This is a genomic window from Nonomuraea sp. NPDC005983 (assembly GCF_040614375.1).
GTDB lineage: Bacteria > Actinomycetota > Actinomycetes > Streptosporangiales > Streptosporangiaceae > Nonomuraea.
The window spans coordinates 1-51,424 of the sequence record NZ_JBEXUP010000057.1 but is presented as its reverse complement, the minus strand read 5'-3'; the positions used below and the strand labels follow the sequence as shown (position 1 = coordinate 51,424).

The window sequence follows — 51,424 nt, the reverse complement described above, 5'->3', positions numbered from 1 at the left end:
ATGCGGCCCACCGCGCGCTGCTGCGCGCGATCACTCACGGCAAGGGCCTCGGATACGCGCCCACCGGCGGCCGCCTGGTCACCCTGGCGGCCAAGCTCGGCGCCATGGCGGGCGCGGAGAGCCTGGCCGTACGCGTGCTGGCCACCTCGCTGCGGCTGCGGATCGCCGCCGTCGCCGCCGACCACCCCGAGCTGGCCAGCGACCCCATGCTCGACCGGCTCATCGAGGCGGCCGCCGCCGACCGCGACCTGGAGGCCGTCCGCGCGCTGCGCGCTCTGCTCAAGGACCGCGGCGCGGTGCGCGCGCTCAGTCAGCTCGCCCCGATCTTCGGCGAGGTCCTCGCCCTGCGGGCCCTCCTGGACGAGAACCCGCTCAACGACGCCACCGCCTGGCTGATCGCGACGGGAAAGGGCTACGCCACCGCCGACCCGATCACCGGCATGAGCAACAGGGCCGTCGCCGCCCTCGACACGGGGGAGGGAGCCGCGCGCCGGATCGACCTGTCCGCCGCCGAAACCGCGCGGCTGAGCCCGCAGGGGTCGCTGCTCGGCTTCCTGCGCAACATCAGCGCGATCGGCGCGACCGGGCGGGCTCTCATCCAGAGCGTCGAGGGCCCTGACGGGGTGGTGCGCCACATCGTCCAGGCGCCCGGCATGCGAGCCGGACGGCCCGCCGACGACTCGCCCCAAGACCTGCTCGGCGCCTTCAGCAGCGCCGTGCTGGCCAGCAGCCCCTACAGCCGGGCGCTGGCCAAGGCCGTCGACGACTACGACCTGCCCCAAGGCGCCGAGCTGGCTCTCATCGGGCACAGCGCGGGTGGCGCGGCCGTCATGAACCTGGCACAGGACGCGGCGTTCTGCGCCCGCTACACCGTCACCCATGCCGTCGCGGTCGGATCGCCGATCGACTTCAAGACAGCCGCCGACCCGCGCACCTGGGTCGCCAGCATCACCAACCAGCACGACATCGTCCCCACGCTCGACGGGCAGGGCGCGGGCAGCTGCTTCGACCTGCACCCCGACTGGTACGTGGTCGACTACTACGACGCCACGCACCTGTTCCCGCTCTGCCACAGCATCGAGCACTACATCGCCAACATCGCCGACGACCTGCCCGAGGCCCGTCGCCGGATCGACGGGCGGCTCGCCCCGTACCGGGGGCCTGTCGTGCGCTCGCAGGCGTACCTGCTGTCCGACCGCGCCCCCCATCCCGAAGGGTTCCCCTTCCTCACCGTGCCCACCTACGCGGTGGACGGCCCGGAGGGGACGGTCGAGCTGCCGATCCGGTGCCAGGACGGCAGCGCCCTCACTGCGTACTTCGCCGCGGACCCGGCCGCGGTGGCGGTCCTGCTGCGGGGCACCGGGTTGGGCCCCGCCGTGCGGGTCGCCGGGCGTGCCCTCGTCGCCGTGCACGCCTCCTGGAACCGGCGCACCAGCATGGGCGGCTACCGCGAGGTCCACGTCGGGGTCGTCGTGCCCGATCCGTGGCGTCCGCGGTCGCCGCGCGTCTGGGCCGACCTGCTGCGCGGCGCCGACCGGCGGCGCTCGGGCGGCTTCCTGGCCGGGTCCGTGGTCGACGAGGCCGCCGTCTCCGCCGTGGCGCCGCGGTTGTGGGGTGGCGAGCCGTGCCTGGCGCCCGTGGAGTTCGAGCTCACCGCCAGGTCCGCGCGCGTCGCCGTCGGCGCCGCCGACGACCGGCTGCTCACCCTGAGCGGGCTCCTCGGCCCCGCGCTGCCCGCGAGCGACCGCGACCTGGTCGGGTACGCGCGGGGAGCGGCGGGCACCACGCTGCGCTCATGCGTACGGACCCGCGGGCTGGGGCGCCTGCATCCCGTGCCCCGGGTTCGGCTGGCGGTCGAGCCGCGGTCGGCTCACCCGCTGGCCCGCCGGCTTCGCGAACTCGGTCTCGACGGCGCCCGCCCGCTGCTGTGCCTGTCGGCCGCCACTCGCCAGACCCTCCAGGACGCCGCCGTCCCCGTACGGACCCCCTGACCGGACGACCCACCCCAGCGGCCGCCTCGACTCCTGAGCTGACGACCTGCCCCAGCGGCCGCCCCGACCCCTGACCGGAGGAGCGATGTCAGCCGAAGCCGCGGCGATCGCCGCCCACGCCGTCGTCCTGCAGTCCGACGCCCGGGCGCTCACCGAATGCGCCGAACGCCTGCACGAGATCGAGGCCAGGCTGGAGGCGGGCGGCCTCGCGCCACCCTGGCTGCGCGAGGCGGTCAACGCCCACCTCGTCGCCTGCGTGGCGGCCGCCGCCGACCTGACGACGGCCGCCGCGCACCTGCGCCGCTACGCCGAGCGGGCGCGCTCCTGACGCGCCCCGCCCAGGGGCGCCACGCGGGTGCGCGCGCCTGACCGCACGCGCCCGCCTGGGCCCGCTTGCTCAGCCTGCCTCGTGTACGGCCCGTGCCGCGCTGAGCCCTGACTCCAGCGCGCCCTCGATCCACGCGTGCCACAGCGAGCAGTGCTCGCCGGCGAAGTGCACGCGGCCCTCCGGCGCGACGATCGCGTCTTGCAGGTTGCTCTGCTGGTGCGGCTCGAACAGGGCGAAGGCGCCGGCCGCGTAGGGGTCGTTGTACCAGGCGTGCGTGACGCCGAACTCGAAGTGGTCGTAGATCTCGGGGTGGATCTTGGCGACGTCCTCGAGTGCCTGATCGACCCGCTTCTGCGGCGACATCGCGCCCCACCGCAGCGCGTCCTGGCCCCAGGTGTAGCTGGCCAGCAGGATCGAGCGGTCCTCGGCGGAGGCGGTGTGCGAGGGGTAGCAGATGCGCCGGATCGGCAGGTCGGTGACCGTGGTGCCGCCGACGATGCCGTCGGTCCGCTCCCAGAACGGCCGCCGCACCTGGAAGAGGATCTTGGTGGAGGCGTTGTAGTTCAGCTCGCGAATGGCGCGCTGCTTGCGGCGGGAGAAGGCGGGCCTGGTCTCGATGTCGCGCAGCACCGAGAACGGGATCGTGCAGATCGCGTAGTCGCCGGTGAGGGTGGTCCGGCCCGAGCCCGTCCTGAGGTGCACGGTGACCGAGTGGTCGTCCTGGTCGATGGCGGTGACCTCGTGGCCGAACCGGATGTGCTTCCTGAGCTCCTGGAAGAAGGCGTTCGGCAGCCGGTCGGCGCCGCCCTCGATCTCCTGCATGTCCTCGAACGCGCGCCCGATGATCTCGCGGAACTGCTCGATGACCGCCGCGTTGAGGTTGGCCTCCCGGAAGCTCATGACGCCGTAGAGCTCGATGGCGCCTTCGGAGAATCCACGCTCGCGCAGGAAGCTGCGGATGGAGTAGCGGTCGTACTCGGCGCAGATGCGGTCGAGCGCGTTCTCGCCCTCCACCGCGTACAGGTCGTGGATCTCCTGCGTGGCGGTGCGCCACAGGTCTTCGTAGGTGCGGCCGCGCTCGTGCTCGGCCAGCTCGAAGTCGATGATCTCGGGGTTGTCGTTCAGCTCCTTGATCGTGGTCCTGACGCCCTGGATGTAGGCCAGGGTGTTGGGGTTGCCCATGACGAACGGGCGAAGGGGCAGCCCGAACTTCTCGCAGTAGGTGAGCGTGAGGTCGTGCACGCGCGGGATCCGCATCGCGCCGGCCTCGGCGTACAGGCCGGGCGCGAACCCGCGCAGGGTGAGCACGCGCCCGCCGACCCGCTGCTGCGCCTCCAGGACGACGGGCTCGTGGCCCTGTCGCATCAGCTCGTAGGCGGCGACCAGGCCGGCCATCCCGCCTCCGATGATCAGTACGCGTTTGCGGGGTCGGCCGTCGGCGGCCAGCCCGTGCTCGGCTGTCGCGACCAGGTCGGCCGGGACTCTGAGTTCGTGGCTCGGTCTGGGCGCTCCCGCGTTGACCAGTTCCTCGGGCATGGCCGAACCGAGTGGTGTCGACATCGACCGGCTCTCGTCCAGGGCGTCACACTCCTTCGTCGTCACGTAAAGCAATTACATGATTGCCCTAAGCGACGAACCTTGCCAAGAGGCTGAACGCCAGGATGTCGGCCTCGAGTGGCGGCTGACACAGGCGCCATCCGCGGCCCTCCTGCATAGCGGGGCATATCTTCAGGTTTGGCCTCGCCGAAACCGGACAGTAGGAACGAGCCATCAGCGACCACTCGGATGGTGAGGAATAGACCGATGGTTGAGATCGATGTTCCGATGTGGGCAGCCCGTCTGCAAGCCCTGCGCCGCGGGCGGCTGTGGAGCCGCCAGGAGCTCGGCAGGCGGCTGGCCGACGTGGCGGACGACGCGACCCGCGAACGGCTGCCCGCGCCCGAGACGCTCACCTGGACGATTCAACTCTGGGAGGCCGGAGAACGACGGCCCGACGAGTGGCAGACGGAGCTGCTCTGCCGGGCGTTCGACGTGGACGAGGAGGAGCTGTTCGTCGGGGACGCGGCCGGCACCACCCTGTGGCACTACCTGACGGGCATCCCGCTGGTGTCGGGGATGTTCACCCCCGACGAGGAGGAGCGCATCGGTCGCGCGATCGAGACTCCCAAGCGGGCGGACGAGGCGACGGTCAGCTACTTCAAGGCGATCCTCGACGCCTACACCCGAACCGATCTCCGGCCCGCCGACGTGATCCACCTCCTGCGGCCCGTCTTCTCCGGGATCGAGGAGTTCCACCGCGACGCCAGTTCGCTCGTGAGGCGCGCGTTGCTGCTGCTCGCGGCGGAGAACGCGGAGCTGATCAGTCGCATGCACCACGAGGCCGGCGACCCCGACGGTGCCCTGGCGTGGTCGGACGAGGCCATCCGCGACGCCCGTGAAGCGGCGGACACGCTGCTCGAGGCGTACGCGCTGGCCCAGCGGGGCGGCCTGTCCGACACCGCCGGCACTCCAGGACAGCTCGTCGACCTGGCCGTCGCCGCCCGCGAACGCGTCAGCCTCCCGCCGCTGGTGGACGCGCTGTCCCGGCATCATGAGGCGCAGGGGTACGCCCTCGCCGGAGACCTGGACATGTGCCGTCGCCGCCTGGAGGAGTCCGCCCAGTCACTCGCGGAACCCGGCTATGACCCGCACTACCGGTTCGACTGCTCCGCCGAGGCCCACAACACCCTGTGCGCGGGGTGCCTCGTCGACCTCGGTCAGGCCCGCAGCGCGATCGAGATCCTGGAGCACGAGTCGCTGCGGGCGCCGTCGAGTTACGCCGCCGCGTACGTCATGGCTCGGATGGCCCACGCGTACGCCGACGCCCACGAGCGCGAGCAGTCGGCCGAAACGGCCCGTCAGGCTCTCGCCATGGCCAGGCAGACCGGCGCCGTGCGAGCGCTGCGAGAGCTCGCCAGGATCCATCTCCCTCGCCAGCGGGCAAGGGGGATGTACGCCACGCTGTAGCGGTAGCCGCGCGCCTGAGGTGTGATCCCGCGCGCCGCGTTGGCGGCTCAGGGCAGGGCGGCGGCGGTCCGTTGCCGGAGGAGGGCCTCGTGGTCGGGGTCGGTGCACAGCGTCACGGTCAGCCCGGCCTCGGCGGCGTCGGCGAGGACGGCCAGCAAGGTGGCGAACTGCCCGGGAGGCTCGGCGCTGAGCAGTTCCTCGGCGTGCCCCACGATCAGGGCGACGGCGCCGGTGTCACGCAGGGAGTCGGCGAGCGCGTCCCAGTTGCGGCCGAAGTAGTCGGGGAAGCGCAGAGCCCGCGCCACCTCCTCGAAGAAGGCGGCGCGGGTCCGGCAGGCCCGCCCGTCCAGAATCGCCGGTGCTGGGTTGGTGGACACCGTCAGCCAGTACGGCAGCGGACGCGCGGCGGAGGTCATGGGAGTTCCTAGAGGCGGTAGAAGTCGGTGTAGTGGTTGGGCGAGAACCACACCACGCCGGTGCTGCGGTTGACGACGATCCGGTACGCGTCACGCGCGGCGCCCCGCGCCCGGGAGTAAACGTCGTACTCGTAGTAGGTGGCGCCGCTGGGGAGCTGGCCCTCGCGGTTGTAGAAGCGTCCGCCGGTGTAGTTGTACTTGCCGTCCGGCCAGGAGTACCAGCCGCTGGCGGTGGGGTAGCCCTTGGACGCCCAGGTCGCGCCGGCCGAGCGGGCGTCGGCGCACCGCGAGATGGTGCAGGAGTTGTAGACCGAGGCGTTGGCGGGGGTGATGCCTACCAGGCCGACGAGGGACATGACGGCGGCGAGGATGACGGTGATCCTGATCGGCCAGGAAGGTCCGGGGCGTTGCGACGTGTGCACGAAGCCTCCTTGTGGGGGTGCGACGGACACCGCAATGATCCCCGCACTCGGGTCAATAAAGACAAAGGCCGTCAAAGGGATGGTGAATACTTTGCGGACAGCTCATGCGCGGACCCGCCGCTGACCCCAGGGGCCTATCGACTGGCGAGGTCCCGGTAGTCGCGTAGCGTGATGTTCTCGGCGGCCTTGCGGGCCATGTTGGCGGCCATGTTCTTCCCCGGCAGGTAGGGCATGATCTTGTAGTAGCGGTTGAGGAACGCGGCCAGGAAGCGGCTTCCGGGAACCATGAGCTTGGCGACGCCGTCCCCCATCTTCTGGCAACCCTCCGCGTACGCGCGCATCTCCTGCTCGTAGCGGGCGAACGCGACGCGGTGGTCGCCGCGCGCCGCGGCCAGCTCTCCCGCGAGGACGTACGCGCCGACCAGGGCGAGCCCGGAGCCCATGCCCGACAGGGAGGACGGGCAGGAGGCGGCGTCGCCGATCAGGGCGACCCGGCCGCGCGTCCAGCTGTCCATGCGGACCTGCGCGACCGTGTCGAAGTAGAAGTCGGGCGCGTGCCGCATGTCGTGCAGCAGCCGGTCGCTCTGCCAGCCGTTGCCGGTGAACTGCTCGGCGAGGACGGCCTGCTGCTGCGGGACGTCGCGGCGGTCGAGGTCCAGCGGCGGCGAGGCGAAGTAGAAGACGGCCTTGGCCTGGGTGTTGTGGTGGGCGCTGTACATCGCGACCAGCTTGCCCGCGGTGCGGTAGGCGTGCCCGGTGTGGTCGAGCCCGAGGTGGTTGCCCGTGGTGAAGATCGCGCAGTAGAGGCCGAGGTGCTTGACGAACCGCTCCTCCGGTCCGAACGTCAGGCGGCGGGTGTTGGAGTGCAGCCCGTCGGCGCCGATCACGAGGTCGAACCTGCGTGGCGGGGTGCGTTCGAAGGTGACGGTCACGCCGTCGGCGTCCTCGGTGAGCGAGGTGATGGAGTCTCCGAAGATGTACTCGGTGTGCTCTTTGGTGGCGTCGTAGAGGACGCGTGCCAGGTCGCCGCGGAGGATCTCGATGTCTCCCGCGAACAGGTCGGCGGGCATCGTGGCCTGGAGTTTGCCCGCGCTGTTGACGTACGACATGGCGCCCATGCCGGTGCGGGCGCGTTCGAGGTCGGCGAGGACGCCCATGCGCCGGAGGATCGACAGGTGCGCCTCGCCCCGGAAGTCGACCGCGTAGCCGCCGTCGCGCAGGGCAGGGGCGCGCTCCACGATCGTGGGGGTGAAGCCGTGCCGATGGAGCCAGTAGGCGAGCGCGGGGCCGGCGACGGAGGCGCCGGAGATCAGGACGTTGATGTTCTTCATGACGCGGAGCCTCCACCGGAGGGCTCACCGCACGCTCACAGCCGGCTCACCGCCTCGACCAGACTCTCGGGCAGGCCCAGCAGGCGAAGGGCCTCGGGAGTGGGAGCGTCGATCACGGTCGCCGACTCGGCGACCTCCTGGTAGCGTGCCCGGGCCGCGGCGTGGTCGCCGCGTGCCTCGGCGACCACGCCGAGCCCGGCGAGTGCGCGCGCCCGATTGCCGAGGCTTTTGACCCAGTGCGGGTCGATCCGTTCCACGGCCTCGGCGTACAGCCGCTCCGCCGCCGCCAGGTCCTGCTCCAGCAGGGCGATGTCACCGAGCCCGCGTAGGGCGGCTGCCAGGTAGGTGGAGCTACCGGCGCGGCGGGCGAGGTCGGCGGCCTTCGCATAGTCGGCGCGCGCCGCTGCCAGGTCGGCGCCGACGAGGTGATCTCCCCGGTTGACCAGCAGGTCGGCGCTGTCCTCCAGGGCGCCGAGCTGCTCGGTGAGCGTGATCGCCTCGTCGGTCAGGGCGATCGCCTCGGCGTGGTCGTCGCGCGCGGCCGCCAGCCCGGCGAGCGCGTCCAGGGCCAGCGCGGTGCCCCATCGGTCGCCGATCGCGCGGAAGCCCTCGGCGGCTGCGGCGAAGGTGCGCTCGGCCCACGCGTGGTCTCTCTCACGGAGGCGGCCGAACGCTGACACGTACTGGGCGACCGCCCGCACCCACGGCTCGGAGCAGTCGCGTTGGGACGAGACGAGCGCGAACGCGCCCTGCGGGTCGGCCTCGCCCGCGTTCCGCATCATCCACAGGAGCAGGCCGACCGGGTAGCGGCCCGGCTGCGCACCCGACCACGCGGCGGCCAGCGCCTTCTCAGCCGTCGAGCGGTGCCGCTGCCACACCGCCCGCCCGGCCGCGCCGGAGGCCGCGAGCAGCACGCACGTCGCATACTCCTCGCCGAGCCCGGCCGGGGGCGCGTCGCCCACCATCGCGTCGAGCAGCGCGATCGCCTGCGGCGCGACCGAGGCCGACGTGCCTCGGATCCACAGGTAGGTCGAGGCCGAGGCGAGCAGCTGGAGCGCCGTCTCCACCTGCGCCGCCTCGACCGCCCAGCGCACAGCCGCCAGGAGGTTGGCGTGCTCGGCCGCCAGGGCCGCCAGCCACTCCAGCTGTTCGGCCTGCCGCAGATGCGGCTCGGCCGTCCGCACCAGCTCCAGGTGATGCCGGACGTGGGCGCGCCGTGCCGATTCGCGTTCGCCGGCCGCGTCGAGCCGTTCGGCCCCGTAGGCGCGGATCGTCTCCAGCATCCGGTAGCGACCGCCCACGACCTCCAGGAGCGACTTGTCGACCAGCGACTCCAGCGTCTCGCCGTCGGCGCCGCACACCGGCCGCGCGGCCTCGGCGGTGGCACCTCCGGCGAAGACGGTGAACCGCTGCGCGGCCCGTTGCTCGGGCTCCGACAGCAGGTCCCAGCTCCACGCGACCACCGAGCGCAACGTCCGATGCCGCTCGTCGGCCGTCCGGCTGCCGCGGGCCGCGATCCCGAGCTGGTCGTGCAGGCGCTCCGCGAGGTCGTCGATGTCCAGCGTGCGCAGTCGTGCCGCCGCGAGCTCGATGGCCAGCGGCAGGTCGTCGAGGGCCGCGCAGACTCGCCGCACCGTCGCCGGGTCGGCGGCGAAGGCGCGCCGCACGGCGCGCGCCCGGTCGGTGAACAGCTGCACGGCCGCGGCGTCGTCGAGCGGCCGCACGTGCCAGAGGTTCTCGCCGATGATGCCGAGCGGCTCCCGGCTCGACGCCAGAACGCGCAGCCGCGGGCACGCCGCCAGCAGGCGGGCCGCCAGCATGGCGACCTCTTCGACCAGATGCTCGCAGTTGTCCAGGACGAGCAGGAGCATCCGGTCCGACAGCGCCGCGATCAGGCGGTCGACCGGTGTCTGCCCACCGACCTCCAGATGGAGCCCGTTCTCGCGCAGGCCGAACGCGCTCAGCAGCGCCTGCGGCAATCCGGCGCCGTCGCGCAGCGCGGCCAGCTCCACGAAGCACACGTCGTCGGCCGCGACCGCGGCCACCTCGACGGACAGCCGGGTCTTGCCGACGCCGCCGGGGCCGATCAGCGTGACCAGCCGGGCGACCCACAGCAGTTCGGCGACCTCGGCCACCTCCTCGGCGCGGCCGACGAAGGTCGTCAGCTGGGCGGGCGGCGCGGCGGGCGACGGTGACGGGTCGGCGCTCAGCAGCTCCCTGTGCAGCGTCACCAGCTCGGCCGAGGGGTCGGCGCCCAGCTCGTCGGCCAGGTGCCGCCGGGTCTGCTCGAACACCACCAACGCCTCGGCCTGCCCGCCCTCCGCGAACAGCGCCCGCATCAGCAGCCCCGTCAGGCGTTCCCGGAGCGGATGGCGACCGACCAGCTCGCGCAGCTCGGGTACGAGCAGGCGATGCCCGCCGAGTCGCAACTCGCCCTCGATCCGGTCCTCCAGCGCCGCGAGCCGCTGCTCCTCCAGCCTCACGGCGGCGACCTGGGCCGTCTCGCTCTCGGAAAGGTCGGACAGCGCCGGGCCTCGCCACAGCTCCAGCGCCTCGCGCAGCAGCGCGACCGCCCGCCCGGCGTCCCCCTCGCGCAGTGCGGCCCGGCCTTCCCTGGCCAGCCGCTCGAACCGGCAGGCGTCCACGTCGTCGTGAGGGACCACGATCCGGTAGCCCGCCCCGGCCCGCTCGATCACCGCCGCCGAGCCGAGAGCCGTGCGCAGCCGGGACACCTGGGACTGCAGCGCGTGCGCCGACAGCGCGCCGTCCGGGTCGATCTCCTCGGCCAGCCGGTCGGCTGACACGACCTCGCCGGGACGGACCAGCAGCAGGGCAAGCAGTGCGCGGCGGGCCGGACCGCCCAACGGAACCTCGCCCCCGCCGTCGCGCCACGCCCGAGTCTCGCCCAGGATTCCCAACCGCATGCCGGTGATTATCCACCGGCGATCTGATGCGGGCTCGGACGGTTTCTCTCTACGGGGCGTACGGCTCGGGGATGTGCTGTGTGCCGGTCATGGTTGCCAGCGGAGGGTGGGGCTTTGGGTGCCGGTGTATTGCGGCGTCCATTCCGGGGGGAGCGGGTCTGTGCCGGTTTGGGCGCTGGCGGCGGTGTAGTAGTGGCCGGGTTCCGGTGGGGTGAAGGTGTTCGCGCAGGTGGTGACCTTTTGGTCATCGGGAAGAGCGACTGGGCAGGAGTGCAGGCTCTGGCGGTATTTGTCCTTGGAGTCGCGGTGGGTCAGCCATACGTAGGCGGTCACCTCGCCGCTCGTCCCGGCAGGTTGCAGGGCCTTGATGTAGACGTTCATCCGCACCTTGCCCTGACTCAGCTCGATGCACGGCTTGATCGCCACGCCTGCCCGGACGACCGGCTGATAACCTTCGCGGCACGCTTCACCGCCGGGTGGCGGCGCCGACGTACTCCCAAAGTGGATGGCTCCCCATATTCCGGCCGCCCCCAGTACCGCCACCGCGACGACAGCGTAAACAGTGATCCGTGGCCGTCGATCACGTGACTGTTGATCGTCAGCGAGGGCGCTCGATGGCCGGGGAGCCTCTGAGCCGCCCGGTTCGTCGGAGCTGTCGGGCGTCGGCCATCCGCTTTCAAGGTGCCCACGGGTCCGGAGCCAGGGCTCAGCTTGCTCCTCACCCAGACCACAGGCCCTCAAGAACACCTCTACGGTGCGCTTGGTCGGCAGGCGCTCTCCTTTCAGCATCAGCGAGAGCGTGGATTTGGAGACATCGGCGTTCTTCTCCAACTGCCGCAGCGACAGCCCCGCCCGGGCCTGGATCGTCCGTAGCGCCCGGGCGAACTGCTGCACCGTGTCGATCTGTTCGGGGTTCAGATCGCTGACATCCATGCAGACCTCTTGAAAGCGCGTTTTGAGGTGGAAATCCGCCTCTGCTCGATGGGCATGGGCTCTCCCATGTGAGGTGATCATATGATCGCTCGCCGAGCTGGTGCCGCCGCTGCGGCGACCTCTTCCACTCGCCTCTCGGTCGTGCTCTCGAGACGCCTTCGAGTGGGCCGACTCTGTCCAGCATTGTCCACTGACCTGCCTGGACACCCCACCAGTGCGCTCTGCTGGGAGCAGAGACGGCAGGACGGACTCGTCTGCCGCCAAGCCGTTCCCCGTTCCGTCTCGCTGGAGAAGGGTTCAAACAGCTCATGCGCAACGGTGACAACGCCAGAATCGGAACGAAGCTGACTCTCATCACGGCGTTCGCGGCCGCCGCCATCGCCGTGATCTGGAAGGTATGGGCGTGCGACGCCATCAAGGCGACTGATGCGATCCCCGTACCGCCGAGCAGCTCACCCTCGCTGAGGGACTTCGGATCCGGAGAAGGCGCCGAGGTCTGCCGCGGAGGTTATCAGCCGGTCGTCCGGGCAGGCGTGGCGATCAAGCCGTGCATCGAGCTGAGTCAGGGCAAGGTGCGGATGAACGTCTACATCAAGGCCCTGCAACCTGCCGGGACGAGCGGCGAGGTGACCGCCTACGTGTGGCTGACCCACCGCGACTCCAAGGACAAATACCGCCAGAGCCTGCACTCCTGCCCAGTCGCTCTGCCCGATGACCAAAAGGTCACCACCTGCGCGAACACCTTCACCCCACCGGAACCCGGCCACTACTACACCGCCGCCAGCGCCCAAACCGGCACGGACCCGCTCCCCCCGGAATGGACGCCGCAATACACCGGCACCCAAAGCCCCACCCTCCGCTGGCAACCATGACCGGCACACAGCACACCCCGAGCAAGCCGCCATCGATGACGCCGCCGCCCGGCTCGCTGATACGGGCTGGTCGCCACGGACAGGGCGCGCACCCCGATAACACGATCATGATCAGGAGGAACGATTGATGAACCAGGACATGTGGGAGGGCCTCACCCCTGAGGCCGGGACTCTCAGGGAGACCTGCGAGATCGTCGACGAGTGGTACGGGGCCGGGGGCGCGGCGAACCTGCCCGTGATTCCGACGACGCTCAGACTCGCCGCCAACGAGCGGGTGCTGGTGATCGGCGAATGCCAGCTGTGGGAGTTCAGCGGCCTGGGCGACGGCAGCTACCGGCGGGCCGGCTTCAGCGACGGCATCGGCGTCAGCAAGGCGTCCGACCTTGCGTGGAACCAATTCAGCGTAGCCATGATCAACTCCATGCGAGCGAAGAAGGCCAAGGCCGACGCCGTACCTCGGTGGCGCCCACTGACCGGCACGGCAGTGGTCACCATCACCAACTTCCAGTTCAGCCTCGACCATCGCGACGGAAACCCGCCGGTGGGCTACCCCTACACAGTCCTGTCTTCCATCAATCTCGTCGGTACCACCGACTTCCACATGACCTACACGGCCAAGTCGGGGAACGGCATGACACGGATGTTGCGGAGCAGGTGGTCTCCGCTGATCTTCGCCTTCGCGGTGTGGCAGTTCCCCTCCCATCCTCTCCTGCTCAACGGCCAGTGGCTGCCCTTCGGGCTCGAGGAGTACCTGGAAGCGCAGGGCAAGCCGTGCCGTCCTGCCAGGCAGGTGCTCCAACAGGCCATGGCAAGAAGGCGCGGTTGAGCCCGGTACCGGTGTCCCGGACGTGACGGCCCTGAAGGTTCTTCGCCACGTGCTCGTCGATGACGCTGGACCCGCCGCCGGGCGGCGGGGCGGTGTTGGGCGGCCGGGGCGAGGACATCTTCGGCGGGGTGCTGGGCATGTGGTGATCGCGGTAGACACCGCCGCTGGAGTCGCGCATCTGCTCGCTCCAGCGGCGGTTCTCGCTCTACCGGAGCTTGCCTTGAGGGGCTGGCCGCCAGCCAGGTTCGAACATGTCGTCCCCCTATCGGGTGGCTTCGTCGGCGGTGGTGACTGCCTGGTCGAGGTCACGTTGTGCGACGGCCGCGTTGCTGACCTTGGCGACGGCGCGTGACTGGTTCAGGCCATAGTTGTTGTTCCACCAGATACGGCCGACCCCCATGATGTAGCCGTCAGTGATGTGCAGCGTGGCGATGTCGCTGCGCCCCTTGCTCCATCCGCCAACGGCGGTGGACTGCAGCTGTCCGTTACAGACGCCGCGTGTCTGGCTGGGGCGTGCGCAGTGCTTGAGCTGGATGGTCATGTTCTTGGAGTATCCCCACGTCTGGTTGGTGGAGTTGAGATAGGCGCAGGCGGTGGCGGACCTGGCGTCATAGAAGACATGGATATACGCGGCTGTGTCGCCTCCTTGGATCTTCACCGGGGTGTGCACGATCCGAGTCCCTTCGCATCCGGATGGAGAAGAGGTGGCTGAGGCGGGGACCGGTACGGCCAGCAGTGCAGCGGTGGCGAGCGCGGCGATGACGGCTGAAGACATGGTTCCTCCTACTGATCTGGGCCCGTAAGGCCGATGAGAATGTTGATCAATGGCTTATTGCGTCTTGCACACGGCGCCTTCCGGGACGCCGTAGAGGGCGCGTTCCGCATCGGACAGGTCCCTGCTCGCTCTGGCACAGACCGCCTTCAGCGTTCGGTCGAGATCAAGCGGGTAGGCGTGCACACCGCCGCTGGAATCCACGCTGCGCAGCGTCCTGCCCTCGTCTCCGAACGCCACGGCCAGCACGTCGCCGTCGTGCCGGAACGCCGGCCCGATCGCGGTCCCGGTGCCGATGTCCCACAGCCTGACGGTGTTGTCGTAACCGCCGGTGGCAAGCCACTTGCCGTCCCCGGTGAACGCGGCCGTGCTGATCCAGTCCTCGGTATGGCCCCGCATGACCGGCCCGGCCGTCCGCCCCGACTGCGGATCCCACAGAACCGCGGAGCCGTCGGCGACGCGCAATAGCGCGTGCTTGCCGTCAGGGGTGAATCCCATACTCTCCGTGGAGTAGCCGGGCATGCGGAAGCCCTGGGTCGACCGCCCTTGACAGGTCGACTTCGACGCGGTGAGCACCACGACGCACACCCCGTCGTCGGGGTGGCCGACCACGATGTTCGTGCCGTCGGGCGCGAAGGCCAAGGTCTCGGCGTAGACGTCTTTCACCACACGGGTTTCGCGGCCCGTACGGGTGTTCCACACGTGCACGCTGAGGCCGTTGACCGGCGAATTGTCGTCCATGATGGCGACGGCTACCGCAAGGGACGTGCCGTCCGCGGAGAAGTCCATGGCCAGGATGTCGCCGCTGCCGGCGGTGGGGCTGTCCGACCCGGACCGGTCGTGGGCGAGCGTGTACTCGGCGACGACCCGCCAGGTTGTCACGTCGATCAGCACGACCTCGGCACCGTCGCCGTTGACGGCGAGCAATCGTCCATCCGGCGAGAAGCGCAGTGGTGGCAGGTGGAGACCGTTGATGGCGGCGGTGAAATCCGGAGAGACCCACGGCTGCCTGAATTCGTGAATCAGCCTTCCTGAACTGGCGTCCACGACCCGGAGCGCTCTGTCGTTCATGACGGCGAGAAGGCGCCCGTCATGGCTGAAAGCGGCTGATTTCACCGAACCGATGCGCGCGGTGGCGTGAGTGAGAGGCCTGGCGTCCACCGTGCGGAGCTCGCCGTCGCTCATCATCGTCAGCAGGTCGCCGTCGGAGGTGAAGGCGATCGAGGAACCGACCGGATGCTCGAAGGTCTGCAGCACCTCCATCGGCCGCCACCCCTCCTCCTCCCTCGGATTCGGCATGGTGGGGGAGTGCATGAGGCTGGAGGTTCGGCCCCAGATGACGACCTGCCCGCAGTCTTCGCCAGCAAGGATCTTCGCCGAAGGATCGAAGATCAGCTGTTCTGGCCAGCACTCGTTGGAGCCCGAGTTCATCACCGGCGTCTCGTGCAACGGGAAGGCGGCGCGGCCTGCCCGCCGGCCCAGCACCCCGTTGCTGACGGTCCATACATCCACGAAATACGTTCGGGGATCTCCGTCGACGTTGGTGTCATCCCGCTGTACGGCGAGCAGCCGCCCATCCGGACTGAGCTGTGCGAACCGTGGCACATCAGACCCGCCTGCCCGAGCCTGCGATACGACCCGCCCGGTGCCCGCGTCCGCGACGCCGACCGACGACCCGGATGTGCAACCCACCAGGGTGCCGGCATGCCGTGGCCCCGCGAACACCGCCGGCTTGCCGCACGTGGCCTGGCGCAGCAGCCGGCCGTCGGCGTCAAATCTCAGATCGTTGCGATCCAGCACCCCGTCGCGCCATACGACGGATCGCCCGACCTGCTTGCCGTCCGCAGTGCTCCGGATGGTCACGGTGGGGCCGTAGTTGCAGTACTCGTCCTTGCACTCGGCCGTGGCCAGATAACGCCGGTCGGCGGAGAGGAACGCGACACGCACCTTGATCTCGCGCTCGACACCCGGTACGCGGGCGAGCGTCCGCCCGGTGGTGCCGTCGCTGATCACGGCGGCGCCATCCTTGATCTCGACGATCGACCTGCCATCCTGGCCCAGTCCCACGGCCTGGGTAGTCCGGCGGACCAGGCTGGGCTGGGCCAGGGATCCGATCAGGGCCTTCCTGATGTCGGGAAGATCGGCCGTGGTGGCGGCCGCCGCGCTGAGCAGCAGGGCGGCTGTGGGATCCGACTCTCGCAAGGTCTCCGACCTGGTTGCCAGCTGCCTGGCCACGGCCTCGTCGCGTTGGCGCTCGAACGCACGGCGGTTGACCTCCATCAGCCCCGCGAAGGTCGCGCTGGCGACGAGGAGCACGGTCAGCACCACGGAGATCAAGCGGCGGCGCCGTAACCGGCGTTGCGTCAAGCTCGCGCTACTCGCCAAGAACGCTCGCTCAACAGGCGTCAGTTCCAGACGGCGGCGAGCGGTGGCCGCCCAGGTGGTCGCTTGTTCGAGCGCTGCTCCCTGGTAAAGGTCGCCTTCCCGGCGACCGTGCAGGTCCCAGGCGCGCGCGGCTTCGCGCAGCCGCTGGTAGGTGGACAGGCCGGGCCCCTCATCGGCGATCAGGTCTCTTAGCCGGGGCCAGGCTTGGATGAGCGCGAAGTTGGCCAGCGACACGTGGCCGCCGTGCACGTGCAGCACACCGCTATCAGCCAGCGCGTTCATGGCCGGTTCGATCGTGGTGCCGCCCAGCTCGTTCGGATCGACGCTGCCCACGGAGCCGTCTCCGTGCACGATGCGGAGCAAGAGCTGATCGGCCGCTCCCTGCTCTTTGGGGGACAGCGTGTCGAACGCACGCTCGGCATGCTCGCCAAGGTGCGGATCGACGGCTTCGCCGTGCATCTCGGCGGCGATTCGGCTACCTGCCTGGAGCAGGCTGCCGTCGCCCACCCCTTCGAGCAGGCCGAGCAGCACCTCGCGTGCAGTGGGCCGAGACTCGGGGTCCTTCGCCAGGGTGGCGGAGACCAGGCTCCTCAGCGGCTCTTCCAGAGTGCTCATGTCGACGTCCTTGCGGAGCACGTCGAATATGGCTGCGGCGACCTGCTGCCGGGCGAACGGCGCCGTGCCAGTGCCGGCGAAAACGATGACTGAGCCCCAGGCGAACATGTCTGCGGCAGGCGTGGGCAAGCCGCCTGAAAACAGCTCGGGCGGCATGTATCCAGGCGTACCCATGATGCCGCGCAACGTGGTCAGCGAGTTGTCGACGATGCGGGCGATGCCGAAGTCGATGACCCGCGGTCCGTCCGGGCCCAGAAGTACGTTGTCCGGCTTGAGATCACAGTGGGCCACGCCCGCGTCATGGATGGCGGCCACCGCGGTGACGATCCCGATCGCGAGCCTGCGCAGGGCGTCCCCTGAGTAGGGGCCGTTGCGAGTAACGGCTTCGCGAAGATTCGGCCCGTCGACGTACTCGCTGACGATGTACGGCTGCGCCCCGTCGAACTGGGCGTCCAAGATGCGTGCCGTGCAGAAGGGTGCCACCCGTCGTGCGGCCGCCACCTCCTTGGCGACCGGCCTGCCCAACCCGGCCTTCTCGTGCAGTACTTTGACCGCCACCCGCTCGCCGGCCTTGCCGTACCCCTCGTAGACCACGGCCTGCCCGCCGCTGCCCAGACGGCGCGCGATGGCATAGTCGCCGACACGCTGAGGATCGCTCATGATCCATAGAGATCCCATGCGCGGGTACAAGGCGGCAACCTGTGAGGTTCAAGGATGGCGGTGTGCAAACTGGCCGGGCGCCCCACTGCGGGCCCTGCGCGGTGAAGCCAACCTCGCGGCCGATCTCCGGCAACGCCCCGCAAACGATGTTGTAGGCGCTGTGCGTCGCGGTGACCGGATATTGCTCGCAACGCTTGCGCGAGAACATCGCCAAGGCCACCTCTGGTATGACTCAGCGGAAGCTGTGAACTCGTGCCATGACGGAGTTGCCGATGCCCGCGAAACTGAAACTGACGGCGATCAACCTCGACTGCCCCGATACCAGGGCGTTGGCCGCGTTCTATCAGCAGGCCACCGGGCTCGAACTCGCGCCCGGCTCCGGCGACGACTTCGCCGGGCTCGTCCGCGAGGACGGGCTCTGGATCGGCTTTCAGCGCGTCGATGACTACCAGGCGCCGCGCTGGCCCGACCAGAGGGTGCCACAGCAGTTCCACCTCGACTTCGCGGTCGACGACCTCGACGAGGCCGAGGCGCTGGTGCTGGAGTTGGGCGCGGCCAAGCCCGAGTTCCAGCCGGGCGGCGACCGGTGGCGGGTCTTCACCGACCCTGCCGGGCACCCTTTCTGTCTCGCCGAAGGCTGACGTCCAGAGCCCGCCGCCCGCACGGTACTCGGGCGGAGCGATCAACTGATACCACCGGGCGGCGTGACCCGAGCTGCGAGTTTTGAAGCACTGCGACGACCCGAGCCGCGTGCATCCCGTTCATCACGGCGTCAGCCCTGTTTGCTTGCTGCTGCCCTTCTCCGACTCCAGCTGCCACCCGACCGCGATGGCCAAGAGGACGATGATGGTGACCAGCGAGGCCCATCGGGCTTGGACCAGCGTCATCCAGGTTCTGAAGACGTCGGTACCGAAGGCGACGGCGAGGTAGACGGCGGCGAAGTAGGCGCCGAAGGCGGCCAGGCCGACGGCAGCGGCGACGACGACACCGGCGGCGGCGACGGCGGGGCCGACGATTCCGGCGACGGTGAGGGCGCTGATGAGGGCAGGGAGGGAAGTAATGGCGACGGGGGCGATCCTGGCGTCACTACTGTGAGGAGCTGGGACGAAGCCATCCCAACTGCCGGCGTCGAGGCCCGCGACGCCGAGCAGGAACACCAGCGCCAGCAGCAGGGAAGCGCCCACTTGTTGCCAGTGCATCCGCCTTTTCCGCTCGATGTGTCCCGACGTCGTAAGGATCTTGGTCTTGGGTGAGGGTGCCCGTTGTTCGTCGGACACGAGCGCGGATCGAACGGTTGTCGGCGAATCGGTCAGGGACAGCGCCTCAGAGACCGACGGCCTCTCGTCCGGGGCCTTGTCCATCAGCCGCGTGATGAGCGGCGCGAGCCGCCCCGCCTGCCGCGGTGGTGGGACTTGCTCGAACAGGACCGCGGCCAGCGTCGCGCTCGACGTGTCGCGGTGGAACGGCGAGAGTCCCTCGACGGCCTGGTACAGCGTCACCCCGAGTGAGAACAGGTCGCTGAGCCCTGTCGCGTCCTGGCCACGTGCCCGCTCCGGGGCCATGTACGCCAGCGAGCCGATGAGCATCCCGGTGTGGGTTAGTGCGGTGTCGGTCTGGTGTACGGCGATTCCGAAGTCGGTGAGCAGGATCTCCCCGTTCGCGGCCAGCATGACATTGCCCGGCTTGACGTCGCGGTGGACGACCCCCGCCTCATGCGCCGTGCCGAGCGCCCGTAGCAGTGCCCTGGCGACGTCCGCTGCCTGGTCCACTGGCAGCGGTCCGTGCGCCTTGAGGCGGTCCTCCAGCGAGCAGCCGTGGACCAGTCGCATGACGATCCACGGGGCGTCGTCGTCGATGACGACATCGTGGACCGCGACGATGTTCGGGTGGTCGCGAAGCCGGGCGGCGTTGCGGGCTTCACGCACGGCGCGGGTCAGCCGCTCGGCCTGCTCGGCAACGGACGCCACCGGAGACAGCCAGCGCTCCTTGACCGCGACGTCGACGTTGAGGGTCTCGTCACGGGCCTTCCAGACCCGTCCGAATCCACCGGACCCCAGGTCGGTGACCAGCCGGTAACGGCCACCGACCACCCGGCCAGGTCGTGTCTCCTCTGCCACGCTCACCCCCGCCTCGAGTCACGGTCAAGCAATGATCAGCGTACGCACTTCGGGCGCGGCTGTAGGAGCTGGCGGCGAGTTCACACCGGCCGTGACACCGAAGACGGTGGGAATCCTTTCCGTAAACGCCGCCTGAGCTGCTGCTACGGCCTCGGTTCTGGCTACGCCTGCAATGGGGAAGGCGTGACGAAACGGTGGTGTGTGGCGCGGGCCGCTTCCTCTCCCACGTGGGGGAGTGCCGCCAGCCAGGCCGCCCCGCCTGCTCCGTCCTGGGCCGTCAGCACCTCGCCTTCCTCCAGCAGTTCCTGTACGGCCAGGCGGACAGGCCCGTGGCTGGTCAGGACGCTGCCCGCCAGGACGATGGGCCCGTCGCGGTGGACCCGGGCGGCGGTGGTGGCGAGGTGTTGCGCCGCCTGCCGCACGATGGAGCGCGCGACCGGGTCGCCGAGCAGGGCCGCCCGCCCGGCCAGCGGTGCGGCTGCGGCCACGGTCATCCGGTCGGCCTGGGCGTGCCGGACGATCTGGTCGGCCATACGGCGTGGTGTGCCCGACACCCCGTAGTGCCGGACGACCAGCGCCGCCAGCGGCCCCAGGCTCGCGGAGGATTCCGCGGCGTCCAGGGCGTGGACGGAGCTGCGCACGGCGGCGTGGCCGATCCAGAAGCCGCTGCCCTCGTCGCCCAGGAGCCAGCCGAGCCCGTCGGCGACGGCGTCGACCTGCCGCCCGACCATCCGGGCGGCGGCCGCGCCGGTGCCGGACAGCAGCAGCGTGCCGGTGGGGGACGGCGTGCCCGCGGCGTAGGCGACGTCCACGTCGCCGAGCATGCGGGGAGCGCAGGGCAGGCCCTGCGAGGTCCAGAGGCGGGCGAGGACATCGGCGAATCCGTCGTCGGCTCCCGACACTCCTGCCACTGTGGCGGCCACGGCGGAGGGGGCGAGGCCGTCGAGGGCGGCGCGGAGCGCGGCGTTGATGGCGCAGGCCGCGGCGGCGTGGCCGTGGGCGGCGGGGTTGCCGGAGCCGGCCGTGCCGTACCCGACGCGTTCGCCGGACGCGGTGTGCACGGCGACGCGGGTGGACGTGCCACCCGCGTCGACCCCCGCGAAGAGCATCAGGCCGCCGTGCGCAGCAGCCGCGCGGCGCCCGGTTCCAGGGGGAAGGTGGGGGAGCACGGCTGGTAGGAGCGGGTGGCGGGGTCGAAGACCGTGAGGGAGTCGATGCCCAGGGTGACCTCGGTGGGGGAGGAGTGGCCGGCGTTGCAGACGAACAGGTGCCGCGGGCCGTACCGGCCGACGACGGCGTCGCCGGCCAGCACGACGCCGTCCGCCACGGGCTGGGCGCCCGCGGGGACGGGGCCCGTGTGGCCGGCCGAGCCCCACGGCAGGCGCGCCAGCTCCTCGCCCACGGGACGCAGCCAGCGGCGGTTCAGCTCGCGCACGGCGGCGTAGCGCGGGGTGGGGACGCCGTCGCCGGACAGGAGCGCGGGCTGGAAGCCTTCGCCGCGCGCCGGGTCGGGTGTCCAGTACGTGAAGTACTGGATGCCGGTGTAGCCGTACGCGAGCGCGGTGTTGACCTGCCAGGCGATCTCGGCGGCGCTCGGCGTGCGGTGGTTGTCGTAGCCGAGAGTCTGGACGTGCATCCACGCGGGGATCCCGGCGCGCAGGGCGTGCGCGCGGATCAGGGCGAGGTCGGCGAAGTAGCCCTCGTCCTCGCCGGAGGACAGGAAGGGGTAGCGATCGAAGGACAGCAGTGACGGATTCACCGCGTCCACGAAGGAGCCGACGTAGGCGTCATAGGGCCTGACATGGTGACCGGGGAAGAGGTTGACGTAAGCGAGGTGACCGCGGGAGCGCACGGCGCGGACGCCGCTCGCCAGCCGCTCGAAGCGGTCGGGATACGGCTCGTCCATGAGGCTGACCCCGCGGAACGACCGGTGCCCCGCGTAGTCGTCGATCACCTTGCCGATCAGCGTGCCGATCTGCTCGTCGGAAGCGGAGTCGAGGTCGCGCATGAGGACGTCCACCCGCGGGTCGGACGCCACGAGCACGCCGAGCCCGGCCTCGTCGGCGCAGGTCAGCGCGTGCCTCAGGATGATGGTGTCGTTGAGGTAGTTGCCGGTGATGACCAGGTCGATCCCGGCCTCGGCGATCTCGCGGTAGCGCGCCACGGTCGTCTGGTGCGGGGGCGGCGGCCAGAAGGCCGCGATCGTGAAGGTCACAGCGCACCGATCCTGATCCGGCCGGCGTACTGGGCCTGGAGGGCTTCGTTGTGCGCGTCGGCGCCGGGAATGTTGGCTGACAGATAGGTGGGCGGGACCGTTCCAGCGGCGCTGAGCAGGCCGATCGCCTCGGCGACCATGAGCTGTACGGCCAGCGCCGAGGTGATCGAGGAGATGCCGCAGACCGGCCCGTGCCCGGTCTCCAGCACGGCGTCGCCGTACGGGGCGAGGTTGTCGATCACGACGTCGGCCAGTTCGAACAGCCGCAGGCCCGACGGATGCCGCGAGGTGATCATGCTGGTGTGCGCGAGCGATGTGATCGCGATGAGCGGCAGCGAGCGCTCCTTGACCAGCCTGGCCATTTCCACGGTCGAGCCGTTGCCGCCAGAGTTGGAGGCGATCACGAAGGCGTCGGCGGGCTCGATCGTGTGCAGGGCCAGCACCTGGTGTGCGGTGCCCGGATCGCGCTCGGCCAAGGGGTCGACCTCGTCCGGATCCGCACCGCCGAGCACCACGGGGTCGCGCAGGGTGAGCCGGTTGGTCGGGATGAGCCCGCCGGCCCGTCCCGCCACCTCCAGCGCCGCCGCCTCGGAGTGGCCGGTGCCGTAGGCGTGGATCACCCCTCCGGCCCGTACGGCGTCGGCGATCAACGCGCCCGCCTGCCTGATGGCGGGCAGCTGGCCGTCCACCAGCTCGTCCACGCGTTTCCGCACGATGTCGGTGAACGCCATCACAAGATCCATAATTGACTCCTCAACGGTTCATGCCGGCGGTGAGTCCGGCGACGATCTGGCGCGTGGCGAGGACGAAGAGGACGACCAGCGGGATCGTGGTCATCACGAGCCCGGCGAAGAGCGTCCCCCAGTCGTTCTGGAACTCGCCGAAGAAGTGGGTGAGGCCCACGGAAAGGGTCAGCTTGGTCTCGTCGCGCATCAGCACGAGCGGGTAGAAGAAGTCATTCCACAGGGGCACGAACTGGAAGACGACCACGGTCGCCACCGCCGGCCGTACCAGGGGCAGCATCACGTGCCAGAACGTCGCGAACGGCCCTGCGCCGTCGAGCGAGGCGGCCTCGTCGAGCTCGTGCGGAAGCTGGCGGAAGAACGCGGTGAGCACGAAGACGTTGAACGGGATCGACCCGGCCGCGTAGACGAGGATCAGGCCCACCAGCGAGTCGACCAGGCCGAGGCTCTCCAGCAGGTAGAGCAGCGGCAGCACGCCGAGATGGGCGGGCAGCGTCATCCCGGAGATGAAGTAGGCGGTGAACAGGCCGCGCCCACCGAAGCTGCTGCGCCCCAGCGGATAGGCGGCCAGCAGCGACACCACCGCGCCGAGCAGCACCGCCGAGACGACGACGATGACCGAGTTGAAGACGTAGGTGGAGAATGAGGCCTCTGTCCACGCCTTGACGTAGTTGCCCAGCGGTAACCCGTTGGGCAGGCCGAGCGGGTCGTCGAAGATCTCGCTGGTCTGGCGGAACGAGCTGAGCACCATGACGATCAGCGGCGTCATGGACAGCACGGCGTACCCCCACAGGAGCGCCTTGATCGAGAGCGTCTTCACGACCTCCTCCTCAGGACGCGTTCGAGCAGGAGGGTCGAGCCGAAGATGAAGGTGAACATGAAGACCGCCAGGGCCGAGGAGGTGCCGAGGGCGTTGACGTCGCCCGAGGCGAACGCCGCCCGGTAGAACAGCAGGCCGAGTACGTCGGTCGCGCCGGCGGGAGCACCGTTGGACCCGCCGAGGGCGTAGATGAGAGCGAAGGTGTTCATGCTGCCGATGAAGCTGAGGATGGTGATCGTGGCCATCGCCGGGCGCAGCAGTGGCAGCGTGATGTGCCAGAAGACCTCCCACGAAGTCGCCCCGTCGGTCCTGGCCGCCTCGCCGTACTCCTGGGGGATGCCGCCGAGGGCGGCGCTGAAGAGCAGCATCGGGAAGCCGACCCACTGCCAGGAGGTGATCAGGATGACGGTCGGCAGCGCGGTCGACGGGTCGCCGAGCCACGGCATGGCCAGCCCCGCCGGCCGCAGCAGCGCGTTGACCGGCCCGAACGTCGGGCTGAGCAGCAGCGTCCACAGATAGCCGATGACCAGCGGGTTGACCAGGTACGGCAGCGCGAACATGGTCTGCAGCGCCCGTTTGCCGCGCCGCACCCGCGACAGGGCGAGGGCGAAGGCGAGACCGAGCGTGTTCTGCACGAGCATCGTCCCGGCGAACAGCAGGGCGTTGTGGCCGAGCGCCGACAGGAGTTGGTCCAGGAACTGCCCGGTGAGCAGCCCCGCGTAGTTGGCGAAGCCGACGAAGGTGTCGCGCAGCGTGCCCTTCCAGGAGAACACGCTGTAGGTCAGGCCGGTGAAGAGCGGATAGACGACGAAGAGGGAGTACAGCACGAAGGCGGGGATCAGGAACAGGTAGGACGATCCCCGCCGGGTGATCAGAGCCATGTGGAAACGCTCTTGTCGAGCTGTGCCGCCGCCTCCTGGGCGGTGATCCTGCCCAGCAGCATCTCCTGCAGCGACTTGGAGAACACGGTCTGCGAGGAGGGGTTGCCGTAGGCGAACTCGTTCATGAAGTAGCTGGCGCCGTGCTGCTCGAATCCGGTGGCGACCTCGTTGAGCAGGGCGTCCTTGGGCTTGACGCCCGGCACGGCGGAGAAGATGCGCAGGGTGTCGGTGTAGAGCTGGCCGTAGTCCTTGCTGGCCAGCCACGCCGCGAACTTCAGTGCCTCGGCCTTGTGCTTGGTCTTGACGTTGATGCCGTAGGAGCCGTCGGTGAAGCCGGGCATGAGGCCCTGGCCCTTCTGGGTCGGCGGGGTGAAGACGCCCAGGTCGACGTCCTTGGCGTTCTCGCCGAAGAAGTTGAGCTCCCACAGGCCGCCGGGGAACATGGCCGCCTTGCCGGAGGAGAACAGGATCTGCGCGTCGGTGTAGGAGACGCCCGCCACGTCGTCGGGGAAGTACGGCTTGAGCTTGTTGAGCTTGTCGATGCCCGCCACGAAGGCCGGGTCGGTGAACTTCTTCTGCTTGGCCTTGACCGCCTTGAGGAAGTCGTCGCCGCCCCAGTCGGCGGTGCCGAAGATGCCGGCCACGATGGGCAGCATCCAGTCGTCCTTGCCGCCGAACGCGAACGGGACGATCTTCTTGGCCTTCAGCTTCTCGGCGGCCGCGATCATGTCGTCCCAGGTCTGGGGTGGGGTGATGCCGTTGTCGGCGAAGATCTTCTTGTTGTAGATCACCTGCAGGGTCTGGATGGCGAACGGCACGCCGTACACCTTGCCGTCCTTGTCGCCCTTGGCGGAGCGCAGCACGCCTTCGTTGAAGTCCTTCAGGCCTGGTACGTCGCTCGTCTCCAGCGGCAGCAGCCTGCCCGCCTCGACGAGCGGCTGCAGGTTGGCGCCCGCGCGCAGCCAGGCCAGGTCGGGGCCGCTGTCTCCGGCGAGGCCCGTGGACAGGATCGTGTCGTACTCGGTGGCGGTGGTGAAGGAGCGGGCGTCGATGTCGACGCCGGGGTGGAGCTTCTCGTACTCGGCGAACATCTTGTCGTAGTTCGCCTCGGGTCCCCATCCCCAGACGGAAAGGGTGATTTTGTCGGTCTTGTTCGAGGCGGTGCTGCTTGGGGCGCACGCGGTGACGGCGAGGAGGAGGGCGGCCGTGAGGGGGGCCAGTCGCATGGGGGCTCCTGGGTCAGCGTTGGGGCAGGCGGTGCTTGGTGACCGCCTCCGTGGCGGCGGTCAGCAGGTGGTTGCTGGTCTGGTGGGTGCGCTGGACCACGCCGATGTAGAGGCAGTCCAGGACGAGCATCTGGGTGTGGCGGGCGGCCACGCCGCCGGCGCGGAAGGGGGTGTCCTGTGCGGCGGTGGTCAGCACGATGTCGGCAGCCTCGGCGAGCGGGCTGCGGGGGAAGTTGGTGAGCGCGATCGTGGTGGCGCCGCGCTGTTTGGCGATGGTCAGGGGCTCGACGACCTCGGCCGTCGTACCCGAGTGGGAGATACCGATCGCCACGTCGCGGTGGTCGCGCGCGTTGGCGCTGCATACCGCGCTGTGCACGTCGGTCCACAGGGCGCAGGGCCGGCCGATGGCGTGCAGCCTGAGATGGAGGTCCATGGCGACGCCCGCGCTGCCCGAGACGGCGAAGAAGTCGGTGAACCTGGCCCTGACCAGCGCGTTGACGGCGCGGTCCACGGCCGCGAGATCGAGCTGGGCCGCCGTCTCCTCCATGGCGCGGATGTCGCTGGTCAGCAGGCTGCGCAGCACCATGCTCGCGGGGTCGTCCGGAGAGAAGGCGATGAGCGCCGTGTCGTGCGTGGTCGCCTTGGTGCGTCCGAGCTCCGCCGCCAGCGCCAGCCTTAGCTCTGGGTAACCGGCCAGGCCCAGTTCGCGGCAGAAGCGAGTGATCGTGGTCAGCGAGGTGGCGCAGCGTTCGGCCAGCTCGGTGATGGTGGACGCGGCCACGGTCGCCGGGTCGGCGAGGATCGTCTCGCCGATGCGCTGTTGTGCCGCGGTCAGGGTGGGCTCGATCCCGCGGATGCGAGCGAGGATCCCTGTCGCGGTGGGTGAATTATTCTCAGCTGGCGCAGCCATGTGAGGAAATTTCCCCTACATGCACCTTCGATGTCAAGAGTTCACCTGCTAGCCCGGCTCTGCTATGTGAATGATTCACCAAACGGATCTACGTTGACGTGAGTCTTTACTTTTCCGGGCGGGCCTGTCTACGCTCCCCCGGGACGAACCCCTCCCGAAGGGATGCACATGCGCAACCTTCTCGCCGCGCTCGTGCTCGGCGGCACCGCACTGCTTCCGGCCAGGGCCGACGCGGTCGACATCCAGTTACTCGCGATCAACGACTTCCACTCCGGCTTCCCCTCCAGCTTCGGCATGACCCCGTCCGGCCCGGTGGAGGCAGGGGGCGCGGAGTACCTGGCCGCTCACCTCGACCGCCTGCAGAAGGAGAACCCCGACGGCACGCTGCGGCTGTCCGCCGGAGACAACATCTCCTCCAGCACGCTCAACGCCACCGCGATCCACGACGAGGCCGCCATCGAGGCTCTGTCGAAGATGCGCCTGGACGCCTCCAGCCTCGGCAACCACGAGTTCGACGAGGGACTGACCGAACTGCGCCGCATGGAGAAGGGCGGCTGCCACCCCATCGACGGCTGCGCTCTCCCCGGCTTCAAGGGCGCGTCGTTCCCCTACCTGGGTGCCAACGTGGTCGACACCACGACGGGCAAACCCGCCTTCGCGCCCTACATCGTCAAGGAGCTGAAGGGCGTCAAGGTCGGCGTCATCGGGCTCGACTACAAGAACGCGCTGCGCGAGGCCCCCGGCCCGACCACACCGCTGGACATCAAGGACGAGGCCGAGACGGCCAACGCCTACGTCGCCGAGCTCAAGGCCAAGGGCGTGCGCACCATCGTCGTCCTGATCCACCAGGGTGGCGGGCAGAGCGGCGGCGGCCTGCCCAATCAGTGCAACAACCTGAGCGGTGCGATCAAGGACATCGTCGCCAAGCTCGACCCCGAGGTCGACGCGGTGATCTCCGGCCACACGCACAACCCCTACATCTGCACGATCAACGGCATCCCCGTCACGCAGACCTCGGGTCACACGCGCGAACTCACCCGGATCAAACTCACGATCGACCCCGCCACCGGCAATCCGACGTCGTCCGCGGCTGAGAACATCACCGTCACCCACGACATCAAGCCCGACGCGGAGATCGCCGCGCTGCGCCGCAAGGCGGACGAGATCGGCCAGCGCCTGCTTGATCGGCCCGTCGGCCTGCTCAGCCGCGACCTCACCCAGGTCAGGAACACCGCGGGCGAGTCCACGATCGGCCACGCCCTGGCCGACGCCCGGCTCTTCGCCACGTCACCGGCCGACAAGGGCGGCGCCCAGATCGCCATCCAGCCCCCGTACGGCGGAGGCATCGCCGGTGACCTTCTCGTCCAGCCGTACGGCAACAACATGCCGAACCTGGTCACCCACGGTCAGGCGCTGCGGGTGCAGCCGTTCAGCAACATGCTGGTCACCATGACCCTGACGGGAACCCAGGTGGAAAGGCTGCTGGAGCAGCAGTGGTGCGGCCAGGGCACCGCCCGCGTCCTCGGCGTGTCCAAGGGCCTCACCTACACCTACGACAACGCCAAACCGGCCTGCGACAAGATCGACCCGGCGACCATCAAGCTCAACGGCGCCGTGGTCGACCCCGCCGGCAAGTACCGCCTGACGGCCAACTCCTTCATCGCCAACGGCGGCGACGGGTTCAGCGTCCTGACCGAGGGCACCGAGCGGGTGGAGAAGGTCCGCGACATCGAGGCGTTCGAGTCCTACATCCGCGCCAACACCCCCCTGCAGGTGCCCGCACTCGGACGCATCTCCCGGCTGAACTGAGAGCTCCTGACCGATGAGAGGGCGGCGCCACTGCCGCCCTCTCATTCCATCTGGGTGGTTCCGGCTCTGTCAGTCCAGGATGGGGAAGTTGGCGCGGAAGGTGCCGTAGGGATCGCGCCGGCGCTTGATCTCGCGCAGCCGGGCCAGAGTGTCGGCGGGGTCGCCACAAGGTCGAGGATCCGAGATCCGAGTAAAGTGACGGACGCATACAATGATCGCGTCCGTTACGGATGTGTCAGTACGGGCGCCATGGCGATCCGGTGGGCGGTGTTGATGGCGGGGCTCGATCTTCAGTTCCAAGCGCTCGACGACGGTCAGACGGTCACGCGTGAGCTGTCCAAGGACTACTACGAGGCTGCGGGTGGCTATCCGGCCGCGGCAGCCGACTCCCTGATGTTCGGCAAGCTCGACAGCGCGTCCGCGCTGGCCACTCTGCTCGACCGGGTCGAGACCATCACGAGCGACGACCTCGAGTATGCCCACCGCCGGCTCGACGGCGTCAAGGCGGGCCTTGAGGAGGTACAGATCAACGTCCGCAAGGCGAACAAGGCCAGCGAAGTGGGGGCGGCCTGATGGGCGCGACCGAGACCGTGAACGGGCTGCCCGGCGGCGGCGACAGGCTGGCCGGCATCCTGCAGACGGTCAGCGGCAGCCCCAGCACCATCCGCGACCTTGCCAAGCGCTGGCGCGGCACCGCCGGTACGGTCAACACCGGCACCGGCCGGCTCGACACCGCGGTCAAGAACATCAACACCGGCTGGGAGGGCGCCTCGGCCGACGAATTCACGAAGTACATGCGCCGCTACCACGTCGCCGGCGAGGCCCTTCACGACGTCCTCACCGGCTGTGCGGGCACCCTCGACTCCGTCGCGGAGGTGATGGAGACGACCCACTCCAAGGTCAACGGGCTCTGCGAGGGCGTGCTGGAGCGGGTCCGCTCGTTCCGGAAGGCGAACCCCGAGGCGTCCGACGAGGACTTCGACGAGGCGATCGCGCCCGTGGTCGGCAAGGCCGTCAAGGACGCCGAGACCCACCTCGCGACCGCGAACAGGCTCGTCGGCGAGGCCGAAGACACGATCAGGAAGAAGATCACGGCGAAGCAGGTGACGTTCAAGGGCATCAAGCAGGCGAGCGACGACGCGTTCGGCATGACCAACTGGCAGCCGACCCCTGTCCCCTCGTGGGCGACCACCACGCTGGCGAGCGCCAACGGCGGCGGCTCCGGTGCGTCGCCCGCGTCCTACTCGAGTTCCGCAGGCGGGTCCGGTACGTCCACGGCGTTCTCGGGTGGCGGCGCCGCGACGCCGGTGCCGTTCGTGACGGGCAACGGCACCGGGGCCGACATCGTCGCCGCCGCCCGGCAGCACCTCGGCAAGCCGTACATCTGGGGCTCCAACGGGCCGTCGTCCTTCGACTGCAGCGGCCTCGTGTACTACGCGATGAACCAAGCCGGTATCAAGATCGGCGACGCCACCGCCGAGGTGTACCAGGCCAGCGGCGAGGCCGTCACGGGCCAGCCGCAGGTCGGCGACCTCGTCTTCTTCGGCCAGCCCGCCCATCATGTGGGCATCTACGTCGGCGACGGCCAGATGATCCACGCCCCGCGCCCCGGCGACGTGGTCAAGGAGTCCTCGGTCGCGAGCAACGGGGGCCCCGTCACGTACCGCCGCTTCACCTGACCGGGCCCGGCCACGCGGGCTCGTCCTCCCAGCGACGCCCGGCAGGACGGATCACGTCGACGGGAAGCGGATCCCGACCACCCCCGGCCTGGTCCGATACGTCGACGACCGGAAGGAGCGGCTTTCCACGTCGGCCGCTCGACGCCGACACCCGACACCCGACACCGAGGGCCTGCTCCTGCTCACGAACGACGGCGAGTTGGTCCACCGGCTCACCCTCCACGTCACGGAGTGATCAAGGTGGACTGGGCCAAGGTGCCGGCCCGATCATGGGCAACCGCGCAAGCGGTAGTTGCACCGTGACGCGGAGCCCGCCGGCGGGGCGGGGAGTGAGGGTGAGGGTTCCGTTGTGTGCTTGGGTGATGCTTTTGACGATTGCCAGGCCGAGGCCGACACCTGCGTGGTCGGTGCGTATGCGTTCGGTGCCGCGCTGAAACGGCTCGACGAGCGTGGAAACTAACTGTGGGGCGAGCCTCTCGCCGGTGTTCTCGACAGTGAGCACCACAGTCTTGGGGCGAACGTTGGTCGTGACCCACACGGTGCCCCGTTCAGGCAGGTTGTGGACGATCGCGTTGTGCACGAGGTTCGTCGTCATCTGCAGCAGGAGCTCGCGTGAGCCGATGGTGGGGGTCATGTCGCCGGTGGTCTCAATGGTGAGGCCGCGCTTTTCTGCGAGGGGGAGGAGTGTTTCGGTGGCTTCTTCCGCGATGAGGGACAGGTCGACGTTTAGTCGGGTGAAGGACCGTTGGTCGGCGCGGCTGAGCAGGAGCAATGCTTCAGTGAGGTCGATCGCTCGGGTGTTGACGGCGTGGAGACGGTCGACAAGTTCGCCGGTGTCGCGGCTCGGATCGTTGCGGGCCACGTCGAGAAGTGTCTGCGTGATCGCCAGTGGGGTGCGCAGTTCGTGGGAGGCGTTGGCTGCGAATCTCTGCTGTTCGGCGACGTGTGCTTCGAGCCGTACGAGCATGGTGTCGAAGGCGTCGGCGAGTTCGCGGAACTCGTCTCTGCGGCCCGGTAGCCGGATTCGGTGGGAGAGTGATCCGTTCGCGGCCATGCGGGTAGCGTCCGTGATGCGGGTCAGCGGGGCGAGCACGCGGCCGGCGAGAATCCATCCTCCCAGGAGACCGAATATCAGCAGGAACGCCGACACGATGGCCACGACCGGAGCGAACGAACGCAGGATGACGGAGCGGTTGACTATCAAGTCACCGGTGGTGTGGATCGCATCATCGGGTAGGCCTTGCAGGAAGTAGGCCAACAGGGCGGCGAGGAGCAAGGCGCCTGCGAGCATGAGGAAGCCGGCGTAGCTGAGGGTGAGTTTGAGGCGAACGCTCAAACCCGAGGGTCTATCCACGGTTCCCTCCCTCGCGCCCGGTGTCTGGTTGAGTGCTGATGCGGTAGCCGACGCCGGCCACGGTGGCGATGATCCCGGGTTCGCCGAGCCGTTTGCGCAGTGCCGAGACCGTGATGCGCACGGCGTTGGTGAACGGGTCGGCGTTCGCATCCCACGCTCGTTCCAAGAGGTCTTCTGCGCTGACGACACCGCCTTCGGCAGCGACGAGGACTTCGAGCACGGCGAACTGTTTCCGGGTGAGCGCGACGTAGCGCCCGTCGCGGTAGACCTCGCGGCGGAACGGATCCAGCCGCAGGCCGGCGATCTCTCGCACGGGTGGTCTGTTGTGGGCGCGCCTGCGGTCGAGTGCTCTGAGACGGAGCACGAGTTCTTTGAGTGCGAAGGGCTTCGTGAGGTAGTCGTCGGCGCCGAGTTCGAACCCGGAGGCCTTGTCGTCGAGCCGGTCGGCAGCGGTGAGCATGAGGATGGGCATGCCGCTGCCGGAGGCGACGATGCGTTCGGCGATCTCGTCGCCGGAGGGGCCGGGGATATCGCGGTCGAGGACGGCGATGTCGTAGGCGGTGGTGCTCAGCAGTTCCAGAGCGGTGTCACCGTCACCGGCGAGGTCGGCGGCGATCGCTTCCAGGCGTAGGCCATCGCGGATGGCCTCTGCCAGAAAGGGTTCGTCCTCGACGATCAACACACGCATACTCTCGAGGCTACGAGCCGGAGCATATCGTCGGCATATCGAGAACCACATACGTGCTGGCAACACCACGCTGCCTTGACTGGAGGCATGACCTACAGCGGACCAGCACGAACAGCAGCCCGCGGTAACCGATCGACCATCCTCGCCGCCCTTGTAGTCCTCAGCGTGGCGCTTGTCGGTGTCGTCGTTCACCAGTCGCTGGCGTCCTCGGCCGCATCACCCATTGACATTCTTCACGGCGACCGCCGTGGTGCACTTGGCGAGGCAGATGGCGCCGTCCCTGACGGCGTGACGGTCTTCGCTGACGAAATTCCGGCCGTGGCCAACCTTGACCCCGATCTGCTCGGTGCCCTGCGCCAAGCTGCAACTGATGCCGCGGACGACGGGGTCGAGTTCGTCGTCAACAGTGGCTGGCGTTCCCCGGAGTACCAGGAACAACTACTCCACGAGGCGGTCTCGGAGTACGGCTCAGAAGAGGAAGCTGCCCGATGGGTGGCCACCGCGGACAAGTCTCTTCACGTGTCGGGGGACGCGGTCGACATTGGGCCCTCCGATGCCGCGGCGTGGCTGTCCGAGCACGGCGCCGAGTACGGGCTGTGCCAGATCTACAGCAACGAACCCTGGCACTACGAACTGCGCCCCGAAGCCGTCGATGACAGCTGCCCGCCCATGTATGCCGACCCTACGCACGATCCGAGGATGCAGCAGTGACCAGCACGCTCGGCATATCCCAGCCCAGATCCGTCGACCTCCTACCGCCGAGCATCCGCCCGGGCGGCTGGAGAAGGGACACGCTCGATTGCCGGCCACGGTGGTGGACACGGTGACGGTGCGGCGGGCACCGGTTCGACGGCAAGGGCGTCGGCATGCGGCCCGTGGCGCTGCGCCCGGCCACGCGCAAGGCCGCCGCCGCACCCGCCTGATTCACCCAGTCTCTGCAGAAGAGCTACACCCATCACCACACGAGGGGAGAAAGCATGAGGAGAAAACTACGGCCGCTGGCCGCCCTTGCCATGGTCGCCCTGATTGGCGCGGGCTGTTCCAACGCATCCGCCGAGAACGGCGGCAGCGGCGGCAACAAGAACGCCACCAATCGGGATAAGGCGGTGAGGTTCGCCGAGTGCATGCGGGAGAACAGCGTCAGAGACTTCCCGGACCCGAACGCGTCGGGCGAGTTCACCTATGGGATAAAGCTGGGCTCGTCGTTGGACCCGAGGTCCGCGGTGTGGAAGAAGGCCATCGGCGCGTGTAAGGACCTGCAGCCACCGGGCTTCATGAGCGGCCGAAAGGCGAGCGCCCAGGAGATGGGGGCGCGCCTCAAGTTCGCCGCGTGCATGCGCGAGAACGGCGTGAAGGACTTCCCGGACCCCACCGAGAACGGGCCCCTCATCAATCTGCAGCATGCTCAGAGCATTCCGGGGTTCACGGCCGCCATGCAGAAGTGCCGCGATCTCTTGCAGGGCGGACTGGGGGGCCAGTGAAGCGAAAGACTTGGGTGCTGTCCGGAGCGGCCGTCCTGGTTGCGGTCACCGGCGCCGTGGCCGTCACGGTCTACCCGACCCTGGCCACGTCCAGTGCTGAGCAACCGACTTCGGCCGTACAGGGGCCGCCGGCGAACACCGTGAAGGTGGAGAAGGGGAAGCTCTCTTCCACGGTCTCCCAAGATGGGACTCTGACCTATCAGGCGCGATCGGACGGCTCGCCGTTCTCAGCGATAAACCAGGCCCGCGGGATATACACCAAGCTGCCCGATGAAGGCGACAAGGTCGACTGCGGCGACGTGTTCTATCGGGTGGACGACGACCCGGTGCTGCTGCTGTGTGGCACGGTCCCGGCCTACCGCGACCTGGGCAGAGGCGATAAGGGCAAGGACGTCAGTCAGCTCAACTGGAACCTGCGCAAACTCGGCTACGACGCCGACGCCGACGACAACGTTTTCACCTGGAAGACGGAGAAGGCTCTCAGGGAGCTCCAGGACGACAAGGGCCTTGACGAGACCGGAGAGCTTGATATCGATGATGCGGTCTTCCTGCCCAAGTCGGTGCGGATCTCCAAGGTGACCGGCAAGTTCGGTGGACCCGCCCAGCCGGGTGCACAGGTCGCGCAGGCCACATCCGACACGCTGGAGGTGCAGGTTGGCCTCGAGGCGTCGCAGCAGGGTGAGGTGAAGAAGGGCGACCGTGCACAGATCACCCTGCCCGGCAACAAGTCGGTGACGGGAAAGGTGGACCGGCTCGCGAGAGTCGCCCAGACCGCTGGGAAGGACGACAACGCCGGGGACGCGACCATCCCGACCTACATCACGCTCGACAAGCCAGAGGAGGCACGCGGGCTCGACAGGGCCCCGGTCCAGGTGGAAATCACGGCCAAGGGGGTGGAGAGCGCCCTGAGCGTACCGGTCACCGCGCTCGTCGGGAGATCCGGCGGCGGATTCGCGGTCGAGGTCGTGCGCGACGGCGGGCGACGCGAACTGGTCGCTGTGGAACTGGGCCTGTTCGACACCGCAAAAGGACGAGTCGAGGTCAAAGGCGATCTTGACGAAGGCGATCAAGTGGTGGTGCCGTCGCTATGAGTGGCGAATCAGTTCTGGAACTGGATGGGGTGACGAAGGTCTACGGCGAGCAGCCGCCGGTGCCCGCCCTCCGGGGGGTGTCCTTCTCCGTACGGCGGGGCGAGCTGGTGGCCATCGTCGGGCCCTCCGGGTCGGGCAAGTCCACGCTCCTGCACGTCATGGGGACGCTGGAGCAGCCCAGCAGTGGCGTGGTCCGGATCGGTGGGGTCGACGCGGCGCGGCTGAGCGACCGCGACCTGTCGCTGCTGCGGGCCCGGGAGATCGGGTTCGTCTTCCAGCAGTTCTTCCTGGCCGAGCATGCCACGGTGCGCGAGAACGTCGCCGACGGACTGCTCTACGCCGGCGTCCCCGCCGCCGAGCGGTACAGGCGCGCGGATGAGGCGCTCGAACGGGTCGGCCTCTCCGAACGCGCGACATTCAAGCCCACCAAGCTCTCCGGAGGGCAGCGGCAGCGGGTTGCGATCGCCCGGGCCCTCGTCGGGCGTCCGGCGATCGTTCTCGCCGACGAACCGACCGGGAACCTCGACAGCACCACCGGCGCATCGATCATGGAGCTCATCCGCGAGCTCAACGCCGCCGGCGCCACCATCATCATGATCACGCACGATGCGGGCCTCGCCGATCAGCTGCCTCGCCAGATCCGGGTGCTGGACGGCCAGGTGGTCTCCGATATCGGCGTCCTTGTGGCACCCATGGACGGTGCGGGGACGAAGGGAGGGGTGCTATGAGTGGCAAGGGCGGACGATTGGGGCTGAAGGACGGGCTGCGGGTGACGAGTGTCGGGCTGCGCGCCCGGCCGCAGCGCGCCGCGCTGTCCGCGCTCGGGATCGCGATCGGAACGGCAGCGATCGTGGGGGTCCTCGGGTTGTCGTCCTCCTCGCAGGCCGGGCTGCTCGCGGAGATCGACCGGCTCGGCACGAACATGCTGACCGTCGAAGCCGGCCAGAGTCTCACCGGGCAGGAGTCGAAGCTGCCCCTCGAAGCGCCGGCGCGGATCACACACCTGGACAACGTCCAACTGTTGGCACACACCGGCCTGATGAAGGACGAGAAGGTCTACCGGAGCTCGATGATCCCGGAGGGCAACTCCGGTGGCCTCCAGGTGCGGGCCACCAGCCTGAACCTGCTGTCCGTGCTCAACACCGGCGTCGCACGCGGCAACTGGCTCAACGAGGGCACGGCCCGCGGGCCGGTCGCGGTGCTCGGTTCGGCCGCCGCGGAACGGCTGGGCATCGACCGGGTCCAGCCCGATCAGCGGATCTGGCTGGGAGGCCAGTGGTTCAGTGTCGCGGGCACTCTGAAGCCCTCACCGCTGGAGCCCGACATCGACAACAGCGCCTTGATCGGTTATTCGGCAGCCCAGAAGTTTCTCGGCTACGTCAGCATGGTCCGCGGCGAGGGGAAGGCCGGCCCGCCGAGCTCGATCTACGTGCGCGTCGCCACCGGTCAGGAGGCGGCGGTGCAGTCGGTGCTCGCGCAGACCGCCAACCCTGAAGCACCGAACGAGGTGAAGGTAAGCCAGCCGTCCGACGCGCTCACCGCCCGGGCCGCTGCGGCGGGGGCGTTCGACAGCCTCTTTCTCGGGCTCGGGGTGGTGGCACTGATCGTAGGTGCCGTCGGTGTCGCCAACATCATGATCATATCGGTTCTGGAACGCCGCTCGGAGATCGGCCTCCGCCGCGCCCTTGGTGCGACGAAGGGCCAGATCCGGACGCAGTTCCTCGGTGAGTCGATCCTGCTCGCCGTCATCGGCGGCGTCGTCGGCGTGCTGGCCGGGGCCGCGGCAACGGCCGTGTACGCCAGCTCGAAGAGCTGGGCCGTGGTGATCTCCGTCGAGGCGTGGTCGGGCGGCATCGCCTCGGCCATTCTGATCGGCGCGTTCGCTGGCCTGATGCCGGCCGTTCGAGCGTCTCGGATGCCGCCTACCGTGGCATTGCGAACGGTATGAGCGGGAAGTGGATCTCTACCGAGAGGCCACCCTGCGGCCGCGCGTTCGCGGTGAGCGTGGCGTCGATGGCGATGGCGATGGCGATGGCGCGGACGATGGCTGCTCCGCCGAAGGTGCCAGCTTCTCCAGCGTCGTTGGGTCGATCATCGGCCTCCGGGATGCGCACAGCCCGTTCACGGCATCCACGATCAGCAGGCCTTGACGCAGGGTGAGCGGAGGCATCGCCGTCATCGGATGGCACGTGCCCGGACGGCGTGCAGCGCCTTCGTCAACGTTTCGGCGGTGGGGGCGCGTTCTGGATCGATGAGGCGCTGCATGATCAGTCCCGTCAGCAGGGTCAGGTAGAAGGCGCCGACTGCCCGCTGCGTCGCTTGGGGCAACGTCGCCTCGCCGAGCCAGTGGGCCAGTTCCAGGCGGGCGGTCTCCTGGGCGTCGGCCAGCGCTTGTCGCAGCCGTGGTCGGCGCTCGGCCTGGGCGAAGACCTCGATATTGGCCACGAAGACGGGGCGGTGCAGGTCGAGCAGTTCGATCGCCCGCTGCCACAGGGTCTCGTACCCCTCGCTTGGCAGGTCGTCCGCCAGAGATTGGCGCAACTTGTCGGCCCAGTCGGTGGTCGCCTCGATCATGGCCTCGACCAGCAGCGCGTCCTTTGAGCCGAAGTGGTAGCCGATGGAGGCCAGGTTGGCGCCGGAGGCCCTGGCGATGTCGCGGGCCGTTGTGTGCGCGTAGCCGCGTTCCTGCAGGCAGCGTTTGGCGCCGTCGATCAGCTTGTCTCGCTCTTTCATGCCGCCACCTTATCCAAACATCTGTCACAAACATATGTTTTGTACAGACGTTCCAAACGCGTGTATGGTCAGCGGCATGGCACAAGCAACCGCAACGGGCACGGCCGCGAGCGACTTCAGCCACCTGTCCAGACGCATCAGGCAGGCTGGGCTCCTCGACCGCCGCCCCCGCTTCTACCTGGTACGGCTCAGCGCAGTGGCAGGTCTCTACCTGGCAGGCTTGGCGCTGTTCTTCTGGCTCGGCGACTCCTGGCTCCAGGCACCGCTGGCCGCCTACTTCGCGATCGTCTTCGCCCAGGTCGCCCTCGTGCTGCACGACCTGGCACACAGGCAGATCTTCCTCGTCCGAGGACCGAGCGAGGTCCTCGGACGCCTCGGCGGCAACCTCGGGATCGGCCTCAGCTACGGCTGGTGGATGAACAAGCACACCCGCCACCACGCCAACCCCAACCACGAGGACCTCGATCCAGACGTCGTGCCCGACGTCCTGGTGTGGTCACAGGAGCAGGCACGCGACAGCCGCGGGCTGGCCCGGCTCATCGGCGGCAGACAGGCGTTCCTGTTCTATCCGCTGCTGCTGCTGGAGGGACTCAACCTGCACCTGGGCGGCGTACGCGCGCTGCGGCAGCCCTGGATGAAACACCGCTTCCTGGAAGGCGCACTGCTGCTCGCCCACTTCGCCCTCTACCTGGGCGCGCTGGCCTGGGTGCTGTCACCGGGCAAGGCCCTGGTCTTCTTCGCCGTGCACCAGGGGCTGTTCGGGGTCTACATGGGCTGCGTCTTCGCCCCTGGCCACAAGGGCATGCCGACGCTGACCGGAGAGGCCACTCTGGACTTCCTGCGCAAGCAGGTGCTCACCACCCGCAACGTGCGCGGCGGCCGGTTCATCGACATCGCCATGGGCGGGCTCAACTACCAGATCGAACACCACCTGTTCCCCAACATGCCCACCCCCAATCTGCGCCTGGCACAACCCATCGTGCGGGCTTACTGCCGTCAGCTCGGCCTGCCGTACCACGAAGTCGGTTTCGTGGCCTCCCACGGCGAAGCCCTTCGTCACCTGCACCACGCTGGTGCTCCCCTCAGGAAGAAAGGCCGCCCATGAAAGCCGGACGCAAGCAGTGGATCGGTCTGGCCGTCCTGGTCCTGCCAGTGCTTCTGATCTCCGTCGACCTGCACGTGCTGTCATACGCGCTGCCGTTCATCAGCGCCAGCCTGGCACCGAGCGGTTCCCAGCTGCTGTGGATCATCGACATCTACCCGTTCATGCTGGCCGGACTCCTGCTGCCGATGGGCACGCTGGGGGACCGGGTCGGACGGCGACGGCTGCTGATGGCCGGGGCGGCCGCGTTCGGCGCCGCCTCTGCGGTCGCCGCCTTCTCTCCCAACGCGGACCTGCTCATCGCCACCCGAGCTCTGCTCGGGGTGGGCGGAGCCACGCTGATGCCCTCGACACTGTCGCTGATCCGCAACATGTTCCACGACGACGGCCAGCGCCGGATCGCCATCTCCATCTGGACCGGCGCGTTCGCCGGCGGCGCCATGTTGGGTCCGCTGATGGGCGGCGCGCTGCTGGAGCACTTCTGGTGGGGTTCGGTGTTCCTGGTCAACCTGCCGGTGATGGCGCTGCTGCTGATCCTGGCACCGCTGCTGCTCCCTGAGTCGCGTGACCCGCACCCGAGCCGGTTCGACCTGCTCAGCGTGGGCTTGTCGCTGGCGGCGATCCTGCCCACGATTTACGGCATCCAGCACATCGCCCAGGAAGGCTTCGGATGGCTGCCGGTGCTGGCCATCGCGACCGGCCTGGCGCTGGGGGTCGCCTTCGTACGCCGCCAACGCTCGATGCCCGATCCGATGCTGGACGTGCGCCTGTTCAGCAGCCGCGCATTCACCGCCGCCATCAGCGCCAACACCCTCGGCGTCTTCGCCATGGTCGGCTCCAGCCTCTTCACCACCCAGTACCTGCAGATGGTCATGGGTGCCCGGCCGCTCATCGCCGGCCTGTACGCGCTGCCCTCGGCGGGTATGGCGATGCTCACCGCGGGGCTGGCTCCCATCCTGGTACGCAAGATCCGTCCCGGGCTGGTCGTCTGCGCCGGACTGCTCGTCGGCGCCGGTGGGTTCGCGCTGCTGTCCAGGCTGGACGTGACCGGCCAGGCCGGCCTGCTGATCGCCGGGATCATGCTGATGGCCGGTGGTGTCACCCTCGTCCTGACCGTCTCCTCCGACCTGATCATCGCCACCGCTCCGCCGGAGCGAGCGGGCTCGGTGGCAGGACTGTCACAAGTGGCCACCGAGTTCGGCGGCGCGCTCGGCATCTCCCTGCTGGGCAGCATCGGCACCGCCGTCTACCGGGGACACCTCAGCGACACCGATGCTCCCGCATCGGCGCTGGACACCCTGGGCGCCGCTCTGGCAGCGGCGCGACATCTGCCGGATCCGGCGGGCATCACCCTGGCCGCCGCGGCCCGCGAGGCCTTCACTCAGGGCCAGCACTACGCCATGATCGCGGCAGCCGCGGGTCTGTGCCTGATGGCGATGCTGGCGCCGATCATGTTGCGCTCCGTACGGCGTGCGGGCCAGGCAGAACCGCGTCCGGACCGGCCTGGACGGCGCGGCGGCCAGCACGTGATGCGGTAGCCGGGGCCCTCAGGTGGTGGCCGCCTCGGCGACCGACCGGATACCGACCGTGAGGTCGTGAGCCGTCGGGGCGTTGTCCGGATCAATGCGCCACCGCACCAGCAGGCCGATGAGCAGCGTCAGCAACACCTGCGCACCCGCCTTGTCCTCCTGTGGTAGCCGCTTGCCCAGCTCCCTCTGGGCAAGCGCCTGCCCCTCCGCCAGATGGGAGCGCACTTCGGGAAGATGGGCCGCCTGCGCCAGCGTGTCGACGTTGGCCTGCCACACCATCGGATTGGTCCGGAAGGATTCGATCAATTCCGTCCAGAACGCTTCGAACCACTCCTGGGAATCGCTGGGGAACGACTTGAGGATCTCCCTGACCGCTTCCCCGGTCGTCTCGATCATCGCCTGGGTGAGCAGGGCGTCCTTAGAGCGGAAGTGATAATTGATCGCGGCGAGGTTGCTGCCGGAGACGGCGACGATGTCGCGGACCGTCGTGCGTGCGTATCCGCGCTCGGACAGGCACTGCTTGGCCGCGGCCAGCAAATCCTCAGGGACTCCCATGCGGGCGATCTTACCAGCGCTGCAAACAATCGTTTCAAACATCCGCTTGGCTTCGCCGGTTCACGTATTCGGCACGGTAGCGACCGTGAAAGCGGTCCTACCCGGCATGCGGGAACGGCGTGGCGGCCACATCTTCGTCATCACCTCGATGGGCGGGCATACCACCTTCCCCGGACTGGCGTTCTACGAAGGCAGCAAACACACCCTGGAAGGCATCACCGACACCCTCGCCCAAGAGGTCACCCAGTTCGGCGCAGGCCGGGGACAACGCGCGGCATCGCAGCGAGGGCCCCGCCAACGCGATCATGGTGACGGTCGGGGAGTTCCTCCCGCCAGCTGTCCCGTCTCGATCGGTGTGTCACATCGATGGCGACGGGACAGGCGCCATCCCCTAGAAGCTCATATTGGTGGGCTACCCCCGGCGATTGCCGGTCTAGTCGTTGTCCTGGGCGATGAACTCGGCGTAACCGTCCGCGTCCCAGTTGAATTCGGACTTGGGTTTGTGGTCATGGATCTCCATCTCAAAGAGCCAGCCCTCGCCGTAGGGGTCGCTGATGAGTAGCTCCGGAGTGTTGGCGAGCTCGGTGTTGACGGCGACGACTTTCGCCTCGACTGGTGCGCAGAAATCGCTCCAATCCTCGTCAGGAGCAGCATCCCCGTCCTCCCATTCCTCGTCAGAATCAGCATCCCCCTCCTGACTCCAACTGACCCGACCGAAGTAGTCACCCAGCTCGACGTAGCTACCTACCTCAGGCAGCTGCACCTGCAGCCCTCTGTCGGGGATCTGACCTGTGAAGAAGGTGGTGAAGCCGACCCTCACCCGGTCACCGGGCTCCTGCAGCTTCCTGTTGCGCTTGAGCCACTCCCCGTTACCCCACATGTGCAGGTCAGCGGCGTACAGGCGATCCTGGGGGTACTCGCTCACTTCTTCCTCCCGTAGAAAGGCAAACCGAACTCTTCTGATCTTCGCCCGGCGGCGTCCGTAGTGTCGAGGAACGAACTCCCAGGCGGCGCGGTGCTGGACGACCGCCCTGGCGACCCCGTAGCGGAAGCAGGTCGCCCGCCTGCGTGATCATGTAGCAGCTTCAGGTGGTCCCGAGAGCCCAGCATTCGAGAAGGCTAGGTGCAGAAATCGGCGATATGGATGATCATGGAGAGGTCATCGCCGCCAGGTCATTCCTCCGGTTCCATGATCCGGAAGCAGGCGACCGCAAAGCACCCTGTCGCGCAAGGAGATTCAGTGTTCGACATCGATTTCTTCCGCCGTTGCGTGACGGCGACCACCGCTGCGGCAACGACGCCGTTACTGGCCCGCAAGAGGCGGGCGAGTCGTTCACCGTGGCCGACGCCCCCAGCGAGGACCGCCACGAGCCCATGCCGAACGTCGCGGAGGGCGCCGGTGGGGAGAAAATCCTGAGCCGCTATCCGGTAGCGCGCATCCAACCGTTCAGCGATATCGGTGTCATGCTGGAACTCGCTGCGCCCGGCATCCGGCACCAGTACGAAGAGCACGCCGACGGGCGGCGCGCCGCGCGCATGTCACAGACACTGGCCCGGCACCGACGACGGCTTCGCCGTTCTGGCCCGGCTCACCGGGCTGGACAGAGCATCCACCGGCGCTCAAGAAGCGGAATGATGGCGCGAACGTGGGCGGCGTAGAAGGAGGCTCTGCGTGACCAAGCCTGCTGATCGTGCCTCCGGAAGTGAACGGTTAGGCCCGCAGAGTGGTCTGCTGCTCATGCGTGCCCTGCCCGGGTTGGACGTGACCGCGGCGGTGATGCTGTCGGCGTTCATGGTCGCGGTCTCGGCCGAGGCTCGCGTTGTCCAACCGGAGGCCCGGCCGATGACAGCGCTCGGGGCGGCGCTGCTGGTGCTGTCCGGGTCCGCTCTTGCCGCGCGGCGGGTGGCCCCGTTGCTGTCGTTCTCGCTCGCGGTGGGTGCAGCGGCGGCCTTTCTGGGGATGCGGTTCGCCGGTTGGCCGGTGTACCTGGGCGCGTTCGCCGGGCTGGGCGTCCTCGTCTCGCAGGTCAGCAGGGCGAGAGTGTGGGTTCCGCTCGCTGCGGTCGGCGGTGGGGTGATCGCGGTCGCCACAGGGCCACCAGAAGGCTGGCATCTGGGCAGGATGCTGGCGGTGGCAGGAGTGTGGACGGTCGTGGCGGTGGTCGCCGCACGATGGGCGCACACCCGCCGGCGACTTGCCGAGCAGGAGGCCGAGGCTCGGGTCGTACGGGAACGGCTGCGGATCGCACGGGAGTTGCACGACGTGCTGTCTCACAGCCTGGCCTCGATCAGCCTGCAGGCCGGTGTCGGGCTGCACCTGGTGGACCAGCAGCCGGAGCAGGCGCGGGAAGCACTGCGCGGGATCCGTCAGATCAGCACCGACGCTCTGGCACAGGCCCGGGCCGCCCTGGCCGTGGTCCGGCAGCCGGGCGAGGAGGCGGCGCCGGGTGTCGCCGATCTGGAGGAGTTGCTGGCGAGCGCACGGGCGGGCGGCCTGAGTGTCGATGCGGACATCGCCGTGGACGGCCTGGCGGTTCCCGACGTGATCGGCTCCACCGCCTATCGGGTGGTGCAGGAGGCGTTGACCAACGTGATGCGTCACGCCGGGGACGGTGTTCACGCGCGGGTACATCTCAGGGGCGTCGGCGATTGGCTGGAGATCGATGTGACGGACGACGGCGTGGCCGCCTTGGGACCGGTGGGCCCTCCTGGTCACGGCTTGCGGGGAATGGCCGAGCGTGTGAGTGCGGTAGGCGGCGAGATGCGTGCAGGGGCGGAGACCGGTGTCGGATTCGCCCTCCATGCCCGCCTGCCGCTGGGAGGGGCGGAGTGAGCGTGCTGCGGGTGGTGCTCGCCGACGATCAGGTCATGATCCGGGCCGGGCTGCGCGCGCTGCTGGCGTCCGAGCCGGACCTGGAAGTGGTCGCCGAGGCCGGGGACGGCTGGCAGGCGCTGGCCGCCGCCCGTACCCAGCGGCCTGACGTGATCGTGATGGACATCCGGATGCCGGTGATGGACGGGCTGCAGGCCACGCGGGCAATCGCGGCGGATCCGGATCTGTCCGGGGTGCGGGTGCTCGTACTCACCACCTACGACGAGGACGAACTGGTCTTCGAGGCCATCAGGGCCGGCGCCGCCGGATTCCTGCTCAAAGACGCCGAACCGACCGAGCTGTTGCGCGGGATCCGGGTGGCCGCGGCCGGAAACAGCCTGCTGGCCCCGCAAGCGGCACGCCGCCTGGTCGCGGCGTTCGCGGCAGGCCCCTCGCCGGCCGGACCGGCCGCGCGAGCCCTGCCGCTCCTCACCGACAGAGAACGGGAGATCGTCGCACTCGTCGGCCGTGGCCTGTCCAACGACGAGATCGCCGAGCAACTGGTGATCAGCCCGGCCACCGCCCGTACCCATGTCTCCCGGGCCATGGTCAAACTCACCGCTCGCGACCGCGCACAGCTGGTCGTCTTCGCCTACGAGGCCGGCTTGGTACGCCCCGGACACTCCGGCTGACGCCTACGTCCGGCTACGTACGCGGACGCTCCCCCGTACGGCGAGGCACGCAGCTGGAAAGCCGCCCACGGACCGGCGACGTGATGAGACCCCGGCCGTCAAGCTGCTGGCATCGGATCCCGACCCCCTCGCCAGGAGGCGACCCACGATGACCTCGACGGCCCTGCTCCAGAACCGCCAGCCCACTCTCCGGCTCGGTGGCCTCGCCATGATCGCCGGTGCGCTGATGATCGCCGTCTTCCGGTTCGCCCACGGCGACCTGCCCGCCGCCGACGCCGGGGCGGCGCTGCACTTCATCAATCACCACCCGTTCTACGCCGGTGTCCACCTCGCCACGGTGTTCGGTGTCCTGCTGTGGACCGCCGGCATTGTCAACCTGACCGACACGCTCACCCACCCCACTGCGGCCGCGCTCGGCCGCCTGGCGCGGGCCGCCGCCCTCATCGGCGCGGCCGTCTTCATCACCGACTTCACCATCGACGGCGTCACCGGCCAGGACCTCGCCCATGCCTACGCCAGTGCCGCGCCGGCCGACCAGCCCCAGCTCGAACACGCCGCACAAACCGCTTTCGCCATGCTGCGCGGCACCTCACTCGTCTCGATCGCCATCCTGTGGGCCGTCCCGCTGATGTTGCTCTCACCCGCCCTGCGCCGCGACGGCTACCCGTCCTGGCTGACCTGGGTCGGCCTGCTCTCCGGCGCGCTGAGCTTCGCGGCGGCCGTCGCGCTGCTGTTCCAGCCTGAGCTCTTCCCCGGCGTCCTGCTGTACGGACTCCTCGCCTCCATCGTCATGCCCCTGTGGAGCATCGCCCTCGGCCTCACCATGTGGCGCCAGGCTCGCATGACCTCCTAGTCGAAAACCGATCCAGGTCGTTCATGGCGTGGCGCCCTGACGTGAGACGTCGGGCAGTGCGCAACCTCAACGGGTGCGCATGCCGGCGCAGCAGACTGTGCTGAGTCCGCTCAGTAGATGCGCCCCGGCGCTGGCGAACGGGAGCGGCGGGACGCAAGCAGACGATGGCATCCAACCCTCCTGTACCGCGTCAAAACGCCGTTGTGACCCTCTGAGCTGTGGTTTGACTGAGTCCGTCAGCGCGGACAAGATCACACCTTGTGCCTTGTTCGCCTGCTCTACCTGATCACGGTCCGGGTGTTCGGCTGGCTGATCTTGCTGGGCCGCAGCCAAGCATCGAAGAACGTCGAGATCATGGTGCTGCGTCACGAGATGGCGGTGCTGCAGCGTCAGGTCACGCACCCGAAGCCGGACTGGGCCGACCGAGCCATTCTCGCGGCGTTGGCCCGGTGGTTACCGAGCGTGCTGCGCGCTCATCGGCTGGTCACTCCGGCGACCTTGCTGGCTTGGCATCGTCGCCTACTTCGCCGGGCCTGGACCTATCCGCAGCGGCCCGGGCGTCCAAGGACGAGTCGGGAGATCCGGGACTTGATCATCCGTCTGTCGCGGGAGAATCCTGCGTGGGGCTACCGCCGGGTGCATGGAGAACTGCTGCGGCTCGGCTACCAGATCAGCGAGGCGACCGTGCGGCGCGTGCTGCGCTCACGCCGCGTCGGCCCGGCGCCCCGAAATCTCGATACTTCCTGGCGGGCCTTCCTACGCGCCCAGGCCAAGGGGCTTCTCGCCTGCGATTTCTTCCATGTTGATAGATCTTTCTGAAGCGCTTGTACGTGTTTGTTCGTGATGGAGGTTCGTACGCGGCGCGTGCACATCCTGGGCGTGACCTCCCACCCGACCGGCGCCTGGACCGCTCAGCAAGCGCGCAATCTCCTGATCGACCTCGGCGAGCAAGCAGCATTGTTCCGCTTCCTCATCCGCGATCGTGACGCCAACGCCGTCTTTGATGAGATCTTTGCCGCCGCGGGCATCATGGTGCTGAAGACGCCACCGCGAACACCTCGGGCGAATTGCTATGCCGAGCGGTGGATCCGTACGGTGCGCGCCGAATGTAGCGACCGCATGCTGATCTACGGTGAACGTCACTTGCGCGCGGTCCTGGACGAGTACGTCGGTCACTACAACGGCCACCGGCCTCACCAGGCGCGAGGGCAACGACCACCTGATCAAGGCGAACAGGTGGCGGTGCCGATGGAAGGCCGGATCGAACGCCGCAAAGTGCTCGGTGGCGCGATCAACGAGTACCGCCGAGCCGCATAAGCCGGGCGGGGAAACCCCAGCTCAGGCTGTACATGCGAGTTTTGAAGCACTACAGGGCGTGCTGCTGGACGCGCCGGTCTCCACGGGGTTCACCGGCGGCCTGATCAAACGCGTCGCTAGGTAACTGGTCTAGCCCTCCGGCAGGTCCGGTGCGATCGGGATTACGAGGTGCGTGCCGCCGACGCCGACGAAAACGGTCTGGTGGGCGACGACGAAGTCGTCCCCGGTCGCCTCGGCGGGGTCGGCCATCGCCTGCGGGTTGCGATCGAAGCGGGGATAGTTGGACGAGGCGATCTGCAGGCGGAGCCGGTGCCCTGCCGGTACCACGTGGGCGATCGAGCCCAGCGGCAGCCGGTAGGACTCCCGCCGCCCGGGTACCAGCGCGACGGCGTCGCCGCCGTGCCGGTAGCGCGCTCGCAGGATGCCATCGACCAGCCCGACCGATCGGCCTGCCGCGTCGACCTCGGTGAGGCGGGCCGTCCAGTCGCAGTCCTCGGCCGAGGAGGCCGCCTCCAGGTGCAGGACCACCTCGCCCGCGATGGTCAGGCCGGTCTCCAGCGGCGCCGAGGTCAGCACGAGCACGTCGTCGCGTGCCTCGATCGCGGCCTGGTCCTTGGGTCCGGAGTTGCGGGCGACGAGCAGCCCGGGCAGGAACGTCGCCCCGCCGGCGGTCGGTACCGGGTTCGCCGGATCCGACCGGTAGGTGAGCGTCGCCTGCTCGCCAGCCGCGCCCTGGGTCAGGCTGCCGTCCGCGCGAAGGGCCCAGGAGGTCGGCGTGGTGTCGGGCGGTGGCCAGGACGGCAGGTCGTGCCAAGTGTCGGCGCCGGTGAAGAAGATCCGCGCCTTCGGCAGGTCCGGCTCGCGTCCGGCAGCGATCGCGGAGAAGAACTCCAGGTGCGTCGCGGTCAGGTCGAGGGCACCGGAGTCCGCGTCGTATCCGTGCCAGCCGTCGCCCTGCCACCCGCTGAGGTTGCCGTGCGACCAGGGGCCGACGACGAGGTACTGGCGGCCTCGCGCCTCCTCGGTCGCCGCGTGCTCGGTGAGCCCGCGGTAGTTGCGCAGGGTGCCGTCGAGGAAGATGTCGTGCCAGCCGCCGATGTGCAGCCCGGCGACGTCCATCCGGCCGAAGGCGCGGGAGGGGTCGATGGCCGCCCAGAAGCCGTCGCGGGACGGGTGCGCCAGCCAGTCCCGCAGGTAGGGCGCGAGCGCTTCGAGCTCCGCCCGCCGCGAGGGCACCAGGTCCAGGGCGCGCCACGGGTTCTCGTTCAGTTCCGCCAGCAGGGCACCGAGCGCCTCGTCCGGTGCCCGGCGGTCCAGGTCGGGCGGCGCCAATGACTCGATGATCCACAGCAGGACGAACCCGAGCTGCAGCGCCCCGCCGCGGTACGTCCAGCTCTCGTAGTAGTCGGAGGTGGTCAGCTGGGGTGCGATGGCGCGCAGGCCCTTGGGCGCGGCCGAGGCGGCCAGCAACTGGGTGGCGCCGATGTAGGAGGCGCCGTACATGAACACCTCGCCGTTACAGAAGTCCTGCTCCAGGAGCCAGGCGACGGTGTCGCCGCCGTCGGTGGCCTCGTGCGTGAATGGGTCGAAGTCGCCTTCCGAGGCGTATCGGCCGCGCGTGTCCTGCACGACGACGGCGAAACCGGCGTCGAGCGCGCGCACGATCTCCAGCCCGACGATGTGCTGTGCCATGAACGAGGACGACTTGTCGTAGGGCATCCGCTCCAGCAGTACGGGAACGGGGCCGTCGCGGTCGGGGAGCCAGATGTCGGCACGGAGCCGGACACCGTCGCTCATCGGTACGTCGGCATTCCGTCGGACGGTGTAGGTCGCGGCGCTCATCGCAGGCCGCTCAGCAGGTTGGCGCGGAGCCGGTCGAACGCGACCGCGAGGATGAGCAGCGAGCCGGTGGCGACCTGCTGCCAGGAGGAGTCGACGTTCATCAGCGTGAGGCCGTTGCTGAGCACGCCCACGATGAGCAGGCCGATGATCGTGCCGAACACTCCGCCAGTGCCCCCTTGGAGACTGGTGCCGCCGAGGATCACCGCAGTGACCGCGGCCAGTTCCAGCCCGGTGCCCGTGGTGCCGGAGGAGGAGCCGATGAGCGAGGTGTTGAGCAGCCCGGCCAGCGCCATGCAGAGCCCGGAGATGACGAAGGCCAGGAACAGGTTGCGCTTGACGCGGATACCGACCAGCCGCGCGGCGTTGGAGTTGGCGCCGATGGCGTACATCTCCCGCCCGTAGACGGTGAAGCTCATGATCAGCGCGAAGACGACGGCCACGGCGACGAACACCAGGGCCGGTACCGGGACGTCGAGGAAGGGCCGAGCGATGGCCCAGTCGAAGCCGTTCACCGCGATGTTCTGCCCCTCGCCCACAGCGAGCGTGAACCCCCGGAAGATCGCCAGCGTGCCGAGTGTCGTGATCAGCGCGTTGATGCCGAGCACGTTGACCAGGAATCCGTTGAGCAACCCGATGGCGATGCCACCGGCGACCGCGACGAGGACGGCCTGTGCCGTACCGAGATGGGGTTGGAGCTCGACCAGCAGCAATCCGACGAAACCGACGCCGCTGCCAACGGACAGGTCGAACTGCCCAGAGACGAGCAGCAGGGTTGCGCCAGCCGCGAGCACGCCGGTAATCGAGATGGCCGTCAGGATGTTCGTCGCGTTGTCCCAGTTGAGGAAGTACGGGGAGTTGGCGGCGAAGAAGACGATCTCCAGGATCAGGAAGACCACGAGCGCGGCGCTGTTGGGGATCCTGGCCAGCGTGGAAACCCGGCCGACCGGCGGTTCCGGCGCCGGAGGCCCGCCCGCGGCCACCGCCGCGGGTCCAGGCGTGACGGCACTATCGGACACTGAGAGCTCCTCCTGCGGATTCGGTGAGTTGGTCGGTGGTGATGTCGGCGCCGTCGAGCACGGCCACGACGCGGCCGCGTACCATGACGGCTGCCTGATCTGCGATCGCGACGATGTCCTCGTAGTCGGAGGACGCGACGACGATGGCGGTGCCGTCCGCGGCGAGGCGGCGGATCGCCTGGTAGATCTCCTGCCGGGCGCCGACGTCGACGCCGCGGGTGGGTTCCGACAGCACCAGCACGCGGGAGCCGCACTCCAGCCAGCGGGCGAGCAGGACCTTCTGCTGGTTGCCGCCCGACAGGGTGCCGATGCTCTGATCGGGGTCGTCGCGTGAGCGGACGGAGAGCGCGTCGTGCCAGCGCCGGTAGGCCCGGGCCTCCCGCGCCCGCGTCATCAGGCCACCGCGCCCGGCCAGCCGCCGCCAGCTCGGGGCGGCCAGGTTCTCGGCCACTGGCCGGCCGAGCAGCACGGCCTGCCCCTGCCGGTCAGGGGGCAGGAATCCGATGCCGGTGCGTATCGCGTCCGCCGGCGTGCGCAGGTGGATGGCCCTGCCGTCGAGACGGAGCTCGCCGCCGGCGAGCCTGCGCACGCCGAACAGCGTCTCGGCCACCTCGGAGACGCCGGAGCCGACCTTGCCGTACAGGCCGAACACGGTGCCCGGCGCGGCCGACAGCGACACGCCGGCGAAGTTGTCCCCGGACGCCTCGTGCAGGGTCAGCACCGCCTCGGCGCGCTGAGCCGGACCGTCGGCCGGCTCGACGAACCGGTCGGCGACGGCCCTGCCCACCATGGCTTCCACCAGATCGGTCGTCTTGACCTCGGCGACCGGCCTGTCGAGCGAGATACGGCCGTCGCGCAGCACGCAGGCACGGTCGGCGATGCGGAAGACTTCGTCGAGCCGGTGCGTGATGTAGACGATCGCTACGCCGGCCTCGCGCAGGTCGGCGATCAGCTCGAACAGCCGCCCGGCCTCGACGTCGGACAGCGCCGCCGTCGGCTCGTCGAACAGCAGGCACTGGCTCTCCCCGGCCAGGGCGCGGGCGATCTCGACCATCTGCCGCTCACCCAGCCGCAGTCGGCTGACCAGGCGGTTCAGCGGGATCTCCGCACGCAGCCTGGCCAGCGACTCGGCGGCGCGACGGCGCATCTCCTTCCGGCTCACCACGCCCAGGCGCCGGGGCCAGGCGCCGAGCACGACGTTCTCGGCCACGGTCAGGGTGCCGGCGTCGGCGATCTCCTGCGAGATCAGCCGGATGCCCGCGGCGCGGGCATCGGCCACGGAGCCGAACCGGCTGCGCTGGCCGCCGACCAGGATCTCACCGCCGTCGGCGTCGTGGTCACCGGCAAGGATCTTGACGAACGTGCTCTTGCCGGCGCCGTTCTCACCCAGCAGGGCCACCACCGAACCGGCCTCGGCGGTGAAGTCGATGCCGTCCAGCACCTTGACGGGGCCGAAGGACTTGGTGATGCCGAGTGCGTTCAGAAAGGGCATCAGGGCGCTCCTAGCAGGCGTACGCGGGGTAGTACTGCTTGACCGTCTCCTTGGTGACGAACTCGTGGGGCACCAGGAGCTCAGCCGGCAACTTCTCGCCCTTCATCGCCTTGATCAGGTTCGGCACGAGGATCTGGCCGTACTTCTCCGGGAAGTAGGCGACGCTGCCGAGCCAGTGCGGGGCGGTGTAGATGACGCAGTTCTTCGGGTTGAGGTTCTGCACGCCCAGGTACAGGTCGTCCATCCGGTTCTGGACGCGGGCGGCGGCCAGCGCGCCGATGATGACGTCCTCGTTGATGCCCACGACGATTACGTGCTTGGCGCCCGGCAGGGCGGTCAGCGTGTCGGTCATCAGCCGCTGCGCCGGCTCGCTCAGGCCGCCCGGCCCGGTGTCGAGTGTGCGCAGATTCCTGATGGCGCCGCAGACGCTCTCGAAGCCCTTGCGTATGCCGCCCATCCGCAGCTCGTTGACCTGGCCCACGGCCTTGGACTCCAGCGAGACGAACGCGTCGTAATTGCAGTCGTTCTGCTTGGCGAAGTAGAGGCCGACGTTGTAGCCGACGAGCTGCCCGGCATACTCGTTGGCGGCGCCCACGAAGGTCGTCTGGCACGGCTTCTGCTCGATGTCCACGGCCATCACCGGCACCGACGGACCAGCCTCGCAGATGCGCGGAGCCGCGTTGGCGTCGGCCTGAAAGGTGATCAGGCCCTTGACGCCCTGGGTCTTGAACTGCTTGGCGCAGTCCAGGGCCACGGCCGCGTCGGCCTTGGAGTCGCAGGTGATCAGCTTGGCGCCGGCCTTCTTCGCCTGCTCCTCGACGCTGCGCTGGACGTCCTGCGGGAATCCGACCGAGAGGTTGAGCTGGGTGAAGCCGATGGTCAGGCCCTCCCCGCTGCCGGGTGCCGCGTCCTCGAACTTCGCGACGCCCGTCGGCGCGGTCGGTGGCGGCGCGCTGGCGCGTGCTCCACCGCCGCTGGCCGCGGTC

The 51,424-nt window shown here is 69.0% G+C and carries 48 protein-coding genes and 1 pseudogene; 24 read left to right on the top strand and 25 right to left on the bottom strand.

The window, feature by feature from the left end:
* Both ABZ297_RS24425 and ABZ297_RS24420 read left to right on the top strand, forming a co-directional pair.
* Positions 1 to 1,991, top strand: a 1,991-nt coding sequence (locus tag ABZ297_RS24425) for a hypothetical protein (RefSeq protein ID WP_355350339.1), incomplete at its 5' end; no start/stop codon positions are given.
* An 85-nt stretch (positions 1,992 to 2,076) separates the two neighbouring features.
* Positions 2,077 to 2,319, top strand: a complete 243-nt coding sequence (locus ABZ297_RS24420) for a hypothetical protein (RefSeq protein WP_355350336.1) — start codon at positions 2,077 to 2,079, stop codon at positions 2,317 to 2,319.
* 69 nt (positions 2,320 to 2,388) lie between these two features.
* Here ABZ297_RS24420 and ABZ297_RS24415 read toward each other — a convergent pair whose 3' ends face one another.
* Positions 2,389 to 3,921, bottom strand: coding sequence for a flavin monoamine oxidase family protein (locus ABZ297_RS24415; protein WP_355350333.1), 1,533 nt, complete (start codon positions 3,919 to 3,921; stop codon positions 2,389 to 2,391).
* Between the two features lie 201 nt (positions 3,922 to 4,122).
* Here ABZ297_RS24415 and ABZ297_RS24410 point away from each other — a divergent pair, with 201 nt between their 5' ends.
* Positions 4,123 to 5,325, top strand: coding sequence for a hypothetical protein (locus ABZ297_RS24410; protein ID WP_355350330.1), 1,203 nt, complete (start codon positions 4,123 to 4,125; stop codon positions 5,323 to 5,325).
* Positions 5,326 to 5,372: 47 nt separating this feature from the next.
* Here the strand turns inward: ABZ297_RS24410 and ABZ297_RS24405 are convergent, their stop codons facing one another.
* The 5 genes from ABZ297_RS24405 to ABZ297_RS24385 form a co-directional block, all read right to left on the bottom strand.
* Positions 5,373 to 5,741, bottom strand: a complete 369-nt coding sequence (locus ABZ297_RS24405; protein ID WP_355350327.1) for a barstar family protein — start codon at positions 5,739 to 5,741, stop codon at positions 5,373 to 5,375.
* An 8-nt stretch (positions 5,742 to 5,749) separates the two neighbouring features.
* Positions 5,750 to 6,163, bottom strand: a complete 414-nt coding sequence (locus ABZ297_RS24400) for a ribonuclease domain-containing protein (RefSeq protein ID WP_355350324.1) — start codon at positions 6,161 to 6,163, stop codon at positions 5,750 to 5,752.
* A 134-nt stretch (positions 6,164 to 6,297) separates the two neighbouring features.
* A complete protein-coding gene (locus ABZ297_RS24395; protein WP_355350321.1) occupies positions 6,298 to 7,494 on the bottom strand; it encodes an FAD-dependent monooxygenase in 1,197 nt (398 codons plus the stop codon).
* 35 nt (positions 7,495 to 7,529) lie between these two features.
* Positions 7,530 to 10,418 (bottom strand): BTAD domain-containing putative transcriptional regulator, encoded by a 2,889-nt coding sequence (locus tag ABZ297_RS24390; RefSeq protein ID WP_355350318.1) that lies wholly within the window; start codon positions 10,416 to 10,418, stop codon positions 7,530 to 7,532.
* Positions 10,419 to 10,505: 87 nt separating this feature from the next.
* Positions 10,506 to 11,351, bottom strand: a complete 846-nt coding sequence (locus ABZ297_RS24385) for a helix-turn-helix transcriptional regulator (protein WP_355350315.1) — start codon at positions 11,349 to 11,351, stop codon at positions 10,506 to 10,508.
* A gap of 308 nt (positions 11,352 to 11,659) precedes the next feature.
* Between ABZ297_RS24385 and ABZ297_RS24380 the strand changes: the two genes are divergently transcribed.
* Positions 11,660 to 12,223, top strand: coding sequence for a hypothetical protein (locus ABZ297_RS24380; RefSeq protein ID WP_355350312.1), 564 nt, complete (start codon positions 11,660 to 11,662; stop codon positions 12,221 to 12,223).
* A 127-nt stretch (positions 12,224 to 12,350) separates the two neighbouring features.
* Positions 12,351 to 13,049 carry a hypothetical protein gene (locus tag ABZ297_RS24375; RefSeq protein ID WP_355350309.1) on the top strand — a complete coding sequence of 233 codons (699 nt, stop codon included), beginning with the start codon at positions 12,351 to 12,353 and terminating at the stop codon, positions 13,047 to 13,049.
* A 262-nt stretch (positions 13,050 to 13,311) separates the two neighbouring features.
* Here the strand turns inward: ABZ297_RS24375 and ABZ297_RS24370 are convergent, their stop codons facing one another.
* Positions 13,312 to 13,824 (bottom strand): hypothetical protein, encoded by a 513-nt coding sequence (locus ABZ297_RS24370; RefSeq protein WP_355350306.1) that lies wholly within the window; start codon positions 13,822 to 13,824, stop codon positions 13,312 to 13,314.
* Positions 13,825 to 13,878: 54 nt separating this feature from the next.
* Positions 13,879 to 17,481, bottom strand: a complete 3,603-nt coding sequence (locus ABZ297_RS24365) for a protein kinase (protein ID WP_355350303.1) — start codon at positions 17,479 to 17,481, stop codon at positions 13,879 to 13,881.
* Between the two features lie 272 nt (positions 17,482 to 17,753).
* On the opposite strand from ABZ297_RS24365, the gene ABZ297_RS24360 reads away from it, so the two are divergent.
* The gene (locus ABZ297_RS24360; protein WP_355350300.1) at positions 17,754 to 18,122 is read left to right on the top strand and encodes a VOC family protein; all 369 of its coding nucleotides are present in this window, start codon (positions 17,754 to 17,756) and stop codon (positions 18,120 to 18,122) included.
* A gap of 123 nt (positions 18,123 to 18,245) precedes the next feature.
* On the opposite strand, the gene ABZ297_RS24355 is transcribed toward ABZ297_RS24360, so the two are convergent.
* The 8 genes from ABZ297_RS24355 to ABZ297_RS24320 form a co-directional block, all read right to left on the bottom strand.
* Entirely contained in the window at positions 18,246 to 19,598 is a 1,353-nt protein-coding gene (locus ABZ297_RS24355; protein WP_355350297.1) for a serine/threonine-protein kinase, read from the bottom strand.
* Between the two features lie 161 nt (positions 19,599 to 19,759).
* Positions 19,760 to 20,707 carry a BadF/BadG/BcrA/BcrD ATPase family protein gene (locus ABZ297_RS24350; protein WP_355350294.1) on the bottom strand — a complete coding sequence of 316 codons (948 nt, stop codon included), beginning with the start codon at positions 20,705 to 20,707 and terminating at the stop codon, positions 19,760 to 19,762.
* Positions 20,707 to 21,813, bottom strand: a complete 1,107-nt coding sequence (locus tag ABZ297_RS24345; RefSeq protein ID WP_355350291.1) for a hypothetical protein — start codon at positions 21,811 to 21,813, stop codon at positions 20,707 to 20,709. The genes ABZ297_RS24350 and ABZ297_RS24345 overlap by 1 nt, the downstream gene beginning before the upstream one ends.
* Positions 21,810 to 22,556 (bottom strand): SIS domain-containing protein, encoded by a 747-nt coding sequence (locus ABZ297_RS24340; protein WP_355350288.1) that lies wholly within the window; start codon positions 22,554 to 22,556, stop codon positions 21,810 to 21,812. The genes ABZ297_RS24345 and ABZ297_RS24340 overlap by 4 nt, the downstream gene beginning before the upstream one ends.
* Positions 22,557 to 22,566: 10 nt before the next feature.
* Positions 22,567 to 23,376 carry a carbohydrate ABC transporter permease gene (locus tag ABZ297_RS24335; RefSeq protein ID WP_355350285.1) on the bottom strand — a complete coding sequence of 270 codons (810 nt, stop codon included), beginning with the start codon at positions 23,374 to 23,376 and terminating at the stop codon, positions 22,567 to 22,569.
* Positions 23,373 to 24,257, bottom strand: coding sequence for a sugar ABC transporter permease (locus ABZ297_RS24330; RefSeq protein ID WP_355350282.1), 885 nt, complete (start codon positions 24,255 to 24,257; stop codon positions 23,373 to 23,375). Before ABZ297_RS24330 ends, ABZ297_RS24335 begins: the two co-directional genes overlap by 4 nt.
* The gene (locus tag ABZ297_RS24325; RefSeq protein ID WP_355350279.1) at positions 24,248 to 25,483 is read right to left on the bottom strand and encodes an extracellular solute-binding protein; all 1,236 of its coding nucleotides are present in this window, start codon (positions 25,481 to 25,483) and stop codon (positions 24,248 to 24,250) included. Before ABZ297_RS24325 ends, ABZ297_RS24330 begins: the two co-directional genes overlap by 10 nt.
* A 13-nt stretch (positions 25,484 to 25,496) precedes the next feature.
* Positions 25,497 to 26,393, bottom strand: coding sequence for a MurR/RpiR family transcriptional regulator (locus ABZ297_RS24320; RefSeq protein WP_355350276.1), 897 nt, complete (start codon positions 26,391 to 26,393; stop codon positions 25,497 to 25,499).
* A 168-nt stretch (positions 26,394 to 26,561) separates the two neighbouring features.
* Here ABZ297_RS24320 and ABZ297_RS24315 point away from each other — a divergent pair, with 168 nt between their 5' ends.
* From ABZ297_RS24315 to ABZ297_RS24305, 3 genes are all read left to right on the top strand, one after another.
* On the top strand, positions 26,562 to 28,202 hold the full coding sequence (locus ABZ297_RS24315; protein WP_355350274.1) for a bifunctional metallophosphatase/5'-nucleotidase: 1,641 nt from the start codon (positions 26,562 to 26,564) through the stop codon (positions 28,200 to 28,202).
* Positions 28,203 to 28,451: 249 nt separating this feature from the next.
* Positions 28,452 to 28,775: a hypothetical protein gene (locus tag ABZ297_RS24310; RefSeq protein WP_355350271.1), complete on the top strand. Its 324-nt coding sequence runs from the start codon at positions 28,452 to 28,454 to the stop codon at positions 28,773 to 28,775.
* Positions 28,775 to 29,881, top strand: a complete 1,107-nt coding sequence (locus ABZ297_RS24305; RefSeq protein ID WP_355350268.1) for a WXG100 family type VII secretion target — start codon at positions 28,775 to 28,777, stop codon at positions 29,879 to 29,881. Before ABZ297_RS24310 ends, ABZ297_RS24305 begins: the two co-directional genes overlap by 1 nt.
* A 235-nt stretch (positions 29,882 to 30,116) precedes the next feature.
* On the opposite strand, the gene ABZ297_RS24300 is transcribed toward ABZ297_RS24305, so the two are convergent.
* Positions 30,117 to 31,217, bottom strand: a complete 1,101-nt coding sequence (locus ABZ297_RS24300) for a HAMP domain-containing sensor histidine kinase (RefSeq protein WP_355350265.1) — start codon at positions 31,215 to 31,217, stop codon at positions 30,117 to 30,119.
* Between the two features lie 10 nt (positions 31,218 to 31,227).
* A complete protein-coding gene (locus ABZ297_RS24295) occupies positions 31,228 to 31,923 on the bottom strand; it encodes a response regulator transcription factor (protein WP_355350262.1) in 696 nt (231 codons plus the stop codon).
* 87 nt (positions 31,924 to 32,010) lie between these two features.
* Between ABZ297_RS24295 and ABZ297_RS24290 the strand changes: the two genes are divergently transcribed.
* The 6 genes from ABZ297_RS24290 (at position 32,011) to ABZ297_RS24265 (ending at position 36,645) form a co-directional block, all read left to right on the top strand.
* The gene (locus ABZ297_RS24290) at positions 32,011 to 32,634 is read left to right on the top strand and encodes a M15 family metallopeptidase (RefSeq protein WP_355350259.1); all 624 of its coding nucleotides are present in this window, start codon (positions 32,011 to 32,013) and stop codon (positions 32,632 to 32,634) included.
* Between the two features lie 266 nt (positions 32,635 to 32,900).
* Positions 32,901 to 33,404: a hypothetical protein gene (locus ABZ297_RS24285; protein ID WP_355350256.1), complete on the top strand. Its 504-nt coding sequence runs from the start codon at positions 32,901 to 32,903 to the stop codon at positions 33,402 to 33,404.
* 14 nt (positions 33,405 to 33,418) lie between these two features.
* Positions 33,419 to 34,495 (top strand): efflux RND transporter periplasmic adaptor subunit, encoded by a 1,077-nt coding sequence (locus ABZ297_RS24280; protein WP_355350253.1) that lies wholly within the window; start codon positions 33,419 to 33,421, stop codon positions 34,493 to 34,495.
* Positions 34,492 to 35,223 (top strand): ABC transporter ATP-binding protein, encoded by a 732-nt coding sequence (locus ABZ297_RS24275; protein ID WP_355350250.1) that lies wholly within the window; start codon positions 34,492 to 34,494, stop codon positions 35,221 to 35,223. The genes ABZ297_RS24280 and ABZ297_RS24275 overlap by 4 nt, the downstream gene beginning before the upstream one ends.
* Positions 35,220 to 36,443, top strand: a complete 1,224-nt coding sequence (locus ABZ297_RS24270) for an ABC transporter permease (protein WP_355350248.1) — start codon at positions 35,220 to 35,222, stop codon at positions 36,441 to 36,443. Before ABZ297_RS24275 ends, ABZ297_RS24270 begins: the two co-directional genes overlap by 4 nt.
* A gap of 7 nt (positions 36,444 to 36,450) precedes the next feature.
* Entirely contained in the window at positions 36,451 to 36,645 is a 195-nt protein-coding gene (locus ABZ297_RS24265; RefSeq protein WP_355350245.1) for a hypothetical protein, read from the top strand.
* Between the two features lie 25 nt (positions 36,646 to 36,670).
* On the opposite strand, the gene ABZ297_RS24260 is transcribed toward ABZ297_RS24265, so the two are convergent.
* On the bottom strand, positions 36,671 to 37,228 hold the full coding sequence (locus ABZ297_RS24260; protein ID WP_355350242.1) for a TetR family transcriptional regulator: 558 nt from the start codon (positions 37,226 to 37,228) through the stop codon (positions 36,671 to 36,673).
* A 76-nt stretch (positions 37,229 to 37,304) separates the two neighbouring features.
* Between ABZ297_RS24260 and ABZ297_RS24255 the strand changes: the two genes are divergently transcribed.
* Both ABZ297_RS24255 and ABZ297_RS24250 read left to right on the top strand, forming a co-directional pair.
* Positions 37,305 to 38,333 carry an acyl-CoA desaturase gene (locus ABZ297_RS24255; protein WP_355350239.1) on the top strand — a complete coding sequence of 343 codons (1,029 nt, stop codon included), beginning with the start codon at positions 37,305 to 37,307 and terminating at the stop codon, positions 38,331 to 38,333.
* Positions 38,330 to 39,868 carry an MFS transporter gene (locus tag ABZ297_RS24250; protein ID WP_355350236.1) on the top strand — a complete coding sequence of 513 codons (1,539 nt, stop codon included), beginning with the start codon at positions 38,330 to 38,332 and terminating at the stop codon, positions 39,866 to 39,868. The genes ABZ297_RS24255 and ABZ297_RS24250 overlap by 4 nt, the downstream gene beginning before the upstream one ends.
* Before the next feature lie 9 nt (positions 39,869 to 39,877).
* Here the strand turns inward: ABZ297_RS24250 and ABZ297_RS24245 are convergent, their stop codons facing one another.
* Positions 39,878 to 40,414, bottom strand: a complete 537-nt coding sequence (locus ABZ297_RS24245; protein ID WP_355350233.1) for a helix-turn-helix domain-containing protein — start codon at positions 40,412 to 40,414, stop codon at positions 39,878 to 39,880.
* Here ABZ297_RS24245 and ABZ297_RS24240 point away from each other — a divergent pair.
* Positions 40,332 to 40,649, top strand: a pseudogene (locus ABZ297_RS24240) (SDR family NAD(P)-dependent oxidoreductase); the annotation flags it as partial. The gene ABZ297_RS24245 and the pseudogene ABZ297_RS24240 sit on opposite strands and share 83 nt — an antisense overlap.
* Before the next feature lie 198 nt (positions 40,650 to 40,847).
* Here the strand turns inward: ABZ297_RS24240 and ABZ297_RS24235 are convergent.
* Positions 40,848 to 41,339, bottom strand: coding sequence for a hypothetical protein (locus tag ABZ297_RS24235; protein WP_355350230.1), 492 nt, complete (start codon positions 41,337 to 41,339; stop codon positions 40,848 to 40,850).
* A gap of 341 nt (positions 41,340 to 41,680) precedes the next feature.
* Between ABZ297_RS24235 and ABZ297_RS24230 the strand changes: the two genes are divergently transcribed.
* The 6 genes from ABZ297_RS24230 (at position 41,681) to ABZ297_RS24205 (ending at position 46,088) form a co-directional block, all read left to right on the top strand.
* On the top strand, positions 41,681 to 42,073 hold the full coding sequence (locus ABZ297_RS24230) for a hypothetical protein (RefSeq protein ID WP_355350227.1): 393 nt from the start codon (positions 41,681 to 41,683) through the stop codon (positions 42,071 to 42,073).
* 13 nt (positions 42,074 to 42,086) lie between these two features.
* Positions 42,087 to 43,247, top strand: a complete 1,161-nt coding sequence (locus ABZ297_RS24225) for a histidine kinase (protein WP_355350224.1) — start codon at positions 42,087 to 42,089, stop codon at positions 43,245 to 43,247.
* A gap of 2 nt (positions 43,248 to 43,249) precedes the next feature.
* Complete coding sequence (locus ABZ297_RS24220; protein ID WP_355350342.1) at positions 43,250 to 43,918, top strand: response regulator transcription factor; 669 nt, start codon at positions 43,250 to 43,252, stop codon at positions 43,916 to 43,918.
* 148 nt (positions 43,919 to 44,066) lie between these two features.
* Positions 44,067 to 44,771: a hypothetical protein gene (locus ABZ297_RS24215; RefSeq protein ID WP_355350221.1), complete on the top strand. Its 705-nt coding sequence runs from the start codon at positions 44,067 to 44,069 to the stop codon at positions 44,769 to 44,771.
* Between the two features lie 258 nt (positions 44,772 to 45,029).
* On the top strand, positions 45,030 to 45,590 hold the full coding sequence (locus ABZ297_RS24210) for a helix-turn-helix domain-containing protein (RefSeq protein ID WP_355350218.1): 561 nt from the start codon (positions 45,030 to 45,032) through the stop codon (positions 45,588 to 45,590).
* Positions 45,591 to 45,635: 45 nt separating this feature from the next.
* Positions 45,636 to 46,088: an integrase core domain-containing protein gene (locus tag ABZ297_RS24205; RefSeq protein WP_355350215.1), complete on the top strand. Its 453-nt coding sequence runs from the start codon at positions 45,636 to 45,638 to the stop codon at positions 46,086 to 46,088.
* A 129-nt stretch (positions 46,089 to 46,217) separates the two neighbouring features.
* Here the strand turns inward: ABZ297_RS24205 and ABZ297_RS24200 are convergent, their stop codons facing one another.
* From ABZ297_RS24200 to ABZ297_RS24185, 4 genes are all read right to left on the bottom strand, one after another.
* Entirely contained in the window at positions 46,218 to 47,885 is a 1,668-nt protein-coding gene (locus tag ABZ297_RS24200; RefSeq protein ID WP_355350212.1) for a CocE/NonD family hydrolase, read from the bottom strand.
* A 41-nt stretch (positions 47,886 to 47,926) separates the two neighbouring features.
* On the bottom strand, positions 47,927 to 48,946 hold the full coding sequence (locus ABZ297_RS24195; protein WP_355350209.1) for an ABC transporter permease: 1,020 nt from the start codon (positions 48,944 to 48,946) through the stop codon (positions 47,927 to 47,929).
* Complete coding sequence (locus ABZ297_RS24190) at positions 48,936 to 50,438, bottom strand: sugar ABC transporter ATP-binding protein (protein ID WP_355350206.1); 1,503 nt, start codon at positions 50,436 to 50,438, stop codon at positions 48,936 to 48,938. Before ABZ297_RS24190 ends, ABZ297_RS24195 begins: the two co-directional genes overlap by 11 nt.
* Positions 50,439 to 50,448: 10 nt before the next feature.
* The coding region (locus tag ABZ297_RS24185) for a sugar ABC transporter substrate-binding protein (RefSeq protein ID WP_355350203.1) at positions 50,449 to 51,424 on the bottom strand (976 nt) is incomplete at its 5' end.

Excerpts from the sequence above, each read along its gene's own strand:
- ABZ297_RS24420 (WP_355350336.1), top strand. The coding sequence starts at position 2,077 with ATGTCAGCCGAAGCCGCGGCGATCGCCGCCCACGCCGTCGTCCTGCAG.
- ABZ297_RS24410 (WP_355350330.1), top strand. The coding sequence starts at position 4,123 with ATGGTTGAGATCGATGTTCCGATGTGGGCAGCCCGTCTGCAAGCCCTG.
- ABZ297_RS24405 (WP_355350327.1), bottom strand. The coding sequence starts at position 5,741 with ATGACCTCCGCCGCGCGTCCGCTGCCGTACTGGCTGACGGTGTCCACC.
- ABZ297_RS24395 (WP_355350321.1), bottom strand. The coding sequence starts at position 7,494 with ATGAAGAACATCAACGTCCTGATCTCCGGCGCCTCCGTCGCCGGCCCC.
- ABZ297_RS24390 (WP_355350318.1), bottom strand. The coding sequence starts at position 10,418 with ATGCGGTTGGGAATCCTGGGCGAGACTCGGGCGTGGCGCGACGGCGGG.
- ABZ297_RS24385 (WP_355350315.1), bottom strand. The coding sequence starts at position 11,351 with ATGGATGTCAGCGATCTGAACCCCGAACAGATCGACACGGTGCAGCAG.
- ABZ297_RS24380 (WP_355350312.1), top strand. The coding sequence starts at position 11,660 with ATGCGCAACGGTGACAACGCCAGAATCGGAACGAAGCTGACTCTCATC.
- ABZ297_RS24375 (WP_355350309.1), top strand. The coding sequence starts at position 12,351 with ATGAACCAGGACATGTGGGAGGGCCTCACCCCTGAGGCCGGGACTCTC.
- ABZ297_RS24370 (WP_355350306.1), bottom strand. The coding sequence starts at position 13,824 with ATGTCTTCAGCCGTCATCGCCGCGCTCGCCACCGCTGCACTGCTGGCC.
- ABZ297_RS24365 (WP_355350303.1), bottom strand. The coding sequence starts at position 17,481 with ATGAGCGATCCTCAGCGTGTCGGCGACTATGCCATCGCGCGCCGTCTG.
- ABZ297_RS24360 (WP_355350300.1), top strand. The coding sequence starts at position 17,754 with ATGCCCGCGAAACTGAAACTGACGGCGATCAACCTCGACTGCCCCGAT.
- ABZ297_RS24350 (WP_355350294.1), bottom strand. The coding sequence starts at position 20,707 with ATGCTCTTCGCGGGGGTCGACGCGGGTGGCACGTCCACCCGCGTCGCC.
- ABZ297_RS24340 (WP_355350288.1), bottom strand. The coding sequence starts at position 22,556 with ATGGATCTTGTGATGGCGTTCACCGACATCGTGCGGAAACGCGTGGAC.
- ABZ297_RS24330 (WP_355350282.1), bottom strand. The coding sequence starts at position 24,257 with ATGGCTCTGATCACCCGGCGGGGATCGTCCTACCTGTTCCTGATCCCC.
- ABZ297_RS24325 (WP_355350279.1), bottom strand. The coding sequence starts at position 25,483 with ATGCGACTGGCCCCCCTCACGGCCGCCCTCCTCCTCGCCGTCACCGCG.
- ABZ297_RS24320 (WP_355350276.1), bottom strand. The coding sequence starts at position 26,393 with ATGGCTGCGCCAGCTGAGAATAATTCACCCACCGCGACAGGGATCCTC.
- ABZ297_RS24315 (WP_355350274.1), top strand. The coding sequence starts at position 26,562 with ATGCGCAACCTTCTCGCCGCGCTCGTGCTCGGCGGCACCGCACTGCTT.
- ABZ297_RS24310 (WP_355350271.1), top strand. The coding sequence starts at position 28,452 with ATGGCGATCCGGTGGGCGGTGTTGATGGCGGGGCTCGATCTTCAGTTC.
- ABZ297_RS24305 (WP_355350268.1), top strand. The coding sequence starts at position 28,775 with ATGGGCGCGACCGAGACCGTGAACGGGCTGCCCGGCGGCGGCGACAGG.
- ABZ297_RS24295 (WP_355350262.1), bottom strand. The coding sequence starts at position 31,923 with ATGCGTGTGTTGATCGTCGAGGACGAACCCTTTCTGGCAGAGGCCATC.
- ABZ297_RS24290 (WP_355350259.1), top strand. The coding sequence starts at position 32,011 with ATGACCTACAGCGGACCAGCACGAACAGCAGCCCGCGGTAACCGATCG.
- ABZ297_RS24285 (WP_355350256.1), top strand. The coding sequence starts at position 32,901 with ATGAGGAGAAAACTACGGCCGCTGGCCGCCCTTGCCATGGTCGCCCTG.
- ABZ297_RS24275 (WP_355350250.1), top strand. The coding sequence starts at position 34,492 with ATGAGTGGCGAATCAGTTCTGGAACTGGATGGGGTGACGAAGGTCTAC.
- ABZ297_RS24270 (WP_355350248.1), top strand. The coding sequence starts at position 35,220 with ATGAGTGGCAAGGGCGGACGATTGGGGCTGAAGGACGGGCTGCGGGTG.
- ABZ297_RS24260 (WP_355350242.1), bottom strand. The coding sequence starts at position 37,228 with ATGAAAGAGCGAGACAAGCTGATCGACGGCGCCAAACGCTGCCTGCAG.
- ABZ297_RS24255 (WP_355350239.1), top strand. The coding sequence starts at position 37,305 with ATGGCACAAGCAACCGCAACGGGCACGGCCGCGAGCGACTTCAGCCAC.
- ABZ297_RS24250 (WP_355350236.1), top strand. The coding sequence starts at position 38,330 with ATGAAAGCCGGACGCAAGCAGTGGATCGGTCTGGCCGTCCTGGTCCTG.
- ABZ297_RS24245 (WP_355350233.1), bottom strand. The coding sequence starts at position 40,414 with ATGGGAGTCCCTGAGGATTTGCTGGCCGCGGCCAAGCAGTGCCTGTCC.
- ABZ297_RS24215 (WP_355350221.1), top strand. The coding sequence starts at position 44,067 with ATGACCTCGACGGCCCTGCTCCAGAACCGCCAGCCCACTCTCCGGCTC.
- ABZ297_RS24200 (WP_355350212.1), bottom strand. The coding sequence starts at position 47,885 with ATGAGCGACGGTGTCCGGCTCCGTGCCGACATCTGGCTCCCCGACCGC.
- ABZ297_RS24190 (WP_355350206.1), bottom strand. The coding sequence starts at position 50,438 with ATGCCCTTTCTGAACGCACTCGGCATCACCAAGTCCTTCGGCCCCGTC.